45 protein-coding genes, 1 other RNA gene and 1 pseudogene are annotated in these 45,746 nt (G+C 49.0%); 30 read left to right on the top strand and 17 right to left on the bottom strand.

All coding sequences use genetic code 11. The annotated features are described in order from the left end of the window. Positions 1 to 486: 486 nt before the first annotated feature. On the top strand, positions 487 to 1,362 hold the full coding sequence (gene mscS / locus C7B16_RS17510) for a small-conductance mechanosensitive channel MscS (RefSeq protein WP_000389807.1): 876 nt from the start codon (positions 487 to 489) through the stop codon (positions 1,360 to 1,362). Positions 1,363 to 1,403: 41 nt separating this feature from the next. Here the strand turns inward: mscS and dctP are convergent, their stop codons facing one another. Both dctP and C7B16_RS17500 read right to left on the bottom strand, forming a co-directional pair. Further along, positions 1,404 to 2,447 carry a TRAP transporter substrate-binding protein DctP gene (gene dctP, locus C7B16_RS17505; protein ID WP_107179950.1) on the bottom strand — a complete coding sequence of 348 codons (1,044 nt, stop codon included), beginning with the start codon at positions 2,445 to 2,447 and terminating at the stop codon, positions 1,404 to 1,406. Between the two features lie 54 nt (positions 2,448 to 2,501). After that, positions 2,502 to 3,431: a hypothetical protein gene (locus tag C7B16_RS17500; RefSeq protein ID WP_016249173.1), complete on the bottom strand. Its 930-nt coding sequence runs from the start codon at positions 3,429 to 3,431 to the stop codon at positions 2,502 to 2,504. Positions 3,432 to 3,645: 214 nt separating this feature from the next. On the opposite strand from C7B16_RS17500, the gene argO reads away from it, so the two are divergent. The 3 genes from argO (at position 3,646) to srsR (ending at position 6,179) form a co-directional block, all read left to right on the top strand. Further along, a complete protein-coding gene (gene argO / locus C7B16_RS17495) occupies positions 3,646 to 4,281 on the top strand; it encodes an arginine exporter ArgO (protein ID WP_000493344.1) in 636 nt (211 codons plus the stop codon). A 92-nt stretch (positions 4,282 to 4,373) separates the two neighbouring features. After that, complete coding sequence (locus C7B16_RS17490; RefSeq protein WP_000669823.1) at positions 4,374 to 5,114, top strand: oxidative stress defense protein; 741 nt, start codon at positions 4,374 to 4,376, stop codon at positions 5,112 to 5,114. Between the two features lie 168 nt (positions 5,115 to 5,282). Continuing rightward, the gene (srsR, locus tag C7B16_RS17485; protein WP_000350787.1) at positions 5,283 to 6,179 is read left to right on the top strand and encodes a LysR family transcriptional regulator SrsR; all 897 of its coding nucleotides are present in this window, start codon (positions 5,283 to 5,285) and stop codon (positions 6,177 to 6,179) included. Here srsR and scpC read toward each other — a convergent pair. The 5 genes from scpC to argP all read right to left on the bottom strand — a co-directional run bounded on the left by scpC (position 6,176) and on the right by argP (position 12,704). Continuing rightward, the gene (scpC, locus tag C7B16_RS17480; protein ID WP_000063070.1) at positions 6,176 to 7,654 is read right to left on the bottom strand and encodes a propionyl-CoA:succinate CoA transferase; all 1,479 of its coding nucleotides are present in this window, start codon (positions 7,652 to 7,654) and stop codon (positions 6,176 to 6,178) included. The two genes, srsR and scpC, sit on opposite strands and share 4 nt — an antisense overlap. A 25-nt stretch (positions 7,655 to 7,679) precedes the next feature. Beyond that, a complete protein-coding gene (scpB, locus tag C7B16_RS17475; protein WP_085449223.1) occupies positions 7,680 to 8,465 on the bottom strand; it encodes a methylmalonyl-CoA decarboxylase in 786 nt (261 codons plus the stop codon). Between the two features lie 10 nt (positions 8,466 to 8,475). Continuing rightward, positions 8,476 to 9,471 carry a methylmalonyl Co-A mutase-associated GTPase MeaB gene (meaB, locus tag C7B16_RS17470; protein WP_000606737.1) on the bottom strand — a complete coding sequence of 332 codons (996 nt, stop codon included), beginning with the start codon at positions 9,469 to 9,471 and terminating at the stop codon, positions 8,476 to 8,478. Next, positions 9,464 to 11,608, bottom strand: coding sequence for a methylmalonyl-CoA mutase (scpA, locus tag C7B16_RS17465; RefSeq protein WP_016249171.1), 2,145 nt, complete (start codon positions 11,606 to 11,608; stop codon positions 9,464 to 9,466). Before scpA ends, meaB begins: the two co-directional genes overlap by 8 nt. 202 nt (positions 11,609 to 11,810) lie before the next feature. Next, positions 11,811 to 12,704, bottom strand: coding sequence for a DNA-binding transcriptional regulator ArgP (gene argP, locus C7B16_RS17460; RefSeq protein ID WP_000828349.1), 894 nt, complete (start codon positions 12,702 to 12,704; stop codon positions 11,811 to 11,813). Positions 12,705 to 13,079: 375 nt separating this feature from the next. Between argP and rpiA the strand changes: the two genes are divergently transcribed. From rpiA to fucO, 10 genes are all read left to right on the top strand, one after another. Next, positions 13,080 to 13,739 carry a ribose-5-phosphate isomerase RpiA gene (gene rpiA / locus C7B16_RS17455; RefSeq protein ID WP_016249170.1) on the top strand — a complete coding sequence of 220 codons (660 nt, stop codon included), beginning with the start codon at positions 13,080 to 13,082 and terminating at the stop codon, positions 13,737 to 13,739. Between the two features lie 258 nt (positions 13,740 to 13,997). Beyond that, positions 13,998 to 15,230: a phosphoglycerate dehydrogenase gene (serA, locus tag C7B16_RS17450; RefSeq protein ID WP_001151616.1), complete on the top strand. Its 1,233-nt coding sequence runs from the start codon at positions 13,998 to 14,000 to the stop codon at positions 15,228 to 15,230. A gap of 255 nt (positions 15,231 to 15,485) precedes the next feature. Beyond that, complete coding sequence (locus C7B16_RS25820; protein ID WP_370567170.1) at positions 15,486 to 15,530, top strand: hypothetical protein; 45 nt, start codon at positions 15,486 to 15,488, stop codon at positions 15,528 to 15,530. A gap of 324 nt (positions 15,531 to 15,854) precedes the next feature. Next, the gene (locus C7B16_RS17445) at positions 15,855 to 16,337 is read left to right on the top strand and encodes a PTS sugar transporter subunit IIA (RefSeq protein ID WP_000676303.1); all 483 of its coding nucleotides are present in this window, start codon (positions 15,855 to 15,857) and stop codon (positions 16,335 to 16,337) included. Between the two features lie 20 nt (positions 16,338 to 16,357). Next, complete coding sequence (locus C7B16_RS17440) at positions 16,358 to 16,636, top strand: PTS sugar transporter subunit IIB (RefSeq protein ID WP_000725251.1); 279 nt, start codon at positions 16,358 to 16,360, stop codon at positions 16,634 to 16,636. Positions 16,637 to 16,667: 31 nt separating this feature from the next. Then, positions 16,668 to 18,035: a PTS galactitol transporter subunit IIC gene (locus C7B16_RS17435; protein ID WP_107179949.1), complete on the top strand. Its 1,368-nt coding sequence runs from the start codon at positions 16,668 to 16,670 to the stop codon at positions 18,033 to 18,035. Positions 18,036 to 18,076: 41 nt separating this feature from the next. Beyond that, positions 18,077 to 20,134, top strand: coding sequence for a BglG family transcription antiterminator (locus C7B16_RS17430; RefSeq protein WP_000566770.1), 2,058 nt, complete (start codon positions 18,077 to 18,079; stop codon positions 20,132 to 20,134). A 20-nt stretch (positions 20,135 to 20,154) separates the two neighbouring features. Continuing rightward, positions 20,155 to 20,808 carry a class II aldolase/adducin family protein gene (locus tag C7B16_RS17425; protein WP_000889975.1) on the top strand — a complete coding sequence of 218 codons (654 nt, stop codon included), beginning with the start codon at positions 20,155 to 20,157 and terminating at the stop codon, positions 20,806 to 20,808. Between the two features lie 33 nt (positions 20,809 to 20,841). Then, complete coding sequence (locus tag C7B16_RS17420; protein WP_016249169.1) at positions 20,842 to 21,108, top strand: HPr family phosphocarrier protein; 267 nt, start codon at positions 20,842 to 20,844, stop codon at positions 21,106 to 21,108. A 56-nt stretch (positions 21,109 to 21,164) separates the two neighbouring features. After that, entirely contained in the window at positions 21,165 to 22,316 is a 1,152-nt protein-coding gene (fucO, locus tag C7B16_RS17415) for a lactaldehyde reductase (RefSeq protein ID WP_000184888.1), read from the top strand. Between the two features lie 24 nt (positions 22,317 to 22,340). On the opposite strand, the gene C7B16_RS17410 is transcribed toward fucO, so the two are convergent. The 3 genes from C7B16_RS17410 to zapA form a co-directional block, all read right to left on the bottom strand. Continuing rightward, on the bottom strand, positions 22,341 to 22,943 hold the full coding sequence (locus tag C7B16_RS17410; RefSeq protein WP_107179948.1) for a 5-formyltetrahydrofolate cyclo-ligase: 603 nt from the start codon (positions 22,941 to 22,943) through the stop codon (positions 22,341 to 22,343). Positions 22,944 to 22,963: 20 nt separating this feature from the next. Then, a non-coding RNA gene (ssrS, locus tag C7B16_RS17405) (6S RNA) lies at positions 22,964 to 23,147 on the bottom strand. A 41-nt stretch (positions 23,148 to 23,188) separates the two neighbouring features. Beyond that, the gene (gene zapA, locus C7B16_RS17400) at positions 23,189 to 23,518 is read right to left on the bottom strand and encodes a cell division protein ZapA (RefSeq protein WP_001276008.1); all 330 of its coding nucleotides are present in this window, start codon (positions 23,516 to 23,518) and stop codon (positions 23,189 to 23,191) included. A 167-nt stretch (positions 23,519 to 23,685) separates the two neighbouring features. On the opposite strand from zapA, the gene ygfB reads away from it, so the two are divergent. From ygfB to ubiI, 4 genes are read left to right on the top strand one after another with little or no spacing between them, the layout of a single operon-like run. Next, positions 23,686 to 24,264, top strand: a complete 579-nt coding sequence (gene ygfB / locus C7B16_RS17390; protein WP_001517036.1) for a UPF0149 family protein YgfB — start codon at positions 23,686 to 23,688, stop codon at positions 24,262 to 24,264. 25 nt (positions 24,265 to 24,289) lie between these two features. Then, complete coding sequence (gene pepP / locus C7B16_RS17385; protein WP_001290085.1) at positions 24,290 to 25,615, top strand: Xaa-Pro aminopeptidase; 1,326 nt, start codon at positions 24,290 to 24,292, stop codon at positions 25,613 to 25,615. Beyond that, positions 25,612 to 26,790, top strand: a complete 1,179-nt coding sequence (gene ubiH / locus C7B16_RS17380; RefSeq protein WP_016262508.1) for a 2-octaprenyl-6-methoxyphenyl hydroxylase — start codon at positions 25,612 to 25,614, stop codon at positions 26,788 to 26,790. Before pepP ends, ubiH begins: the two co-directional genes overlap by 4 nt. Positions 26,791 to 26,812: 22 nt before the next feature. Beyond that, positions 26,813 to 28,015 (top strand): FAD-dependent 2-octaprenylphenol hydroxylase, encoded by a 1,203-nt coding sequence (gene ubiI / locus C7B16_RS17375; protein ID WP_107179947.1) that lies wholly within the window; start codon positions 26,813 to 26,815, stop codon positions 28,013 to 28,015. A gap of 73 nt (positions 28,016 to 28,088) precedes the next feature. On the opposite strand, the gene C7B16_RS24610 is transcribed toward ubiI, so the two are convergent. Continuing rightward, positions 28,089 to 28,172 (bottom strand): hypothetical protein, encoded by an 84-nt coding sequence (locus tag C7B16_RS24610; RefSeq protein ID WP_122983120.1) that lies wholly within the window; start codon positions 28,170 to 28,172, stop codon positions 28,089 to 28,091. 290 nt (positions 28,173 to 28,462) lie between these two features. Between C7B16_RS24610 and gcvT the strand changes: the two genes are divergently transcribed. From gcvT to gcvP, 3 genes are all read left to right on the top strand, one after another. Continuing rightward, positions 28,463 to 29,557, top strand: a complete 1,095-nt coding sequence (gene gcvT, locus C7B16_RS17370) for a glycine cleavage system aminomethyltransferase GcvT (RefSeq protein ID WP_107179946.1) — start codon at positions 28,463 to 28,465, stop codon at positions 29,555 to 29,557. A gap of 23 nt (positions 29,558 to 29,580) precedes the next feature. After that, complete coding sequence (gene gcvH / locus C7B16_RS17365) at positions 29,581 to 29,970, top strand: glycine cleavage system protein GcvH (RefSeq protein ID WP_105266595.1); 390 nt, start codon at positions 29,581 to 29,583, stop codon at positions 29,968 to 29,970. Positions 29,971 to 30,088: 118 nt separating this feature from the next. Then, complete coding sequence (gene gcvP, locus C7B16_RS17360) at positions 30,089 to 32,962, top strand: aminomethyl-transferring glycine dehydrogenase (protein ID WP_107179945.1); 2,874 nt, start codon at positions 30,089 to 30,091, stop codon at positions 32,960 to 32,962. 163 nt (positions 32,963 to 33,125) lie between these two features. Here the strand turns inward: gcvP and bglA are convergent, their stop codons facing one another. After that, positions 33,126 to 34,559, bottom strand: a complete 1,434-nt coding sequence (bglA, locus tag C7B16_RS17355) for a 6-phospho-beta-glucosidase BglA (protein ID WP_143192607.1) — start codon at positions 34,557 to 34,559, stop codon at positions 33,126 to 33,128. A gap of 44 nt (positions 34,560 to 34,603) precedes the next feature. Here bglA and yqfB point away from each other — a divergent pair, with 44 nt between their 5' ends. Both yqfB and trhA read left to right on the top strand, forming a co-directional pair. Then, entirely contained in the window at positions 34,604 to 34,915 is a 312-nt protein-coding gene (gene yqfB / locus C7B16_RS17350; RefSeq protein WP_001182960.1) for a N(4)-acetylcytidine aminohydrolase, read from the top strand. Between the two features lie 162 nt (positions 34,916 to 35,077). Continuing rightward, complete coding sequence (gene trhA / locus C7B16_RS17345; RefSeq protein WP_107179943.1) at positions 35,078 to 35,737, top strand: PAQR family membrane homeostasis protein TrhA; 660 nt, start codon at positions 35,078 to 35,080, stop codon at positions 35,735 to 35,737. A gap of 146 nt (positions 35,738 to 35,883) precedes the next feature. Here the strand turns inward: trhA and ygfZ are convergent, their stop codons facing one another. Beyond that, the gene (gene ygfZ / locus C7B16_RS17340; RefSeq protein WP_107179942.1) at positions 35,884 to 36,864 is read right to left on the bottom strand and encodes a tRNA-modifying protein YgfZ; all 981 of its coding nucleotides are present in this window, start codon (positions 36,862 to 36,864) and stop codon (positions 35,884 to 35,886) included. Positions 36,865 to 37,116: 252 nt separating this feature from the next. On the opposite strand from ygfZ, the gene sdhE reads away from it, so the two are divergent. Further along, on the top strand, positions 37,117 to 37,383 hold the full coding sequence (sdhE, locus tag C7B16_RS17330; RefSeq protein ID WP_000354045.1) for an FAD assembly factor SdhE: 267 nt from the start codon (positions 37,117 to 37,119) through the stop codon (positions 37,381 to 37,383). Continuing rightward, positions 37,364 to 37,768, top strand: a complete 405-nt coding sequence (locus C7B16_RS17325; RefSeq protein WP_000244789.1) for a protein YgfX — start codon at positions 37,364 to 37,366, stop codon at positions 37,766 to 37,768. Before sdhE ends, C7B16_RS17325 begins: the two co-directional genes overlap by 20 nt. A 33-nt stretch (positions 37,769 to 37,801) precedes the next feature. Here C7B16_RS17325 and fldB read toward each other — a convergent pair whose 3' ends face one another. After that, complete coding sequence (fldB, locus tag C7B16_RS17320) at positions 37,802 to 38,323, bottom strand: flavodoxin FldB (RefSeq protein ID WP_001055874.1); 522 nt, start codon at positions 38,321 to 38,323, stop codon at positions 37,802 to 37,804. Between the two features lie 110 nt (positions 38,324 to 38,433). Here fldB and xerD point away from each other — a divergent pair, with 110 nt between their 5' ends. The 5 genes from xerD (at position 38,434) to lysS (ending at position 44,520) form a co-directional block, all read left to right on the top strand. Beyond that, a complete protein-coding gene (gene xerD, locus C7B16_RS17315; RefSeq protein ID WP_107179941.1) occupies positions 38,434 to 39,330 on the top strand; it encodes a site-specific tyrosine recombinase XerD in 897 nt (298 codons plus the stop codon). A gap of 24 nt (positions 39,331 to 39,354) precedes the next feature. After that, positions 39,355 to 40,065 carry a bifunctional protein-disulfide isomerase/oxidoreductase DsbC gene (gene dsbC, locus C7B16_RS17310; RefSeq protein ID WP_000715232.1) on the top strand — a complete coding sequence of 237 codons (711 nt, stop codon included), beginning with the start codon at positions 39,355 to 39,357 and terminating at the stop codon, positions 40,063 to 40,065. A 5-nt stretch (positions 40,066 to 40,070) separates the two neighbouring features. After that, on the top strand, positions 40,071 to 41,804 hold the full coding sequence (gene recJ / locus C7B16_RS17305; RefSeq protein WP_000813173.1) for a single-stranded-DNA-specific exonuclease RecJ: 1,734 nt from the start codon (positions 40,071 to 40,073) through the stop codon (positions 41,802 to 41,804). Positions 41,805 to 41,894: 90 nt separating this feature from the next. Further along, positions 41,895 to 42,993, top strand: a protein-coding gene (gene prfB / locus C7B16_RS17300; protein WP_098729101.1) for a peptide chain release factor 2 whose coding sequence is annotated in 2 segments (ribosomal slippage) — positions 41,895 to 41,969 and positions 41,971 to 42,993 — 1,098 coding nt in all. Because the reading frame shifts where the segments join, the coding sequence is not laid out codon by codon here. A 9-nt stretch (positions 42,994 to 43,002) separates the two neighbouring features. Further along, on the top strand, positions 43,003 to 44,520 hold the full coding sequence (gene lysS, locus C7B16_RS17295) for a lysine--tRNA ligase (RefSeq protein WP_000003094.1): 1,518 nt from the start codon (positions 43,003 to 43,005) through the stop codon (positions 44,518 to 44,520). A 43-nt stretch (positions 44,521 to 44,563) separates the two neighbouring features. Here lysS and idi read toward each other — a convergent pair whose 3' ends face one another. The 3 genes and pseudogenes from idi to C7B16_RS17280 all read right to left on the bottom strand — a co-directional run. Next, complete coding sequence (gene idi, locus C7B16_RS17290) at positions 44,564 to 45,112, bottom strand: isopentenyl-diphosphate Delta-isomerase (protein ID WP_105263554.1); 549 nt, start codon at positions 45,110 to 45,112, stop codon at positions 44,564 to 44,566. A 121-nt stretch (positions 45,113 to 45,233) separates the two neighbouring features. After that, positions 45,234 to 45,359 (bottom strand): protein YqfG, encoded by a 126-nt coding sequence (gene yqfG, locus C7B16_RS17285; RefSeq protein ID WP_010378596.1) that lies wholly within the window; start codon positions 45,357 to 45,359, stop codon positions 45,234 to 45,236. A gap of 1 nt (position 45,360) precedes the next feature. Beyond that, positions 45,361 to 45,618 (bottom strand): annotated as a pseudogene (locus C7B16_RS17280) (purine permease); the annotation flags it as partial. Between the last annotated feature and the right edge of the window lie 128 nt (positions 45,619 to 45,746).

Genomic DNA, 45,746 nt, shown 5'->3' with positions numbered 1-45,746 from the left:
CTTTTTTTCGCCAAAAGCAAAATTGCCTGATGCGCTACGCTTATCAGGCCTACACGTATCCTGCAATATATTGAATTTGCAGGTTTTTGTTGGCCGGGTAAGGCGTTCACGCCGCATCCGGCATGACAAAGCGCACATTGTCATATGTCTGAGCCCCACTCTGCGGGGCTTTTTTTCGCCAAAAGCAAAATTGCCTGATGCGCTACGCTTATCAGGCCTACACGTATCCTGCAATATATTGAATTTGCAGGTTTTTGTTGGCCGGGTAAGGCGTTCACGCCGCATCCGGCATGACAAAGCGCACATTGTCATATGTCTGAGCCCCACTCTGCGGGGCTTTTTTTCGCCAAAAGCAAGGTGATGTACTTAAGAAATTTGTGATCTATTTGGCAAAATTATACTTTATTGTTTACCCTTGTCAGACTGCCCGTCATAAGGCGGCGGAGTGTATTTCTCCATTTTGAGTCAGTTGAAAAGGAATATTGAATGGAAGATTTGAATGTTGTCGATAGCATACACGGTGCAGGTTCCTGGTTGGTGAATAATCAGGCGCTGTTGCTGAGTTATGCTGTAAACATCGTGGCGGCTCTCGCGATTATCATCATTGGTTTGATTGTCGCGCGGATGATTTCCAATGCGGTGAATCGCCTGATGATCTCCCGTAAAATTGATGCCACCGTTGCTGATTTTCTTTCTGCATTAGTCCGTTACGCAGTTATTGCCTTTACGCTAATTGCTGCACTGGGTCGCGTGGGCGTACAAACCGCATCGGTTATCGCCGTACTGGGTGCCGCAGGTTTAGCTGTAGGTTTGGCGTTGCAGGGTTCGCTGTCTAACCTGGCCGCTGGCGTGTTGCTGGTAATGTTCCGCCCGTTCCGTGCCGGTGAATATGTTGACCTCGGCGGTGTTGCCGGTACTGTGCAGAGCGTGCAGATTTTCTCTACGACTATGCGCACCGCAGACGGTAAAATTATCGTTATTCCGAACGGTAAAATTATTGCCGGTAATATTATTAACTTCTCTCGCGAGCCGGCGCGCCGTAACGAATTTATCATTGGCGTGGCGTATGATTCTGATATCGATCAGGTTAAGCAGATCCTGACTGATATTATTCAGTCCGAAGATCGTATTTTAAAAGATCGTGAAATTACCGTGCGCCTGCATGAACTTGGCGCATCCTCGGTTAATTTTATCGTTCGTGCCTGGAGCAACAGCGGTGATCTGCAAAACGTGTATTGGGACGTGCTGGAACGTATTAAACGCGAGTTTGATGCTGCTGGTATCAGCTTCCCATATCCGCAAATGGATGTGAACTTCAAGCGGGTGAAAGAGAATAAAGAGAGCGATGCGGTAACGCGTTAATCATGTAAAGCGCCCATAAGATTCATGGGCGCACTAACAATTCAATGGATTGTTCTATCAAGAAGATTGGCAACTTTTTGCATCACTTCCCTGGCATTGTCTATACCTTCAGCTTTCTGCTTTGCTACCCACTGAGCTTGTTCTTGCTGATAATCAATCGCTTTCCGCCAGGCCTCCAGTTCTGCTTTTGTCAGATAGCGAACATGTGTGCCTTCCTGTTCAAGCGTTTTTACCATGTTGATCAGATTGTTATCTAATGCCTGGCCCAGCGCCTTCTGGGTTGTAATAGCAGCTCGCTGAATCGCCTCGCGATCTTGAGTACTGAGGCTTTTCCAGGTGTGTTTATTCATCGTCAAAAGATAAACATGGCCGAGCCAGAGCGAAGGAGAGAGCAACACATTCGGCGCAGCACGTTCAGCATGGATGTCATACCCGCTATCGAGATTGACCATTAAGCCATCGAGTTTCCCGTCGCGGAGTGCTGTCGTAATTTGCTCATTCCACGGTAAGGTTACGGTTTTTGCTCCTGTATTAACTAAATAAGCCCGATGCCAGAAACTGGCTGTTCGCCAGGAAGTTCCCTGAAGAGCGGTTAATTTCATAATGGGTTTGGTAGAAAAAAAGCCTACCGGATAGCCAAGGAAAAATTGTAAGTTCACGACATTGTTACGCTCAATTTCAGCGTTAAGTTCGGGAATTTCTGCATATACGCGACGAAAGAATTCTACCTGACTGGCTCCATGCTCCGGGCCAATAGCAAAGCTCTTGAATATTTGATGAAGCGGTAATTGTTTCGCTGTGTATTCTGGCACCACTATACCCATATCAGCTTTGCTGCCATCACTTATCGTCGCCAGTGCGTCATAGCTGATGGCGATTTCACCGTTCCAGTGAGGTTCAATTTTCAAACGTCCTTGTGACTCTTTTCCAATTTCTGCAAATAATACCTCTTTAATGAGTTGTGTACGCATTCCACCATAAGGTTCATGATCGGTATAGTGAAGTATTTTTTCAGCAGCAATGTTGGGGAAAGATACCAGAAGTAACCCTGATATCAGAGAAAATAAAAAGTGTTTGAATGTCATATCAGTTCCTTCTGTAATTTTGTTGATCGTCGTTAATATTAAAAGCAGTGAACTTTAACAACTAAAATCAAACTTCATATTTTTAAAGTCCAGCCAGGCATTACCTGTGCCAAAATTATACCCGTCGAAATACTCTTCAAACTCAATATAATAAGGCGACATTCCGTCTGGTATAGGCTGCACGAGCGCCATCGAACCACCGAGATGATCGGGCAGATGTGCGCTATGCCACTGGAGAGGTTCACATTTACTCTTTCCCTCTGCATCTTTAGAAAAATAATGAATGGACTGATATTCCGTATCATTTCTTTCTGAGGGGCTAATTCCCGCATTAGGATCAAAAGCGCGCGGCTCGCATGAAATCGCCAGATTGAACGCCAGCGACTGCTCAGGAATGGTGCCCAATTTACGGTAAATAAAATTGCTTTCAGGCGTATCTTTTGGTCTGACGTTAGCCTGAAAATAACTAAATGCACTGCCAATAGTCATCCATTCTGGCGTATCTTGCTGGTCGCGATAGTGGTCAGGTATAAGTTCAGGTGGCTCGCAAAATGGGCCGTTGAACTCGTGCTGGGTTAGTAAAATTACCGCATAAGAACAACCTAATATATCTGCCATCCGAAATAGCCGTGGATGTCGTTGCTTTTCTGCCAGCCAAAAAACATAAAGATTTGGATCTTCTGGGGGCGTGCAGGATTCAAAATTTTCAAACACATCCAATATTTCTTCTGTACACGGAGTTCCGCCATCGTTGTGTTCTGGCGCAACTGCAAAGAAAGATAACGCGACAACCTCTGGTCCATAAATCCGATAGTCCTCTGGCAATAGTAGGGTAAATCCATGATTCAATGGGAAACCATTATTTGGATCCAGCGGCCACTGTTCGGGTGTTATGCCTGGTGGTAGTCCAAAGCACCAACCTTGTTGTCGCGGCATATTTTCGCGGATAGGGTAGGGGAGCAGAGTGAGATCATATGATTGCATTGTGTTAGTCCTTTACAACGCGAGCAGGGAAGCGAGCCATAACGTCGTTTACGCCATGGGGAATGTTGAGATTGTTATTCTAAAATCAGTCACCGAGTAGAATTATTTAAATTAATATTAAAATTATTTATATGCTATTAGAATTATCAATTTTATCTAATAACAATCTCGCGCTATAGTCTCTGCATCAGGTAATTAACTCGGAATTTTTAACGTGTTTTCTTATTATTTTCAAGGTCTTGCGCTTGGTGCGGCTATGATCCTGCCGCTCGGTCCGCAAAATGCTTTTGTGATGAATCAGGGCATTCGCCGTCAGTACCACATAATGATTGCCTTACTTTGTGCAATCAGCGATTTAGTCCTGATTTGCGCCGGGATTTTTGGCGGTAGCGCGTTACTGATGCAGTCTCCGTGGTTATTGGCATTAGTGACCTGGGGTGGTGTTGCCTTTTTGTTGTGGTATGGCTTTGGCGCTTTTAAAACTGCGATGGGCAGTAATATTGAACTGGCGAGTGCCGAAGTGATGAAACAGGGGCGATGGAAAATTATCGCCACCATGCTGGCGGTGACCTGGCTGAATCCGCATGTCTATCTGGATACCTTTGTGGTACTGGGCAGCCTGGGCGGTCAACTTGATCCTGACCCAAAACGTTGGTTTGCATTCGGGACGATTAGCGCCTCTTTCCTGTGGTTTTTTGGCCTGGCGTTATTAGCCGCCTGGCTGGCACCGCGTTTGCGTACCGCCAAAGCGCAGCGCATTATCAATTTCGTGGTGGGCTGCGTGATGTGGTTTATCGCTCTACAACTGGCGAAAGAGGGGATTGCCCATGCACAAGCCTTGTTCAGTTAGGTGCTATCTGATGGAAAATTAAAACAGAGACGCTAAGCTTGCCTCCAGAGGTCCTGAATTTTGGGCAAGTCAATTAACACGGAGAGACTAACGTGAAGTTCAAAGTTATCGCCCTGGCGGCATTGATGGGTTTCAGCGGAATGGCAGTACAGGCCAATGAACTACCGGATGGTCCGCATATTGTCACTTCAGGAACAGCAAGCGTGGATGCGGTGCCAGACATTGCCACCCTTGCGATTGAAGTCAACGTGGCAGCGAAGGATGCCGCGACCGCCAAGAAGCAGGCGGATGAGCGTGTGGCGCAATATATCTCTTTCCTTGAACTCAATCAGATCGCGAAAAAAGATATCAGCTCTGCAAATTTACGCACCCAGCCTGATTACGATTACCAGGATGGTAAAAGTATTCTGAAAGGCTACCGGGCGGTGAGAACGGTGGAAGTAACGCTTCGTCAGTTAGACAAACTGAATTCTTTGCTGGATGGCGCGCTGAAGGCCGGGCTTAACGAAATTCGTTCTGTTTCCTTGGGTGTGGCGCAACCTGATGCCTATAAAGATAAAGCGCGTAAGGCGGCGATTGATAATGCGATTCATCAGGCACAGGAGCTGGCGAACGGCTTTAATCGCAAGTTGGGTCCGGTATATAGCGTGCGCTACCATGTTTCCAACTATCAGCCCAGCCCGATGGTTCGAATGATGAAAGCTGATGCCGCGCCGGTTTCCACTCAGGAAACTTACGAGCAGGCTGCTATTCAGTTTGATGATCAGGTTGATGTGGTCTTCCAGTTAGAACCTGTTGATCAGCAACCTGCAAAAACACCTACCGCACAATAATACTTTTAGCCCGACGCCTTTGTCGGGCTAATGTCTTCACCTGATATCGCCTCCTTTTTCTGTAATTTTCTGTAAAACCATGATGCAATCACCTATCTTTGCACGCGATTTCATCAAAGATTGAATAACTGAAACGGTTAAGCGGACAGTGATGTTTGGGGAGAGGGTATGGATATTTTTATTTCAAAAAAGATGCGCAATTTTATTTTATTAGCGCAAACTAATAATATTGCCCGGGCAGCAGAGAAAATACATATGACGGCGTCGCCGTTCGGCAAAAGTATTGCCGCGCTGGAGGAGCAAATTGGTTATACATTGTTTACCCGTAAAGATAACAATATTAGTCTTAATAAAGCTGGACAGGAACTTTATCAAAAACTTTTTCCGGTTTACCAACGAATTTCTGCTATTGATAATGAAATTCATAATTCCGGGCGTCGTTCTCGTGAAATTGTAATTGGTATAGATAATACCTATCCGACGATTATTTTTGATCAGCTAATCAGCCTTGGTGATAAATATGAAGGGGTGACAGCCCAGCCGGTTGAGTTTAGTGAGAATGGGGTTATTGATAATCTCTTCCACCACCAGTTTGATTTTATTATCTCTCCGCAGCATGTCTCCGGGCGTGTAAAGGGGTTGGAGAGCCTGACTATCAGCGAACTTTCGCCGCTGCGACTGGGGTTTCTCGTTTCTCGCCGTTTTGAAGAACGCCAGGAGCAGGAGTTATTACAGGAGCTGCCGTGGTTACAGATGCGCTTTCAGAACCGCGCTAACTATGAAGCGATGATTGATGCGAACATGCGTCCTTGTGGGATTAATCCAACAATCATTTATCGTCCCTACAGTTTTATGGCCAAAATAAGCGCCGTTGAGCGCGGACATTTCCTGACAGTCATTCCACATTTTGCCTGGCGGCTGGTGAACCCGGCAACGCTGAAATATTTTGATGCGCCGCATACGCCAATGTATATGCAGGAATACCTCTATTCACTGAAAAACCATCGCTATACCGCCACGATGCTACAGCAAATTTCTGAAGATCGTGACGGTACGAGCAATTAACTCAGCATCGAGCCAGTTTCGATCAAGTTACGATGCAGATCGAAAACGTGGCTAAGATCGTGGTGAATATGCCCACCAGGTGCATTTTCCAGATAGTGATGCAGATAGTCACGGTACATGGGATGGGCACAGTTATCGATGATAGCGCGTGCGCGCTGAAGTGGGGAGAGGCCGCGCAGGTCGGCAATCCCTTGTTCAGTGATGATCACTTTCACGCTGTGTTCGCTGTGATCGACATGGCTACACATTGGCACGATAGTTGATATCTTGCCTTCTTTGGCGATCGACGGTGCCATAAAGATCGACAGGTAAGCATTGCGTTCAAAATCGCCGCTGCCGCCGATACCGTTCATCAAATTAACTCCGGCAACATGCGTTGAGTTGGCATGTCCGTAAATATCAAACTCCAGACCCACGTTCAGAGCGATAACACCAAGGCGGCGGATAATTTCCGGGTTATTGGAAATCTCCTGCGGACGTAACACAATGCGGCTGGAGAAGTAGTCCATATTGTCGTAAATCTTACGCAGTGAATCGGCAGAGATTGTCAGACTGGAGGCGCTGGCACCGGTGATTTTGCCGGTTTCCAGAAGATGAACCACCGATTCCTGTAGCACTTCCGAATACATCATAAACGGTGGAATATCCGGGTTATCTCCGAGACGTGCCATTACCGCATTATTGATGTTGCCAACCCCACTTTGCAATGGCAAAAACTCCGGTGGAATACGCCCCTGTGCCATTTCACGTAACAGAAAGGTGACTACATTGTCAGCGATTTGCTGGCACATGGGATTTTGCTTATCCAGGATATTACCTGCATCAGGTAAGTTGGTTTCCACGACCGCAACAATCTTTTTCGGATCAATGTGCACATAACGAGTACCGACGCGATCCATTGCATGGAAGATCGAAACGCTATTGCGCCGCGGTGGTGCTCCTGGAATCACAATATCTGCCAGTTCCGCAACGCGCGGATCGTGATAGTGATTGAGTTCAATGATCACTTTCTTTGCCTGCAGTAACCAGGTCGGCGCGTTACCGATCCCACTGGTCAACCAGACACGTCCATCCGGTGCGATCTCTGAAGCTTCAATTACCGCAACATCAATGTCACCGAAGAAGCCGTAGTTGACCATTTGCGCTACTTCGCTCAAATGTAGATCAACAAAACTGACCGCACCCTGATTGATCTTTTTGCGTAATCCAGATGATGTTTGATACGGAGCGCGCCACGAAACAGCGTCAGCTTCAGAGAGTACATCATCGGCGGCGGCGCTAATTGACGCTCCGGTTAGCAGGCGAATTTGGTACGGTTTTTTCGCCTCATGCTGTTCATTGGCACGACGGGCAATAGCAGCAGGCAGGGCTTTAGGTGAACCCGCAGGGGTAAAGCCGCTGAATGCCACCATATCGTTGTGCCGGATAATTTCCGCCGCTTCATCGGCGGTCATCCTTGCCCAGGTCATACTCATCCTTTACTCCTTTGTTCGCAGATCATTAATGACCGACGAAATTAGGTTTACGTTTTTCCAGGAAGGCGTTCATACCTTCCTGATAATCCTCGCTGTCATAAACCTCCCGGCGCATCCCCTGAATACGTTCAAACTCATCTGAATTCATGGTGTGTGCTTCGCCCAACACGCGCAGTTCTTCCTTGATTACCGCAATCGCCAGCGGTGCTTTTTCGGAAATGTGGTGAGCCATTTGTAAGGTGAAATCTTCCAGCTCGTTGATGTCAACAACGTGGTTGAGAATGCCAACAGCCAGCGCGCGTTGGGCTGTGATTGGCGAAGCGGTAAAAATCAGCTCTTTGACAATGTGGAAACCCGCGTCACGGGTCAGGTTGTGAATGCCGACCAGGTTATATGGGACGCCGAGGTTAACTGGCGTCATTGAGAAGGTGGAGGTGCTGGCGGCGATGATCAGATCGGAACTCATGATCATTTCAAATGCGCCTCCCCAGACGCTCCCTTCAACCATCGAAATTACCGGTTTGGGGCATTTTTGGATCATGCGGGTGATTTGGCGTAGCGGATCATCGTAGGAGAGTGGATCGCGGCCGCCTGATGGCAGTTCATGAATATCGTGACCTGCGGAGAACACTTTGGAACCACTCGGGGCACGCAGAATGATACAACGGATTTCCGGACGGTTGAGATCGCTTAATGCCTGGAGCAGGTCATCAATAAAGACTTTACTTAATGCATTGAGTTTGCGGCCATAGTTAAACTCAATTACCGCAACTTTGTTGATGGTGACAATATTAACATACTGATAAGACATAAAAATTCCTTTAATCAAAATATTGAGTCTGGATAAATTCACTGAGTTGCCGCAGGCCGGTGCGCGGCGAAAGCGTGTTGTTTTTGACTGCTAATAGCGTCTGGCGGTAATAGCGATCGAAATCTTCATTAGCGAACAGGTGGTGCAGCACTTCTTCCTCGGTTTGCTTACGCAGCCATTCCACCGATTGTTGCTGCCGCATCAGGGGCAAACGACCGCTGGCGGTAAGCGCGGTTTTGAAATCGATAATCGCGTGCCAAATCTCATCGATACCGCATTTTTCCAGTGCGCTACAGGTGAGGACTCGTGGTTGCCATTCTTCATATTTGCGACGCAGAATATGTAGGGCGCTTTCGTACATATGGCGGGCAATGGCGACATTCGTGTGGTTATCGCCATCGTCTTTGTTGATGACAACCAGATCTGCCACCTCCATTAGCCCCTTTTTAATGCCCTGGAGATCATCACCACCACCGGCAATTTGTAGTGAGATAAAACAGTCGACCATGCGGGCTACTTCCGTTTCCGACTGTCCGACGCCGACGGTTTCAACGATCACCACGTCATAACCCGCCGCTTCGCATAACAGCATTAACTCCCGTGCCCGTTGGCTGGCACCGCCCAGATGACCAGATGACGGAACCGGGCGAATAAACGCCGCATCGGCACGAGCCAGTTCGGTCATACGTGTCTTGTCACCAAGGATGCTGCCACCGGTTACCGGGCTGCTGGGATCAACGGCAATCACCGCGACCTTCAACCCCTGGCGAATTAGCTGCATGCCGAAGACTTCAAGAAAGGTACTTTTCCCCGCGCCGGGTGTACCGGTAACGCCCAGCCGCAGCGCATTTCCACAGAATGGCATGATGGCATCGAGCAACAGGTTACTTAGCGCCTGATGACGCGGATGGCGGCTTTCTACCAGCGTCATGGCTTGGGCAAGTGTGGCTCGTTCACCCTCACGTAAGCGGCGAATGTTGTCTGCTAGTGTGGTTTCGTTAATCATGATGCTGGCTAATTCGGTTCAGCACATCACGTACACTGTCGAGCATGGGAGTACCCGGGCCATAAATCGCCGCCACGCCACGCTCTTGCAGGAAGGCATAATCTTGCGGTGGAATAACGCCGCCAGCGACTACACAGATATCTTCGCGCCCCCATTTTTTAAGGGCTTCGACCAGTTCCGGGATCAGCGTTTTGTGTCCAGCCGCGAGAGAGGATGCGCCCACCACATGAACGTCGTTTTCTACCGCCAGTCTGGAGATCTCTTCTGGCGTCGAGAACATCGGGCTGAGATCAACGTCAAAACCCAGATCGGAATAGGCGCTGGCAATGACTTTCGCTCCGCGATCGTGCCCATCCTGACCCATTTTTGCGATCAGAATACGTGGGCGACGACCATTGTTGGCGAGGAACAGCTCCGTTTGCGCAACAATGGCATCAAATTCGCAGGCTGATTTTTCCGACTGGTGATAACTTTGCGCAATCACGCCGGTAACACACTGACTCGGCACCAGATAACGGTCAAAAGCGGCCTCCAGTGCATCGGAAATCTCACCCAATGTCGCGCGAACGCGTGCTGCATTAACAGCGGCAGCCAGCAGGTTTTCGTTTTGCAGCGCAGCGTTAGTCAGGGCGTTCAGCGCGGCGGTTACGGCTGCATCATCACGGGTGGCACGAATGCGTTCCAGCGAAGCAATTTGCTCGTTACGAACCATCACATTGTCGATCTCCAGTACATCGGTTTTGTCTTCGTGATCCCGTTTGTACTTGTTCACGCCAACTATCACCCGTTTGCCCTGGTCGATCAGCGATTGTTCACGCGCAGATGCTTCTTCGATCATTCGTTTTGGCAAGCCCGCTTCGATCGCTTTCGCCATGCCACCGGCTTCGTCGATCTGATCAATGATGGCTCTGGCCTGTTTCACGATCTGATCAGTTAGTGACTCAACGTAATAAGAACCGGCTAGCGGATCGACGGTGCGGCAGAGTTCTGACTCTTCCTGAATAATGATCTGAGTGTTGCGGGCAATACGTGCCGAGAAATCGGTCGGCAGACCAAGAGCTTCATCAAAAGCGTTGGTATGCAGCGACTGAGTACCGCCCAGAGTCGCGGCCAGTGCCTCAATGGTGGTGCGGATAACGTTGTTATAGGGATCTTGCTCGGTGAGACTCCAGCCGGAGGTTTGACAGTGGGTACGCAGCGCCAGTGATTTCGGATCTTTGGCTCCAAATCCGCTTACCGCTTCGCTCCAGAGATAACGCGCGGCACGCAGCATGGCGATGTTCATAAACAGATCCATGCCAATACCGAAGAAGAACGACAGACGTGGGGCAAAGTCGTCAATTTTCAGACCAGCAGAGAGTGCAGCTTTGATGTACTCAATCCCATCAGCCAGGGTGAATGCCACCTGCTGCACGCAATTTGCACCCGCTTCGCCCATGTGGTAGCCGCTAATACTGATGGTATTAAAGCGCGGCATATTGCCGGAACACCAGGCGATGATATCAGCGATAATGCGCATAGACGGTTTCGGCGGGTAAATATAGGTATTGCGGCAGAGGTACTCTTTCAGGATGTCGTTCTGGATGGTGCCAGTAAGTTTATCGGGGGGAACTCCTTGCTCTTCAGCGGCCACGATATAAAACGCCAGTACTGGCAGGACTGCGCCGTTCATGGTCATTGACACCGACATTTTATCCAGTGGAATTTGGTCGAACAGCACCTTCATATCTTCTACGGTGTCTATAGCAACGCCCGCTTTTCCGACATCGCCAGCAACACGCGGATTGTCGGAGTCGTAACCGCGGTGGGTGGCGAGGTCAAAGGCAACGGAAAGACCTTTTTGCCCGGCCGCGAGGTTACGGCGATAAAAGGCGTTAGACTCTTTGGCCGTTGAGAAACCGGCATATTGGCGGATGGTCCATGGCTGGGCTGTGTACATGGTGGCGCGGGGGCCACGAACGTAGGGCGGCAAGCCAGGAAGGGTGCCTGTCACTTCCAGATTGTTGAGATCGACTTCGGTATACAGCGGCTTGATGGCGATCCCTTCCGCCGTTTGCCGTACCAGTGAGTCGACGGTTTTTTCCCGACGGCTCAACTCCTTGTTGGCAAGCTGTTGCCACTCCTGCACGTTTGACATTATTTGCTCCATAAAGCGCAATAAAAATAGGGGATTTGCGCTTACGGTGAGCTTTTTAAACGGGTTTGTCGCCAGCAAAAAAAATGCATTGAGGCGTCGTTTTTTGCCGTGTGAGATTTGTCTCTTTTGTGACGTTGTTCAAAGAAGGTAAAAAGAAAGAAGGAAAATGCCTGATATGTGCTATCAGGCATTAAGTGATTGATTAATCCTGACGAAGTACTTTGTGACCATAGTCGAGCAAAGCATCAGTGACTTTACGCATCATGCGGCTTTCTGGGGCAAAGCGATGCCAGTAGAGCATTCGCCGTTGAAACAGCCCCGGTGTCAGGTCTATCAACTCGCCGCTAGCCAGTTCTTTCTCAATTTGTAGGTGTGGGATCATACAGCAGGTTGTTCCCTGGCGAGCGAGTTGAACGAAGGCTTCTGACGAGTTAACGATATGGCACGGTACGCTACCTGGCGGCAGATCGAAGTTTTGCTGCAAAAATGCCTGGTGCATATCGTCAAGATGGTCAAACGCCACCACCGGTGCCTTGAGCAGCGCGGAGCGGCTTACTCCGTTGGGGAAGTATTTCTCAGCAAACGGTTTGGAGCTGACGAACAGATAGTCAAGCGCGCCAAGTTTATCGACAAGACAGCTTGGTAGCGCCTGATGTTGAATACTCACCGCGCCGACCACTTCGCCACGACGCAGGCGCTCCTGGGTACGGGTTTCATCTTCCACCTGTAAATTCAGACGGATAGGCGAGTCAGCCAGCACAGGAGCGAGCGCCGGAAGCAGCCAGGTTGCCAGACTGTCGGCGTTGACTGCAAGCGAAAGCAGTAGCGGGGTTGAACCGGTTTGTTCATCGCCCAGCCACTCCTCTTCCAGCAACTCAACCTGGCGAAGCAGTGCCAGCAGTTTTTGCCCTTGCTCAGTAGGCCGCGGCGGGACAGTGCGCACCAGTAACGGCTGCCCGAACATATTTTCTAGCTGCTTAATGCGCTGTGAGACGGCTGATTGCGTAATGCACAATTTCTGTGCCGCACGCTCAAATCCTCGTTCACGTATCACCGCATCCAGTGCCTGTAATGTCCTGTAGTCCGGGCGTTTCATTGCTTTAACCTACTCCTCAAATTTTCTTATGCCGAACTATGACATAATTTTGCTTTGGGTACAGAGCATTTAGCGTATGAAAAAGTAGCTATAATAGAAATTTTGGGTGGCGTTACCGTGTCTTTTTGTCTTTGTGGAGACCCGGGAAAAGTTCTGTAGAGCTTCACTTTTATCGGTGCAGCTTCAGATATGCACGCTGGTTGATAAAAGGGGTCACCCGATGCCTGCTGATATCCAGGCTTGCAGGGACGAAAGAGAATTCCCCCTATTGCCTGTTATTCATGGATGAGTTAGTCGCACGACTTGCTGACGGGGTCTGAACCGCGTTTTTTGTATATAATGCGTGTGAAATTTCATACCACAGGCGAAACGATCATGACGCAGGATGAATTGAAAAAAGCAGTAGGATGGGCGGCACTTCAGTATGTTCAGCCCGGGACCATTGTTGGTGTAGGTACAGGTTCCACCGCCGCACACTTTATTGATGCACTCGGCACGATGAAAGGTCAGATTGAAGGGGCAGTTTCCAGCTCCGATGCATCCACTGAAAAACTGAAAAGCCTTGGCATTCACGTTTTTGACCTCAATGAAGTGGACAGCCTTGGAATTTACGTCGACGGAGCAGATGAAATCAACGGCCATATGCAGATGATCAAAGGTGGCGGCGCGGCGCTGACCCGTGAAAAAATCATCGCTTCAGTCGCGAAGAAGTTTATCTGTATTGCAGATGCTTCCAAGCAGGTCGATATTCTGGGTAAATTCCCACTGCCGGTAGAAGTTATCCCGATGGCGCGTAGTGCAGTAGCTCGTCAGTTGGTGAAATTAGGCGGCCGTCCGGAATACCGTCAGGGCGTGGTGACTGATAACGGCAACGTGATTCTCGACGTTCACGGCATGGAAATTCTTGACCCGGTGGCGATGGAAAACGCAATTAACGCTATCCCTGGCGTGGTTACTGTTGGTCTGTTTGCCAACCGTGGTGCGGATGTCGCGCTGATTGGCACACCTGACGGCGTCAAAACCATTGTGAAATGATCTGACGGGGGAGTTCTCTCCCCCGTTAAAAATTTTTTTCATTGTTAAATTTGGTGACATCTGTCACGTTTTTAACCCTCTGTTACCTAACGCTCTAAACAAAGTCTTATCTCCAGCATTTTCTTCTGTTAATCAACCTTGCGTGATATTTCCTCAACATCGCGACGCAAACGTTCATATTGCCGCAATATTATTTTTTGATATGTTGAAAGGCGGATGTAAATCCACACACAACATTTCAAAGACAGGATTGGGTAAATGGCAAAGGTATCGCTGGAGAAAGACAAGATTAAGTTTCTGCTGGTAGAAGGCGTGCACCAAAAGGCGCTGGAAAGCCTTCGCGCGGCGGGTTACACCAACATCGAATTTCACAAAGGCGCGCTGGATGATGAACAATTAAAAGAATCCATCCGCGATGCCCACTTCATCGGCCTGCGATCCCGTACCCATCTGACAGAAGACGTGATCAATGCCGCAGAAAAGCTGGTCGCTATTGGTTGTTTCTGCATAGGCACAAACCAGGTTGATTTAAATGCTGCGGCAAAACGTGGGATCCCGGTATTTAACGCACCGTTTTCGAATACGCGTTCCGTTGCTGAGCTGGTGATTGGCGAACTTTTGCTGCTATTGCGCGGAGTGCCGGAGGCCAACGCTAAAGCGCACCGTGGCGTGTGGAACAAACTGGCGGCGGGTTCTTTTGAAGCTCGCGGCAAAAAGCTGGGTATCATTGGCTATGGTCATATTGGTACGCAGCTTGGCATTCTCGCGGAGTCGCTGGGGATGTATGTTTACTTCTATGATATTGAAAACAAACTGCCACTGGGCAACGCGACTCAAGTGCAACATCTTTCCGACCTGCTGAATATGAGCGACGTGGTAAGTCTGCATGTGCCAGAAAATCCGTCCACCAAAAATATGATGGGCGCGAAAGAGATTGCGCTGATGAAGCCCGGTTCGCTACTGATTAACGCCTCGCGCGGTACTGTAGTCGATATTCCGGCACTGTGTGACGCGCTGGCGAGCAAACACCTTGCTGGTGCGGCAATTGACGTATTCCCGACGGAACCGGCGACCAACAGTGATCCGTTTACCTCTCCGCTGTGCGAATTCGACAACGTCCTGCTGACGCCACACATTGGCGGTTCGACTCAGGAAGCGCAGGAGAATATCGGCCTGGAAGTTGCAGGAAAATTGATCAAGTACTCTGACAATGGCTCCACGCTTTCTGCGGTGAACTTCCCGGAAGTATCGCTGCCGTTGCACGGTGGTCGTCGTCTGATGCACATCCATGAAAACCGTCCGGGCGTGCTGACTGCGCTGAACAAAATATTTGCCGAGCAGGGCGTTAACATCGCCGCGCAGTACCTGCAAACGTCTGCTCAGATGGGCTACGTAGTTATTGATATTGAAGCCGATGAAGACGTTGCCGAAAAAGCATTGCAGGCCATGAAAGCTATTCCTGGCACCATTCGCGCCCGTTTGCTGTACTGATTCCCCTTCTCTGACAAACAACGGGCAGGTCGCTGACTTGCCCGTTTTTTTGTCCCTTTTCCCCATGCTTCTCACCACATTTGCAGGGTTGTGCAATCGCCTTTGTGAGCCTGCTCGAAGAAAGAAATCAAAGCCAGATCAATACGTTGTGTTTACTCGAAGAAGATTTACGATGGCGGTGCAGCATGGCGCTGTAACGGTAAAGCCCTCACCGAAGCGAGGGCTTAAAGGAGAAGGGGTATGATGTGACTTGTCATCATACTGATTGTACTGTTACTGATAAATTTGCCAGCTTATTAACAGTCAGTCTCAGAACCCTTACTCACTAAATTAGGTTAAAAAATAAACGATGTCAATCAGGGCGATGCAGGTGTGTCGTTTTGAGCCAATATAAATCTATATAAACAGTATCAGTCGTATTCTGGGGCGCTGGGGAAAAGTACTATATATGATCTATTCACATAATGAATATATGTAAATTACATATATCAGAATATGTGATTTCAATCGCACATTTCATCACAATTGTGGACAACTTGCTGCCGAAAATTTGTGAGCAAATAATCTTGTGGTTTTTTAAATGAGATTTATTATTCCGTTATTACGATTTAATGGGGTGTTATTATGAAAGGAATTAATCAGAATTTTACTAATGTCATTAGATTCACGGATGACCTGGTTTTTCTTCGCCAGCGTTTTATCGACTCTGATGATTTCTTTCATACTGTAAATGAAAAACTTCTGGCTGCTAATTTGGTAACAATTGACTTTCTTCAGAATATTCGTTTGCGAGAGAGAGAATATCCTACCGGATTGGCGTTGGAATCGTTTTCAATTGCTATTCCTCATACAGATATTAAATTTATAAAAGAACCATTTGTCGCTTTTTATCAACTTGCCGAAGAGATGCCATGGAATGAAATGGGGGCAGACGAAAATAAACTTAAAATCAAATTTATTATATTGTTAGGACTGGTAGATACTTCCAGTCATATTGATTTTCTACAAAATCTGATCACCTTATTTTCAACTGAGAATCATGCAGATTGGTTAAGCAAAACCCAAAGTAGCCATGACGCTACTAATTACCTTAATAAATACATTTAATTAAATTATAAGGAATTATCATGAAAAAGATTGTTGTAGCCTGTGGTAGTGGCGTAGCAACTTCACAAACAGTAGCAAGTAAAGTGGGACGTTTGTTAAAAGAAAAAGGATTTGAAGATATCAGAATTGAGGTTGTCGATCTCAAATCTCTGGATAATCATCTCCGGGATTCTGTTGCTTATGTGGCGATTACAAAAATAGATAAGGAATATCCGATCCCTGTTATAAACGGCATCGCGTTTTTAACAGGGATCGGTATGGAACAAGAATTACAAAAAATTATTAATCTTTGCCAATAGACAATTATCACGTCTACAAGGAATAAATACTATGGATTTTCTTGCGCAAATAATTAATTACATCCTGAATTTAGGTGCTCCGGTTTTCGTGCCATTTATTATGCTGTTAGCTGGGCTTTGTGTCAAAATGCGTTTTAAAGAAGCCTGTTCGGCTGCAATAACACTTGGTGTGGCTTTTGTGGGCATGAGTATGCTTATCGGCTTTATGGTTGGAGCCATCGGTGTTGCTGCTGAAGCAATGATGAAACGAACAGGACTTGAACTTAGCATCATTGATGGTGGCTGGACCACAATGGCAAATATTTCATGGGCCTGGCCATATGCGTTTTTAATGTTCCCATTGCAGATTGGCATCAATATCCTGATGCTGATGTTAAAAAAGACCGATACTTTCAATGCAGATTTATGGAATGTCTGGGGGAAAATATTTACCGCATTTATCGTTATGGGGACGGTAACGCCACTGTTTGGCTCAACCTGGGCATTAGTGATAGCATTTATCATCGCCTCTTTGCAAATTATCCTCGAACTAAAGTCTGGTGACTTACACCAGTATCGTATCGAGAAAATGACCGGGATCCCGGGAATTACCTGCACGCACCGGATGATGTTTCTCGGTGCTATTTATTATCCCTTTGATGTGTTGTTACGCAAAATTCCTTTGTTGAATAAACCAATGGATGCGGCAACGTTACGTAAGAAAGTCGGGATCTTTGCGGAAAACCATGTTATTGGTTTCATCCTCGGGATACTTTTTGGCATCGTAGCGGGTTACGATGTGGCGAAAACCTTGATGTTGGGAATACAGGCGGCTACGGCGTTACATCTATTTCCTGTCATTTCGAAGTTTTTTATGCAGGCACTATCGCCACTCTCTGAAGCGATTAGTGATTACATGAATAAACGGTTTTCAGGACGTAAGCTCTTTGTTGGTATTGACTGGCCATTTCTTGGCGGGGCGAGTGAAATTTGGTTTGTTATTATTGTCGCAATTCCTCTTACCTTGCTCTGGGCTATAATCTTACCGGGGAATAAAATTCTTCCTTTTGCCGGCATTATTAACATAGTGTTAGTGGTTCCGGCCTATCTGTTAACGCAGGGTAATACTTTACGAATGGTCATTCTTAGTTTTATTGGTATTCCATTATTTTTATTTGTGGGGACTGAGTTTGCACCCATAATTACTGAGCTGGGGAATGTGACCAAAGCGATAGACATTCCTGTAGGTAAGCTCATATCAAATAGCTGTATTGATACACCAGTGTTTACCTATGCGTTTTCTCATTTATTTCAGTTTATGCAAGGGAATTTTGTTCCATTAGTAATGGCAATAATCTGGAGTATTGGCTTTTACTTTTATTGTCGAGAGTTATCACAGGACGCGAAACAAGTAGAGTAAAAATCCTAACCCGCAATACTTATAATAAAGAGGTTGTTACTATGATTGATAACCGTATTTATGCAGTGCTGAATGCCATAGTACGTGAACCTCTTATTACCAGTGGAGAGTTGTGTAAGAAATTTGTATTAACCAGGAAACAACTCAGTTATACATTGCTTAAAATAAATGACTATCTGGCGACGAAAGAACTTTTGCCAATTTCCCGTCAACGCAGCGGTGGTTTCAGTGTTGATGCTAATGTATTAGCACTTTTTTACAGCGATATTGAATATCAGCTTAACGAGCGTTATGTCTATAGCGAAAAAGAGCGACATTATATTATACTGTTTTTATTATTGTGTCGTAATGAGAGAATTAAACTTTTTCACTTTACTCAAACATTACGTGTAAGCCAGAATACTATTCTTAATGATATTAAGAAAATTAATTCAATAACTGATCGCTACGAAGTTCTGATCGTTTATGAAAGGAGGCAGGGCTATTTTATTGAGGGCAGTGAAATCCAAAAAAGATACTTATTACTGGAGGTTGTGACTTATTGTCTTTCCAGACCATTTTTTGAGGATTTCACTGTAGAAATTACTAAAAATGTTGAACTGCACCGGAGAGTGTTTGCTGATGCACTGACCTTAATTGAACATGAGTTTAAAATATTTCTGACCGATGAGAAAATCCAGCAACTGACTTTATACATGAGTCTGGTCATGCTACGAATTAGTGCCGGGAAAATTCTACATGCTTTGCCAGAACATCTCCATGAGGTCTACCGGACTCGTGAGTTTTTAATTATAGGTGAGATTTTAAATAAAGTAGGTATTAACCAGGTTTCTGAACAATCATTTTTAACGGCGATAATTCGTAGTGCAAATATTCAGACAATTTCAGATCGTTATTTTAATCTTGAGCCATTATTGTTAGAAGGGATAGTTGCTGTTGTTAATAATTTTGAGAAATTATGCTGTATTGCCTTTCGTGACAAGGATGAGTTGATTAACAAAATCTATCAACACTGGAAGCCAGCTTATTATCGCATTATTTATAATTTTACTTATGATTCTGGAGTTTATGAATTAATTGCTCAGGAGTTTAACTATCTTCATCAACTTGTCATTCGCTCAATTAGCCCGCTGGAGAGTTTGCTGCAGCAAGGACTACCGGAAGAGGAAGTTGCCTCATTGACGGTAATATTTGGGGGATGGTTAACGCGTGAGGGGTTGCTGCATAAGGTTAAAGTGAAAAAGTCTGGAGTTGTGGTGAGCTCAGGTAATGTCACGGTTTCTACATGGATTTTCTTGACGTTACAATCGCTGCTGCCTGAAATCTACTTTCAGGATATCTTGTCATTTCGCGAGTATGAAAAATATACTAAAGAGCATGACGTTATTTTTAGCACCAGCCTTTTTTCGACCCATCGCCCTTTGTTGCTAATTAATTTACCTTTTGATAATGGACAAAAAAATACGCTACGCGGTCAGGCTCTTTCGTTATTGGGATATCAGGATAATGAATCTGTACAGGTTGAGAATGTTTTAGCTATCGTTGAACGGTATGGCACTATCCAACAACGAAAGGATCTTCGGACTGCTCTTGAAGATTACCTCTATAGCCATTCAAGACCCGTTAACAATTTAGTGGCAGCCCATCCGTTACCCTCTTTGGGCAGCTTGCTGCAGAAAGATTTTATCACTCTTGAGATGGATATACCAAAGACATGGCAAGAAGTTATTCATCAGGCAGCATTACCATTACTGAAAAATGGTGTAATCGAGTCATGTTATATATCTGCGATTATTAATAAGATTATTAACGAGCGGCCATATATTATGTTAGGGGAAGGGGTGATAATTGCTCATGCCGGAGTTGATGAAGGCGTTAATAAAATTGGCTTTTCATTATATCGATTACCACATCCGGTTCTGATAAATGATTATATATATGCAGATATTATCATTACATGTGCAACCCATAATACGCAGGGGCATTTAAAAGCTTTATCGCAGTTAAATAATTATCTTGAAGAATGCAATGGCGCAAAATTTATTCGTGACGCAGTAGATAAAGAAGTGATCATACGAGCGTTACAATACTACTCGTAATCAACAGAAGGAACGTTATTATGTTAGAAATACTAAAGCAGCAAGTTGTAGAAATGGCAAAAACGACCCAACAGTGGGGGATGTGTAAGCACAAAGCCGGGAATACCAGTGTCCGGGATCCAGAAACGGGGCTTATCTGTGTTACACCAACCACCGTTGACAAAAATGAATTAACCGTTCGGGATATCGTTGTCCTTTCTCCAGAGGGAGAAATTGTCGAAAACCTTTCCGGGCTGCGACCCACCAGTGAATGTATGATGCACCTGCAGGCCTACCGGACACGGCAGGATATTCACGCTGTTTGTCATACGCATTCACGTTTTGCTTCCATTTTTGCAGTACTGGAAAAAAGTATCCCCGCGGTTATTTATGAATGTGCAATTTTAAATCTGCAACAGGGGATTGTACCCGTTGCACCATTTGCATTACCTGGTACTCAAGAGCTGGCATTAAGTATCATTGAGCCCCTACAACAAGCCGATGCTATTTTATTAGGTCGCCATGGAGCGATGACCGTTGATGTGTCGTCTTATGATGCTGTATTAAAATCCGCCTACCTGGAAGAACTGGCTGAAATTTATTATCACACACTACTGGTAAATGGTCTGCAGGAACCGAAAGTATTTAGTGGTGAGGAACTGGCATGCTGGTCGTATCCACAGGTTATTAGATGAGCCACTATTAGCTATAGAGAAATTAGGTGGCCTATGATTAAAGAAATAGTGTGGGTGACAAACAAAACGGGGCTTCATGCCCGACCTGCAAGTGTACTAGCGAAAACTGTAAGACAATTTCAATGTGTGACAACCTTAAACTATAAGGGAAAAAATATCAAACCACACAGTGCGATGGCGTTATTAACGGCAGGTATCAAAGCTAACTCTCAAGTTGAACTGATTTGTGAAGGTGTTGATGAACAGCAAGCAATTTCGGAGTTGAAAAGATTATTTGCTATTGGTTTTGGTCATGATTAAACGAAAAATTTATTAATCCATTTATAACACAACATCCGTTGAATAAGGAAATCATTGTGACAAACAGAATCGTACTTAATCCCATTGCCTATTTTGGTAATGGGGCGATAAAACGCATCCTTGATGAAGTAAAAAAACGAAAATTAACAAAAGCATTTATTGTAACGGACTCAGAGATTGTCCGGTGCGGTGTAAACGAAAAAATAACTAACTTATTAAAGCACAACGATCTCACTTACACAGTATTCGATGGCGTTGAAGCGAATCCAACAATAGAAAATGTACAAGCTGGCGTCAGGGCGTTTAAGTGCAGTAATGCAGATTATTTGATTGCGGTAGGGGGCGGTTCTTCAATCGATACGGCTAAAGCAATTGGAATAATTATTGCTAATCCTGGTTTTGCCGATGTTCGTTCTCTGGAAGGGGGCGCAGCCACAGAGAACCCTGCGATACCGACTATTGCTGTTCCAACTACAGCGGGGACTGCGGCAGAAGTGACCATTAACTATGTCATCACAGATGTGGAGAATAGGCGCAAATTTGTTTGTTACGATCCACATTCTGTACCAGTGGCTTCAATTATTGATGCAGACATGATGTCTTCTATGCCGCCATCATTAAAAGCGGCAACCGGGATTGATGCACTCACACATGCGATTGAAGGTTACACCACTCTCGGCGCATGGACGTTGACAGATATGTTCCATATACAAGCGATTGGACTCATTGCCGATGCGCTAAGAGCTTCCGTGGCAGGAGATACACAGGCGAGCGAAGATATGGCGCTGGGACAATACATTGCCGGGATGGGCTTTTCAAATGTTGGGTTGGGGTTGGTGCACGGCATGGCGCACCCGTTGAGTGCATTTTACGGTACGCCTCATGGCGTGGCGAATGCTGTTTTGCTACCGTCTATCATGGAGTGGAATGCGGAATTTACCGAGGAGAAATATCGCAATATAGCGGCAGCGTTTGATATACCGCAAGCGTATACCATGCCATTATCCGAAGCGCGTAGAGAGGCAGTGAACGCGGTTCGAAGACTTAATCAGGATATCGGTATTCCATCACGCTTACGCGAAATTGGGATGAAAGAAGAGGATGTGATGGCTTTAGCGACTGCCGCTATGGCTGACATTTGTACAGGGGGCAATCCTCGGCCTGTAACCTTGACGGATATCCAGCAGCTTTATCGTCAAATGTATTAATTACTCTATGGGAGTGTGTCGTCCTCACCACTCCCAGACTTTTGACGGTGTAACCACCGCAGGTAGCGGAATATCCCACTCTTCGACAGGAAGTTTTTCTACTAACTGACAATCATGTGCATAACCAACTGGCTGCATTTTATAGTGCTGCCAGTTTTGCAATGTCCGATCATAAAAACCGCCACCCATTCCCAGGCGTTGACCGTACTTATCAAAGGCTACCAGCGGTGTTATGAGGACATCTAATTGGGAAAGGGGAAGTACATCGCGCACGTCCAGTTTCGGCTCGTGGATTTTTAATCTGTTCACCACCAGTTCACTTTGCGGATGGTAATTCAGGAACAGTAAGTTACCGACACTAAAGGGATGCAAAACTGGAAGATATACGCGCTTACCGGCACGCCAGAGCTGTTCTATGAGCGGTTGGGTGTCGAGTTCGCCATCAAATGAGAGAAAAACGGCAACCGTATGCGCCATTACAACAGGGAGGTAGTTCATCATCCGGGTTGCGGCCTGCTGACCCATTTCGCGTTGTTGCTCCGGCGTTAAGGCACGACGGCGATGCCGAATCATTTTACGGATTTCTTGTCGGGATAATGTAAGTGGAAGTTCTGGTAGTTGTGTCATGGCTGGTGCCAGATAAGAAGGGAATCTCCGAGATGCCGCCGCAGGCTGTAACCCTTGAACCCTTGGTTCAAGGTGAATGTGTCGTCGCAGTTTTAAGGCTTCTCGGACGAACCGAGCATGCTCACCAACCACGGAGCGCCACATTCTTGTGGTATGAAATATCGGCTCAGGGGACTGACCCGCTTGCGAACATCTCAGAGAAATTTTGTCTTCACGTTTACTCTACCACAGTAAACCGAAAAGTGTCATTCAAAGTTTTGGTTCGTTTTTTCGGTGATGCGACCTTGTTCAAGTAACGCTTGTTCTATGGTCTGTTGCAGCATCCGAATACGCTGTTCCATACTTGCCGCGTAGTCACGAGTCTTCGCTTTTTCTTGCGCTAACTCATAGCTGATGTTCAATGCAGCAATGAAAACCAACTGTTCTGTATTTGTGACTCTAGTGCGTTCTTTCAGATCTTGCAACCGTTGGTTCAGATCGTCCGCAGCCTGATTCAACGCATCCCTTTGGTCAGGCGGGCAGTTCACACGCAGTGAACGGCCAAAAATTTGGATATCGACGGGTTGTGCAGACATGCCACCTTCCTGCTGATTGACTGCGCTGCCTTCGCCTTCAGACCTTTGGTCTGCGAAGGGGCGAAACTATAGCTACCCTGGTGCAATGAGACAAGCCCTTTTCTGGTTCACCAGGGTCCAAAGTGATAGCATATCATGAATCTTCCTCCCTTTGATGTCGAATGCTTATGTCTATACAGAACGAAATGCCTGGTTACAACGAGATGAACCAGTATCTGAACCAACAAGGGACAGGTCTGACCCCTGCTGAAATGCATGGTTTAATCAGCGGGATGCTTTGCGGTGGCAATGATGACAGCTCATGGCTGCCGCTGCTTCATGACCTGACGAACGAAGGCATGGCTTTCGGTCATGAGCTGGCACAGGCATTGCGTAAAATGCACTCTGCTACCAGCGATGCCCTGCAAGATGACGGCTTCCTTTTTCAGCTTTATCTGCCTGATGGCGATGATGTCAGCGTTTTCGATCGCGCTGATGCACTGGCAGGCTGGGTAAATCACTTCCTGCTTGGTCTTGGTGTCACACAACCGAAGCTCGACAAAGTGACCGGTGAAACCGGTGAAGCTATTGACGATTTGCGTAACATTGCACAACTGGGCTACGACGAAGACGAAGATCAGGAAGAGCTGGAAATGTCCCTCGAAGAGATCATTGAATACGTTCGTGTTGCTGCGCTGTTATGTCACGACACCTTTACCCATCCGCAACCGACCGCGCCAGAAGTACAAAAGCCGACTCTACACTAAAAACAAAAAACGTAAGGAGAGTGTTATGAGTGAGATATCTCAGCAAGAATTTCAGCGCCGCCGCCAGGCTTTACTGGCGCAAATGCAACCTGCCAGCGCCGCGCTGATTTTCGCAGCGCCAGAAGTGACCCGTAGCGCCGACAGCGAATATCCCTATCGTCAAAACAGCGACTTCTGGTACTTCACTGGCTTTAATGAGCCAGAAGCAGTGCTGGTGCTGATTAAAAGCGATGACACTCATAACCACAGCGTTCTGTTTAACCGCGTTCGCGACCTGACGGCAGAGATCTGGTTTGGCCGTCGCCTGGGGCAAGATGCCGCACCGGAAAAACTAGGCGTTGACCGCGCACTGGCGTTCAGCGAAATCAATCAGCAACTTTATCAACTACTTAACGGTCTGGATGTGGTTTACCATGCCCAGGGCGAATATGCGTATGCTGATGAAATAGTGAACAGTGCACTGGAAAAACTGCGTAAAGGCTCGCGGCAAAATCTCACCGCTCCGGCAACGATGATCGACTGGCGCCCTGTTGTTCATGAAATGCGCCTGTTCAAATCGCCAGAAGAGATTGCCGTACTTCGCCGCGCTGGTGAAATCACCGCACTGGCGCACACTCGGGCGATGGAAAAATGCCGTCCAGGAATGTTTGAGTACCATCTGGAAGGCGAAATTCACCACGAATTTAACCGCCACGGCGCACGTTATCCTTCCTACAACACCATTGTCGGCAGCGGTGAAAATGGCTGCATTTTGCATTACACCGAAAACGAGTGTGAACTGCGCGACGGCGACCTGGTGTTGATTGACGCGGGGTGTGAATATAAAGGTTACGCTGGCGATATTACCCGCACCTTCCCGGTCAATGGCAAATTCACTCAGGCACAGCGTGAAATCTACGACATTGTGCTGGAGTCTCTTGAAACCAGTTTGCGCCTGTATCGTCCGGGAACCTCCATTCAGGAAGTCACGGGTGAAGTGGTGCGTATCATGATTAGTGGCCTGGTAAAACTGGGGATCCTGAAAGGTGACGTCGATGAACTGATCGCCCAAAATGCCCATCGTCCTTTCTTTATGCATGGCCTTAGCCACTGGTTAGGTCTGGATGTTCATGATGTGGGTGTTTATGGTCAGGATCGCTCGCGCATTCTTGAACCGGGTATGGCTTTGACCGTAGAGCCGGGGCTGTATATCGCGCCGGATGCAGATGTGCCGGAACAATATCGCGGTATCGGCATTCGTATTGAAGACGATATTGTGATTACTGAAACCGGTAACGAAAACCTCACCGCCAGCGTGGTGAAAAAGCCGGAAGAAATCGAAGCATTGATGGCGGCCGCGAGAAAGCAATGAGCGTAATCATCGTCGGTGGCGGCATGGCTGGCGCGACGCTGGCGCTGGCTATTTCCCGGTTAAGTCACGGGGCGCTGCCGGTACATCTGATTGAAGCGACTGCACCGGAATCACATGTTCATCCTGGCTTTGATGGCCGAGCTATTGCGCTGGCGGCGGGCACCTGCCAGCAACTGGCGCGCATCGGCGTCTGGCAATCTCTGGCTGATTGCGCAACCGCCATCACCACTGTTCATGTCAGCGATTGCGGTCATGCTGGATTCGTCACCCTCGCCGCAGAAGATTATCAACTGGCGGCACTGGGGCAGGTTGTTGAGTTGCACAATGTCGGGCAACGGCTGTTTACATTGTTGCGCAAAGCGCCTGGCGTGACGCTGCACTGTCCGGATCGCGTTGCTAACGTTTCTCGTACTCAGGATAACGTTGCCGTAACGCTGGAGAGTGGCGAGACGCTGACGGGGCGTGTGCTGGTTGCGGCTGATGGTACGCATTCAGCATTAGCGACCACCTGCGGCGTTGACTGGCAGCAAGAGCCTTACGAACAACTGGCAGTGATTGCTAATGTTGCTACCTCTGTTGCGCATGAAGGCCGTGCTTTTGAGCGCTTTACGCAATATGGCCCGCTGGCGATGTTGCCGATGTCTGGCGGACGTTGTTCGCTGGTCTGGTGTCACCCGCTGGAACGGGGCGATGAGGTCATGGCGTGGAGCGACGAGACGTTTTGCCGTGAACTCCAGTCCGCTTTTGGCTGGCGTCTGGGGCAAATTACCCACGCCGGTAAACGCAGTGCTTATCCGCTGGCGTTAACCCGCGCCGCTAAACCCATTACCCATCGCACCGTGCTGGTGGGTAATGCAGCGCAAACCCTGCATCCGATTGCCGGACAAGGATTTAACCTCGGTATGCGTGATGTTATGAGCCTTGCAGAAACCCTGACTCAGGCGCAAGAACGTGGTGAAGACATTGGTGATTACGGCGTATTGTGCCGCTACCAGCAGCGTCGGCAGAGCGATCGCGAAGCGACTATCGGCGTTACGGACAGTCTGGTGCATCTTTTTGCCAACCGTTGGGTGCCGCTGGTTGTCGGGCGCAACCTCGGGCTGATGGCGATGGAATTATTCACTCCGGCACGCGATGTGCTGACGCAGCGCACCCTCGGTTGGGTGGCGCGTTGAAGGCTGTTTTAAGGAATAAACAATGCAAAGTGTTGATGTAGCCATTGTTGGCGGCGGCATGGTGGGGCTGGCGGTTGCCTGCGGCTTACAGGGGAGCGGCTTACGCGTCGCCGTACTGGAACAGCGTGTACCGGAACCTCTGGCGGCGGATGCACCACCACAACTGCGCGTTTCGGCTATCAATGCCGCCAGCGAAAAATTACTCACCCGTCTTGGCATCTGGCAGGACATTCTCTTCCGTAGAGCCAGTTGCTATCACGGTATGGAAGTGTGGGATAAAGACAGTTTTGGTCACATCTCTTTTGACGATCAAAGCATGGGCTATAGCCATCTTGGGCATATTGTTGAAAACGCAGTGATTCACTACGCGCTGTGGAACAAAGCGCAACAGTCGTCAGATATCACCCTGTTTGCCCCTGCAGAATTACAGCAAGTCGCCTGGGGGGAAAACGAAACCTTCCTGACGCTGAAAGACGGCAGCATGTTAACGGCGCGTCTGGTGATTGGCGCGGACGGGGCAAATTCCTGGTTGCGCAACAAAGCCGATATCCCGCTGACTTTCTGGGATTATCAGCATCACGCGCTGGTAGCGACCATTCGTACTGAAGAACCACATGAAGCGGTGGCGCGCCAGGTTTTCCACGGTGAAGGCATTCTGGCTTTTTTGCCGCTGAGCGATCCGCATCTTTGCTCGATTGTCTGGTCATTACCTCCTCAGGAGGCGCAGCGGATGCAGCAGGCGAGCGAAGATGAATTTAATCGCGCATTAAATATCGCTTTTGATAATCGCCTGGGCTTATGCAAGGTTGAGAGCGAGCGTCAGGTGTTCCCGTTGACGGGGCGTTATGCCCGCCAGTTTGCCGCTCACCGCCTGGCGTTGGTGGGCGACGCCGCGCATACCATTCACCCGCTGGCGGGGCAGGGGGTGAATCTCGGCTTTATGGATGCCGCAGAGCTGATTGCCGAACTGAAACGTCTGCACCGTCAGGGCAAAGACATCGGGCAGTACATTTACTTGCGTCGCTATGAACGCAGCCGCAAGCACAGTGCGGCGCTGATGCTGGCAAGTATGCAAGGATTCCGCGATCTCTTTTCCGGAGCTAATCCGGCGAAAAAACTGCTGCGCGATATTGGTTTGAAACTGGCCGACACGCTGCCTGGCGTTAAGCCGCAGCTTATTCGTCAGGCAATGGGGTTAAATGATTTGCCTGAATGGTTGCGTTAAAAATTTCTCCTCTGTTGTTTATTTGATACCCATCACACTTTAATCTCCCGGTTTTTCTGTCGGGAGATTTTCCTCATTTGAAATAAACTAATTTCACCTTCAATTTCGCATTATATTTTCTAATGTTACGATTTTTTGATTTAGTGATTTTTGACATATTTTCAGTTCTTAATATTGCTTTACCCAAATTCAATTTCTTAATGCATTGTGTTTATATAAAAATAAAATCAATTTTTGGTTTTTTATTCTGTTGAGATTTTTGCGTTTTTTAACCATAAGCTAATGTGATGATCAATTTTACCTTATGGTTAACCGTCTATTTCGGTGGTAAGTTCAGAGAAAAGAGAACGATTGCGTTGGGGACCGGGAGTGGCTCCGATGCTGGGTTTCGTGGTGATAATTTCACTGTGAAAAAGTTGTCAGCCCCGCTTATTCAATGAGGACAAGATGGCACAACAGACTCCTTTGTACGAACAACACACGCTTTGCGGCGCACGCATGGTGGATTTCCATGGCTGGATGATGCCGCTGCATTACGGTTCGCAAATCGACGAACATCATGCGGTACGAACCGATGCCGGAATGTTTGATGTGTCGCATATGACCATCGTCGATCTCCGCGGCAGCCGCACCCGGGAGTTTCTGCGTTATCTGCTGGCGAACGATGTGGCGAAGCTCACCAAAAGTGGCAAAGCGCTCTACTCCGGGATGTTGAATGCCTCTGGCGGAGTGATAGATGACCTGATCGTTTACTACTTCACTGAAGATTTCTTCCGCCTCGTTGTTAACTCCGCCACCCGCGAAAAAGACCTCTCCTGGATAACCCAACACGCTGAACCCTTCGGCATTGAAATTACCGTTCGTGATGACCTTTCCATGATTGCCGTACAAGGGCCGAATGCTCAGGTAAAAGCTGCCACACTGTTTAATGACGCCCAGCGTCAGGCGGTGGAAGGCATGAAGCCGTTCTTTGGCGTGCAGGCGGGCGATCTGTTTATTGCCACCACCGGTTATACCGGCGAAACGGGCTATGAAATTGCGCTGCCAAATGAAAAAGCAGCAGATTTCTGGCGTGCGCTGGTGGAAGCGGGCGTTAAGCCATGCGGTCTGGGGGCGCGTGATACGCTGCGTCTGGAAGCGGGCATGAATCTTTATGGTCAGGAGATGAACGAAACCATCTCGCCGCTGGCAGCCAACATGGGCTGGACCATCGCCTGGGAACCGACTGACCGTGACTTCATCGGTCGTGAAGCCCTGGAAGTGCAGCGTGAACATGGCACAGAGAAACTGGTTGGTCTGGTGATGACCGAAAAAGGTGTGCTGCGTAATGAACTGCCGGTGCGTTTTACCGACGCGCAGGGTAATCAGCATGAAGGCATTATTACCAGCGGGACTTTCTCCCCAACGCTGGGTTACAGCATTGCGCTGGCGCGTGTGCCGGAAGGCATTGGCGAAACGGCGATTGTGCAAATTCGCAACCGTGAAATGCCGGTAAAAGTGACTAAACCTGTTTTTGTGCGTAACGGCAAAGCCGTCGCGTGATTTACTTTTTTGGAGATTGATTGATGAGCAACGTACCAGCAGAACTGAAATACAGCAAAGAACACGAATGGCTGCGTAAAGAAGCTGACGGCACTTACACCGTTGGCATCACCGAGCATGCTCAGGAACTGTTAGGCGATATGGTGTTTGTTGACCTGCCGGAAGTGGGCGCAACGGTAAGCGCGGGCGATGACTGCGCGGTTGCCGAATCAGTAAAAGCGGCGTCAGACATTTATGCGCCAGTAAGTGGTGAAATCGTAGCGGTGAACGACGCACTGAGCGACTCCCCGGAACTGGTAAACAGCGAGCCATACACTGGCGGCTGGATCTTTAAAATCAAAGCCAGCGATGAAAGCGAACAGGAATCACTGCTGGACGCCACCGCATACGAAGCATTGTTAGAAGACGAGTAACGGCTTTATCCCTCTTCTTTGGGAGAGGGGCAGGGTGAGGAAAATTTACGCCTCACCCTTACTCTCTTCGCAAGAAGGGAGGTTCACAATTCACTGCACGTTTCAGGAACCATCGCTCATGACACAGACGTTAAGCCAGCTTGAAAACAGCGGCGCTTTTATTGAACGCCATATCGGACCGGACGCCGCGCAACAGCAAGAAATGCTGAATGCCGTTGGCGCACAATCGTTAAACGCGCTGATCGGCCAGATTGTGCCGAAAGATATTCAGCTTGCGACCCCGCCGCAGGTTGGCGCACCGGCGACCGAATACGCCGCGCTGTCGGAACTCAAGGCTATTGCCAGTCGCAATAAACGCTTCACGTCTTACATCGGCATGGGTTACACCGCCGTGCAGTTGCCGCCGGTTATTCTGCGCAACATGCTGGAAAATCCGGGCTGGTATACCGCGTATACCCCGTATCAGCCTGAAGTCTCCCAGGGCCGCCTCGAAGCCCTGCTCAACTTCCAGCAGGTAACGCTGGATCTGACCGGGCTGGATATGGCTTCGGCGTCTCTGCTGGACGAAGCTACCGCAGCCGCTGAAGCAATGGCGATGGCTAAACGCGTCAGCAAACTGAAAAATGCCAATCGCTTCTTCGTTGCTTCTGACGTTCATCCGCAAACGCTGGATGTGGTTCGCACCCGTGCAGAAACCTTTGGTTTTGAAGTGATTGTCGATGACGCGCAAAAAGTGCTCGATCATCAGGAAGTGTTCGGCGTGCTGTTACAGCAGGTTGGCACTACCGGTGAAATCCACGATTACACAACGCTTATCAGCGAACTGAAATCACGCAAAATTGTGGTCAGTGTTGCCGCTGACATTATGGCACTGGTGCTGCTTACTGCACCGGGCAAACAGGGCGCGGATATTGTCTTTGGTTCGGCGCAACGCTTCGGTGTGCCGATGGGCTACGGTGGCCCGCACGCGGCCTTCTTTGCGGCGAAAGATGAATATAAACGTTCTATGCCGGGCCGTATTATTGGTGTATCGAAAGATGCCGCGGGCAATACCGCGCTGCGCATGGCGATGCAGACTCGCGAACAACATATTCGCCGCGAGAAAGCGAACTCCAACATTTGTACTTCCCAGGTACTGCTGGCAAACATCGCCAGCCTGTATGCCGTTTATCACGGTCCGGTTGGCCTGAAACGCATCGCTAACCGCATTCATCGTCTGACCGATATTCTGGCTGCTGGCCTGCAACAAAAAGGTCTGAAGCTACGCCATGCGTACTATTTCGACACGTTGTGTGTAGACGTAGCCGACAAAGCAGGCGTGCTGGCGCGTGCCGAAGCGGCTGAAATCAACCTGCGTAGCGACATTCTGAACGCCGTGGGGATCACCCTTGATGAAACCACGACGCGTGAAAACGTGATGCAGCTTTTCAGCGTGCTGCTGGGCGATAATCACGGGCTGGATATCGACACGCTGGACAAAGACGTGGCTCACGACAGCCGCTCTATCCAGCCTGTAATGTTGCGCGACGATGAAATCCTGACGCACCCGGTATTTAATCGCTACCACAGCGAAACCGAAATGATGCGCTATATGCATTCGCTGGAGCGTAAAGATCTGGCGCTGAATCAGGCGATGATCCCGCTGGGTTCCTGCACCATGAAACTGAACGCCGCCGCCGAGATGATCCCGATCACCTGGCCGGAGTTTGCTGAACTGCACCCGTTCTGCCCACCGGAGCAGGCCGAAGGTTATCAGCAGATGATTGCGCAACTGGCTGACTGGCTGGTCAAACTGACTGGTTATGACACCGTCTGTATGCAGCCGAACTCCGGTGCTCAGGGTGAATACGCGGGCCTGCTGGCGATTCGTCATTACCATGAAAGCCGCAACGAAGGGCATCGTGATATCTGCCTGATCCCGGCATCTGCCCACGGGACTAACCCAGCTTCTGCGCATATGGCGGGAATGCAGGTGGTGGTCGTGGCATGTGATAAAAACGGCAATATCGATTTGACTGACCTGCGCGCGAAAGCGGAACAGGCTGGCGATAATCTCTCCTGCATCATGGTGACTTATCCATCCACCCACGGTGTGTACGAAGAAACAATCCGTGAAGTGTGTGAAATCGTGCATCAGTTTGGCGGTCAGGTTTACCTTGATGGCGCAAACATGAACGCCCAGGTCGGCATCACTTCACCGGGCTTTATTGGTGCGGACGTTTCGCACCTCAACCTGCATAAAACTTTCTGTATTCCGCACGGCGGTGGCGGCCCGGGTATGGGGCCGATCGGCGTGAAATCGCATCTGGCACCGTTTGTGCCGGGTCATAGAGTGGTACAAATCGAAGGCATGTTAACCCGTCAGGGCGCGGTTTCTGCGGCACCGTTCGGTAGTGCATCCATTCTGCCAATCAGTTGGATGTACATTCGCATGATGGGCGCAGAAGGGCTTAAAAAAGCAAGCCAGGTAGCAATTCTTAACGCCAACTATATTGCCAGCCGCCTGCAGGATGCCTTCCCGGTGCTGTATACCGGTCGCGATGGTCGCGTGGCGCACGAATGTATTCTCGATATTCGTCCGCTGAAAGAAGAAACCGGCATCAGCGAGCTGGATATAGCCAAACGTCTGATCGACTACGGTTTCCACGCGCCGACAATGTCATTCCCGGTTGCGGGGACGCTGATGGTGGAACCGACTGAATCCGAAAGCAAAGTGGAACTGGATCGCTTTATTGACGCGATGCTGGCTATCCGTGCGGAAATTGACCAGGTGAAAGCCGGAGTCTGGCCGCTGGAAGATAACCCGTTGGTAAACGCGCCGCACATTCAGAACGAACTGGTTGCTGAGTGGGGGCATCCGTACAGCCGTGAAATTGCGGTGTTCCCGGCAGGCGTGGCAGACAAATACTGGCCGACGGTGAAACGTCTGGACGATGTTTACGGTGACCGTAACCTGTTCTGTTCCTGCGTACCGATTAGCGAATACCAGTAATTAACTGATTTGACTATCTTCTAAAGGCGCTTCGGCGCCTTTTTAGTTTGTTAATAAGGTGCGCTTTGTGTGTCGGATGAAGCGTAAATACAAAATCCTGGAGTTCAATATATGACAGAAGCTCCAGGCCTGATGAGCGGGGCGCATCAGGCACATCGGCTAATTAAAGTTTCTCGCCGTTGCTGGCGATCACCTCTTTGTACCAGTTAAAGCTCTTCTTAAGTGAACGCGACATATCACCAGTACCGTCGTCATGCTTATTCACATAGATAAAACCGTAGCGTTTGCTGTACTGCCCGGTGGTGAATGATACGCAGTCGATGCAGCCCCACGGCGTGTAGCCCATCAGATCGACGCCATCGTAAGTCACCGCTTTTTTCATCTCTTCAATGTGGGCGCGCAGGTAATCAATGCGGTAGTCATCGTTGATGCTGCCGTCCTCTTCTACTTTATCGTAAGCGCCAAAACCGTTTTCGACGATAAATAGAGGCTTCTGATAACGCTCATACAGTTCGCAGAGCGCGTAACGCAGACCCACCGGATCAATCTGCCAGCCCCAGTCAGAGGCTTTCACATATGGGTTCGGCACGCTGCCTTCGAAACCAGAAATCGCATCACCGGTGCCGCCTTCGGCTTTTACCGCGTTGGTCATGTAATAGCTGAAGCCGAGATAATCGCAGGTGCCTTCGCGCAGTACATTCAGATCGCCATCTTCCATTTTGATGTTAAATCCGCGACGCTCCCACTCGTTCAACACATAGGACGGGTAATAGCCGCGCAGTTGCACATCGGTAAAGACATAACGTTCGCGCATCGATTCCTGGGCGAACATCACATCGTCCGGGTTACAGGAGTAAGGATAAAGTGGCACCATTGCCAGCATACAACCGACTTTCATCTCCGGGTTGATGCGACGTGCCGCTTTCACCGCCAGGGCGCTGGCAACAAACTGATGATGCAGCACCTGGTACATCGTCTCTTCTGGATTTTCATGTTCGGTATAAACCACGCCAGAGCAGCAATAGCCAAACAGCGGTGCGCGCCAGTTACGCTGGTTGTTAATCTCGTTGAAGGTCATCCAGTATTTGACTTTGTGCTTATAGCGTTCAAACACCACTTCAGCAAAACGTACAAAGAAATCAACCACCTTACGGTTGGTCCAACTGCCGTATTGCTGCACCAGATGTAGCGGCATTTCAAAGTGAGAAAGGGTGATCACCGGTTCAATGTTGTATTTCAGCAGTTCATCGAACAGGGCGTCGTAAAACTTCAGCCCTTCTTCATTAGGCTGGGCTTCATCGCCTTTCGGGAAAATGCGCGTCCAGGCGATGGAAGTACGAAAACATTTGAAGCCCATTTCGGCAAACAGCTTGATGTCTTCCTTATAGTGACCATAAAAATCTACCGCTTCATGGTTCGGATAGTATTTGCCTGGCAAGACTTCTTTGGTGATTTCGCGCGGTACGCCGTGTGCGCCGCCGGTCAGAACGTCACAAATGCTTGGCCCTTTGCCGCCTTTGTTCCAGCCGCCTTCGACCTGATGGGCGGCAACTGCGCCGCCCCATAAGAAATCTTTCGGTAAGGTGAGTTTTTTCACTATCATAGGCTCCAAATGAGTCAATTCTTACAGGAAATATTACCATGCAGCCAAACGACATCACTTTTTTTCAACGTTTCCAGGATGACATTCTGGCTGGGCGTAAAACCATCACCATCCGTGACGAATCTGAATCGCACTTTAAAACGGGCGATGTACTTCGCGTCGGGCGCTTTGAAGATGATGGCTATTTTTGCACTATTGAAGTCACTGCAACTTCAACAGTGACGCTGGATACTCTCACAGAAAAACATGCGCAACAGGAAAATATGACTCTGGCTGAACTGAAAAAGGTCATTGCTGACATCTATCCCGGTCAGACGCAGTTTTATGTAATTGAATTTAAATGCCTTTAAGTTGAACTAACGCCTGTTAGCTGAAACTTTATATTTAATTTCATGATTTTTCGGAGATTACTCTCAAATCAGAATTTATTTTAGCTAACAGATGTTCACTGGAACTATTCTCAGTTACGCTGGAGTTGCAATCACGCGCGTGGACGTTCTCCGGAGTAAGTTATGGTTCAGAAGCCCCTCTCTAAACAGGGATATTCGCTGGCAGAGGAAATTGCCAATAGTGTCAGTCATGGTATCGGACTGGTGTTTGGCATTGTCGGGCTGGTGTTACTACTGGTTCAGGCTGTTGATCTCAACGCCAGCGCCACGGCGATAACCAGTTATAGCCTCTATGGCGGTAGTATGATCCTGCTGTTTCTGGCCTCGACGCTGTATCACGCTATTCCCCATCAACGGGCAAAAATGTGGCTGAAGAAATTTGACCACTGCGCCATTTATCTGTTGATTGCCGGAACTTACACACCTTTTTTGCTGGTGGGGCTGAATTCACCGCTGGCGCGCGGGCTGATGATTGTTATCTGGAGCATGGCGCTGCTGGGGATTCTGTTCAAGCTGACCATCGCGCACCGATTTAAAATATTATCGCTGGTGACCTATCTGGCTATGGGCTGGTTGTCGCTGGTGGTTATTTATGAAATGGCAGTGAAGCTCGCGGCGGGCAGCGTTACCTTACTGGCGGTAGGCGGCGTGGTTTACTCGCTTGGCGTAATTTTCTACGTCTGCAAACGCATCCCATACAACCATGCCATCTGGCACGGATTTGTGCTCGGCGGCAGCGTGTGCCATTTCCTGGCGATCTATTTGTATATTGGGCAGGCGTAATTGGCGCACAACCGCCGGATACGGCGAAAACGCCTTATCCGGCTTACGGGTAGCGTGCCCATTGTGAAAACAGATACCCACTCCCATGCCTGATAAGACGTGTCAGCGCCGCATCAGGCAATAGATGCCAGGAGCGATACAGAGATTTACTCTTCCAGCGAATAAGGTAGCGGCTCGATATGCAGCGTATTCGCATCGTCACGAACGCGGAAGATGCTGTCCGGCTCCATATCGTTATTCATGACTACCTGAACCACGACATGACCATCGTCCAGTTTTACCGCCGCCAGTACGGTTCCGGTACGACGCCAGTGCTCGCCCATTTTCAGTTCTAAGTCTTCACCCACTTCCGGCACACGACTGGCACTACCCGCCAGCAACCAGAGTGCACGTTTGTTGGCACCGCGGAATTTAGCTCGTGCCACCATCTCTTGTCCGGTGTAGCAACCCTTCTTAAAGCTGATCCCACCCAGCGCCTGAATATTCGTCGCTTGTGGGATAAACTGCCCACTGTTGGCCGCGTCAATCACCGGGAAACCCGCTTCAATATTCAACGCCAGCCACTGTTGGCTATTGTTCAACTCCGCTTCACCGCGAAGTTTATCGGTCAGCATATTGGCGGTGGCTTCATCGGTGACGATCAGAAAACGCTCTGCCGGATGTTCAAACCAAAGTAGGGTTGTCGCGCCTTCTCTGACTACCTGTTTTTCCTGAGTCGGCAGCTCACTGAAAAGATTCGCTAACGCGGCGCGCGCCTGGAACCCGGCAACACCGAGCAGTACACGTTCATCGTCCGGGACGATAGTCACTTTAGAGAAGACCGCATATTTTTTCAGTTCGGTAAGCTGGTTGTCGCGCACGCTGCGACGTTCAATCCAGGCAAAACCGTCGCCGTCGCGGAACAGACGTAAATTGCTCCACATCTTACCTTTGGCATCGCAGTGCGCGGCAAGCAGATGCTGGTCTTCGGTCATCTGGCTGACATCTGCCGTTACCTGGCCCTGCATATATTTTTCGCTATCTGCGCCGGTAATGGTGGCAAGCGCCCAATCATCAAGCGTCATCAACGTCAGCGGTAAACGGGCAGAAGCCGTGGGCTGACGGGGAGGAAAAGGTGTAAAAGCCATAATGGAGTCCTGTTTTACAAACGGCGTAATTAATGACTAATGGTAAAAGAGCTATGGGGCATTGCAAGTGCTTTCACTACGCGATCCGTGCCTTCTGATTCGCTTTGCGAGATGACTTCCAAAAAAATGAAGCCATTGAATTGTTGTGGATTAATTTCGCGATCGCGATTGTGTTTACCGATATTCCCGCAAAAGAAGTCGAAAAACACGTTACAATATCCTGGTACTGGATTTTCGTGAGACAGGAAGAAAATGGATATTAACAACAAAGCCCGCATTCATTGGGCATGCCGCCGCGGTATGCGTGAACTCGATATTTCAATCATGCCGTTTTTCGAACATGAGTACGACAGCTTAAGCGATGACGAAAAACGCATCTTTATTCGTCTGCTGGAATGCGACGATCCGGACCTGTTCAACTGGCTGATGAATCATGGTAAACCTGCCGATGCAGAACTGGAAATGATGGTCAGACTCATTCAGACACGGAACCGGGATCGTGGTCCTGTGGCAATCTGAATTACGCGTCTCCTGGCGCGCGCAGTGGCTTTCCCTGCTGATTCATGGGCTGGTTGCCGCAGTTATTTTACTCATGCCATGGCCACTTAGTTACACCCCGCTATGGCTGGTGTTGCTTTCGCTGGTGGTGTTTGATTGCGTTCGCAGCCAGCGACGCATTAATTCCCGTCAGGGAGAGATTCGCCTGCTGATGGATGGGCGTTTACGTTGGCAAGGACAGGAATGGAGCATCGTCAAAACGCCGTGGATGATTAAAAGCGGCATGATGTTACGTTTACGTTCTGATAGCGGCAAACGTCAGCATTTGTGGCTGGCAGCAGACAGCATGGACGAAGCCGAATGGCGTGATTTACGGCGAATTTTGTTACAGCAAGAGATACGATGACGGCGAAGCAAATACGCTAAGCCGTCAGGGAAATCAGGCGTAGTGTTCTGCCATTTCATTAAGAATTTGCTCGCACCAGCTCTGAATACGCTCATCGCTGAGGTCATACTGGTTGGTTTCATCCAGCGCCAGGCCGACAAACAGTTGTCCGTCAGCAATAACGGGTTTCGGGCTGGTGAATTCATATCCTTCCGTTGGCCAGTAACCGACGAACTTCACGCCTTTGGTTGAGAGTTTGTCATGCAGCATTCCGAGCGCATCGAGGAACCACTCGCCATACCCGAGTTGATCGCCCAGCCCATACAGCGCAACAATTTTACCTTCGAGGTTCAGGTCGTCGAGCTGATCCCAGACGGCCTCCCAATCCTCCTGGATTTCACCAAAATCCCAGGTCGGAATTCCCAGAATGAGCACATCGTATTGCTCCATTAATTTAGGGGAGTCGTCCTTGAGGTTATGTAAGGTCACCAGTTCTGGACCGATAATATCGCGGATTTTTTCCGCCGCCATTTCGGTGTAACAGGTGCTGGAACCGTAAAAAAGACCCATATTCATAACGTAAGCTTCTCGATTCTGCTGTGGCTTTTGCGGCTAGTGTATCAGAATCGTTTTAGTCACGGCACAATAAGGCATAATGCATCAAACGAGAAATGTAAGGGGCGCAAGTGAAACAAGATTTGGCACGCATCGAGCAATTTCTTGATGCCCTGTGGCTGGAAAAAAATCTGGCAGAAAATACGTTGAACGCATATCGCCGCGATCTGTCAATGATGGTGGAGTGGTTGCATCATCGTGGGCTAACGCTGGCAACGGCGCAAAGTGGTGACTTACAGGCATTATTGGCAGAACGGCTGGAGGGCGGGTATAAAGCCACCAGTTCAGCCCGTTTATTGAGTGCGGTGCGCCGATTGTTCCAGTATCTTTACCGCGAAAAGTTTCGTGAAGACGATCCCAGTGCGCATCTTGCTTCACCGAAAATACCCCAGCGCTTACCGAAAGATTTAAGTGAAGCGCAGGTCGAAAGGTTATTGCAGGCACCGCTGGTGGATCAGCCACTGGAACTGCGTGACAAAGCGATGCTCGAAGTGTTGTATGCTACCGGGTTGCGCGTTTCTGAACTTGTCGGTCTGACGATGAGTGATATCAGCTTGCGTCAGGGGGTGGTGCGGGTAATAGGTAAAGGCAACAAAGAGCGACTGGTGCCGTTAGGTGAAGAGGCGGTCTACTGGCTGGAAACCTATCTGGAACATGGGCGACCGTGGTTGTTAAACGGTGTGTCGATTGACGTACTGTTTCCCAGCCAGCGCGCGCAGCAAATGACGCGGCAGACTTTCTGGCATCGCATTAAACACTATGCTGTGCTGGCGGGGATCGACAGCGAAAAGTTATCGCCGCACGTGCTGCGTCACGCCTTTGCCACCCATTTGTTAAATCATGGTGCGGATTTACGTGTGGTGCAGATGTTGCTGGGCCACAGTGATCTCTCCACGACTCAAATTTATACGCATGTCGCCACTGAGCGTCTGCGGCAACTTCATCAACAGCATCACCCGCGGGCGTGATAGCTGAAAAGAACAGGATGATTTATGAAGAAAGGTTTTATGTTGTTTACTTTGTTGGCGACGTTTTCTGGCTTTGTTCAGGCGGATGACGCGGCAATACAACAAACGTTAGCTAAAATGGGCATCAAAAGCAGCGATATTCAGCCCGCGCCCGTTGCTGGTATGAAAACAGTGCTAACTAACAGCGGCGTGCTGTATATCACCGATGACGGTAAACACATCATTCAGGGGCCAATGTATGATGTTAGCGGCGTGGCACCGGTCAACGTCACCAACCAGATGCTGTTAAAGCAACTGAATGCGCTGGAAAAAGAGATGATTATCTACAAAGCGCCGCAAGAAAAGCACGTCATCACCGTGTTTACCGACATTACCTGCGGTTACTGCCACAAACTGCATGAGCAGATGGCTGACTACAACGCGCTGGGGATCACCGTGCGTTATCTCGCGTTCCCGCGTCAGGGGCTGGAAAGCCAGGCGGAGCAACAAATGAAAGCCATTTGGTGTGCAAAAGATAAAAACAAAGCCTTTGATGACGTAATGGCAGGCAAAGCTGTTACTCCGGCAAGTTGCGATATCGATATTGCCGACCATTACGCACTTGGCGTACAGCTTGGTGTTAGTGGTACTCCGGCGGTTGTGCTGAATAACGGTACTCTGGTGCCGGGCTACCAGCCGCCGAAAGAGATGAAAGCATTCCTCGACGAACATCAAAAAATGACCAGCGGTAAATAATTCGCGTGAAACAACAGATACAACTTCGTCGTCGTGAAGTCGACGAAACGGCAGACTTGCCCGCTGACCTGCCCCCCTTGCTGCGCCGTTTATACGCCAGTCGGGGCGTGCGCAGCGCGCAGGAACTGGAGCGCAGTGTTAAAGGTATGTTGCCCTGGCAGCAACTGAGCGGTGTCGAAAAGGCTGTTGAGATCCTTTACAACGCTTTTCGTGAAGGAACGCGAATTATTGTGGTCGGGGATTTCGACGCCGACGGAGCCACCAGCACAGCCCTTAGCGTGCTGGCGATGCGTTCTCTCGGCTGTGACAACATCGACTATCTGGTGCCAAACCGTTTTGAAGACGGTTATGGTTTAAGTCCGGAAGTGGTCGATCAAGCTTATGCGCGTGGTGCGCAGTTGATTGTAACGGTTGATAACGGTATTTCTTCCCACGCAGGTGTTGAACACGCTCGCTCGCTGGGCATTCCGGTTATTGTTACCGATCACCATTTACCCGGCGAAACGTTACCCGCGGCGGAAGCCATTATTAATCCCAATTTGCGTGACTGCGAGTTCCCGTCAAAATCACTGGCAGGCGTTGGTGTGGCCTTTTATCTGATGCTGGCGTTACGCACCTTTTTGCGTGATCAGGGATGGTTTGATGAGCGTGGCATCGCAATCCCCAATTTGGCGGAATTGCTGGATCTGGTCGCTCTGGGGACTGTGGCGGATGTTGTGCCACTGGACGCCAATAACCGCATCCTGACCTGGCAAGGGATGAGCCGTATTCGTGCCGGGAAGTGCCGACCGGGGATTAAAGCTCTGCTGGAAGTGGCAAATCGCGATCCGCAAAAACTCGCTGCCAGCGATTTAGGTTTTGCGCTGGGGCCGCGTCTCAATGCTGCCGGGCGACTGGATGATATGTCCGTTGGCGTGGCGTTGCTGCTTTGCGACAACATCGGTGAAGCGCGCGTTCTGGCCAATGAGCTTGATGCGTTAAACCAGACACGTAAAGAGATCGAACAGGGAATGCAGGTCGAAGCATTGACCCTGTGTGAGCAACTGGAGCGTAGTCGCGATACACTGCCCGGCGGGCTGGCAATGTATCACCCTGAATGGCATCAGGGCGTCGTTGGTATTCTGGCTTCGCGCATCAAAGAGCGTTTTCATCGTCCGGTTATCGCCTTTGCGCCTGCAGGTGATGGTACGCTGAAAGGTTCCGGTCGCTCCATTCAGGGACTGCATATGCGCGATGCGCTGGAGCGGTTAGACACGCTCTACCCTGGCATGATGCTCAAGTTTGGCGGTCATGCGATGGCGGCAGGATTGTCGCTGGAAGAGGATAAATTTGAACTCTTTCAGCAACGCTTTGGCGAGCTGGTTACCGAGTGGCTTGATCCTTCTTTATTGCAAGGCGAAGTTGTGTCAGACGGCCCGTTAAGTGCAGCGGAGATGACAATGGAAGTCGCGCAACTGCTGCGTGATGCCGGTCCGTGGGGGCAGATGTTCCCGGAACCGCTGTTTGACGGCCATTTCCGCCTGCTGCAACAGCGCCTGGTGGGGGAGCGCCATCTGAAGGTTATGGTTGAACCGGTCGGCGGCGGCCCGCTACTGGATGGTATTGCGTTTAACGTTGATACGGCTCTTTGGCCAGATAACGGCGTGCGCGAAGTGCAACTGGCTTACAAACTGGATATCAACGAGTTTCGCGGCAACCGCAATCTACAGATTATCATCGACAATATCTGGCCAATTTAGCGTCATCTTCTCTATAAAAAAGAGTGTGGATTGGGTACAATCCCGCTCTTATCACCGCATTTTGACTAGCTCAATAAAAGAAATCAGACCATGTTTGAAATTAATCCGGTAAAGAATCGCATTCAGGACCTCACGGAACGCTCCGACGTTCTTAGGGGGTATCTTTGACTACGACGCCAAGAAAGAGCGTCTGGAAGAAGTAAACGCCGAGCTGGAACAGCCGGATGTCTGGAACGAGCCTGAGCGTGCGCAGGCGCTGGGTAAAGAGCGTTCCTCCCTCGAGGCTGTTGTCGATACTCTCGACCAAATGAAACAAGGGCTGGAAGATGTTTCCGGTCTGCTGGAACTGGCAGTAGAAGCCGACGACGAAGAAACCTTTAACGAAGCCGTTGCTGAACTCGACGCCCTGGAAGAAAAACTGGCGCAGCTTGAGTTCCGCCGCATGTTCTCCGGCGAATATGACAGCGCCGATTGCTACCTCGATATCCAGGCGGGCTCCGGCGGTACAGAAGCGCAGGATTGGGCGAGCATGCTTGAGCGTATGTATCTGCGCTGGGCAGAATCACGTGGTTTTAAAACTGAAATTATCGAAGAGTCGGAAGGTGAAGTGGCGGGTATTAAATCCGTGACTATCAAGATCTCCGGTGATTACGCTTACGGTTGGCTGCGCACAGAAACCGGCGTTCACCGTCTGGTGCGTAAGAGCCCGTTTGACTCCGGTGGCCGTCGCCACACGTCCTTTAGTTCCGCATTTGTTTATCCAGAAGTAGATGACGATATTGATATCGAAATCAACCCAGCGGATCTGCGCATTGATGTTTATCGCGCATCCGGTGCGGGCGGTCAGCACGTTAACCGTACCGAATCTGCGGTGCGTATTACCCACATCCCGACAGGGATTGTGACTCAGTGCCAGAACGACCGTTCCCAGCACAAGAACAAAGACCAGGCCATGAAGCAGATGAAAGCGAAGCTTTATGAGCTGGAGATGCAGAAGAAGAACGCTGAGAAACAGGCGATGGAAGACAATAAATCTGACATCGGCTGGGGCAGCCAGATTCGTTCTTATGTCCTTGATGACTCCCGCATTAAAGATCTGCGCACCGGGGTGGAAACCCGCAATACGCAGGCAGTGCTGGATGGCAGCCTGGATCAATTTATCGAAGCAAGTTTGAAAGCTGGGTTATAAGGAACCAACATGTCTGAACAACACGTACAAGGCACTGACGCGGTAACCGATCTTAACAATGAACTGAAAACCCGTCGCGAAAAGCTGGCGAACCTGCGTGAGCAGGGGGTTGCTTTTCCGAACGATTTTCGTCGCGACCATACTTCTGACCAACTGCATACAGACTTCGACGGCAAAGAGAACGAAGAGCTGGAGGAGTTGAACATCGAAGTGGCTGTTGCTGGTCGCATGATGACTCGTCGAATCATGGGTAAAGCCTCCTTCGTTACCCTGCAGGACGTCGGTGGCCGCATTCAGTTATATGTCGCTCGTGATGATCTGCCGGAAGGCGTTTATAACGATCAATTTAAGAAATGGGATCTTGGCGATATTATCGGCGCAAAAGGTAAGCTGTTTAAAACCAAGACCGGCGAACTGTCGATCCACTGCACCGAGCTGCGTCTGCTGACCAAAGCACTGCGTCCACTGCCGGACAAATTCCACGGTTTGCAGGATCAGGAAGCGCGTTATCGTCAGCGTTATCTGGACCTCATCTCTAACGATGAATCCCGCAACACCTTTAAAGTTCGCTCGCAGATCCTCGCTGGCATCCGTCAGTTCATGGTGAACCGCGGCTTTATGGAAGTTGAAACCCCGATGATGCAGGTGATCCCTGGCGGTGCGGCAGCGCGTCCGTTTATTACCCATCACAATGCGCTGGATCTCGACATGTACCTGCGTATTGCGCCGGAACTGTACCTCAAGCGTCTGGTGGTTGGTGGCTTTGAACGTGTGTTCGAAATCAACCGTAACTTCCGTAACGAAGGTATTTCCGTGCGTCATAACCCAGAGTTCACCATGATGGAACTCTATATGGCTTATGCGGATTACAAAGATCTGATTGAACTGACCGAATCGCTGTTCCGCACTCTGGCGCAGGATATTCTCGGTAAGACTGAAGTGACTTACGGTGATGTGAAGCTGGACTTCGGTAAGCCGTTCGAAAAACTGACCATGCGTGAAGCGATTAAGAAATATCGTCCGGAAACTGATATGGCGGATCTGGATAACTTCGACTCTGCGAAGGCGATTGCTGAATCTCTCGGCATTCACGTGGAGAAGAGCTGGGGTCTGGGTCGTATCGTCACTGAGATCTTCGACGAAGTGGCAGAAGCGAATCTGATTCAACCGACCTTCATTACTGAATATCCGGCAGAAGTTTCTCCGTTGGCGCGCCGTAACGACGTCAACCCGGAAATCACCGATCGCTTTGAGTTCTTCATTGGTGGTCGTGAAATCGGTAACGGCTTTAGCGAACTGAATGATGCTGAAGATCAGGCACAGCGTTTCCTCGATCAGGTTGCAGCAAAAGATGCAGGCGACGATGAAGCAATGTTCTACGATGAAGATTACGTTACTGCACTGGAACATGGTCTGCCGCCGACAGCAGGCCTGGGTATTGGTATCGACCGTATGGTTATGCTGTTCACCAACAGCCACACTATCCGTGACGTGATTCTGTTCCCGGCGATGCGTCCGGTAAAATAAGCCTTACGCGTAAGCACACAGCCCCGGCATTTGTCGGGGTTTTTTATTTTTGTTGCGCGAAGGCTGACAACATTTTTCTGGCTTCGCTGTTTGTCGCCTGCATGACCATCCACGGACTGAACGCCCACGGTGTGGCATCAATACTGCGTAATACTTCCGCTAAATCACACCATTGATAATCGATCACTTCATCATCGTTGAGCTGTAACGTACTGGTAGTTCGTGCGGCAAATACCGGGCATACTTCATTTTCGACAATGCCATTCGGGTCAGTGGCGCGATAGTGGAAGTCTGGATAAACCGGTTCGGGTGGTGTTATTTCTACGCCCAGTTCATAGCGGCAACGGCGGATCACCGCCTCTTCATTGCTTTCACCCAGTTGCGGATGACCGCATACCGAGTTGGTCCACACACCTGGCCACGCTTTTTTGTTTAGTGCACGGCGAGTAACCAGCAATTGTCCTTTGGCGTTAAATAGCCAACAGGAGAACGCGAGATGTAAGGGGGTATCAGCCGTGTGTGCAGCATATTTTTCCAGTGTTCCCGAAGGGACTCCCTGTGTATTCAGTAAAATGACGTGTTCCGTTGGCATAATTTCTCACATGTAATTCTAATCATTCGTCATTATAGATAACTAAAATGTTAAATGATTAACCAAGTGAGTGTTATCGGCAACCGCCCGTTTTGAGCGGATGCCGACAGAGGAATGTCAGCTAAAAAAGCAGCATCATATATTTGAAGCGACTTTCAATAGCCATTGCAACACAGTCAGAAATGACAGGAATGGAGATCATAAAGAGCAATAACAGGCTGAATATAGCGCGCATTACAAGATTCATATTATTCACCATGCTCATTTTTCTTCAGCTTGCGCATCAGAAGCCACATACGTACTGTCCTGACTTTTAAATCTTTATCAGAGACAGATTCTTTCACCAAATCGGCATGATGCTGATAGCCATTAAAGAAAACGTTCAGCACAACAGCGCTAAGGGTTGCCAACATAATGCCGCTATGCAGCAATGGTTGTAGTACGGCTGGTAACTTAGAAAAGAAATCGTGAGAAAGCGTTGGGGTCATGCCCACGCCAAGGCTGATTTGAAGTGGTCAACAAAAACTGGCCACCGAGTTAGAGTTTTTCCAGTATCGATTTTCCGATTCGTTTGGGGGTAATCCACCGTTATATTCGTGCGGTCTTAGTGCGCTGTAATATCCAACGATATAGT

Origin of the sequence: Escherichia sp. 20412-1, assembly GCF_003027595.1 — a bacterium.
GTDB classification, from domain to species: Bacteria; Pseudomonadota; Gammaproteobacteria; order Enterobacterales; family Enterobacteriaceae; genus Escherichia; species Escherichia marmotae.
The sequence above is the reverse complement of the archived record's forward strand: the minus strand, read 5'-3'. Positions and strand labels throughout refer to the sequence as shown.

Coding starts and splice junctions, on each gene's coding strand:
- mscS (WP_000389807.1), top strand. CDS start 487: ATGGAAGATTTGAATGTTGTCGATAGCATACACGGTGCAGGTTCCTGG.
- dctP (WP_107179950.1), bottom strand. CDS start 2,447: ATGACATTCAAACACTTTTTATTTTCTCTGATATCAGGGTTACTTCTG.
- C7B16_RS17500 (WP_016249173.1), bottom strand. CDS start 3,431: ATGCAATCATATGATCTCACTCTGCTCCCCTACCCTATCCGCGAAAAT.
- srsR (WP_000350787.1), top strand. CDS start 5,283: ATGGATATTTTTATTTCAAAAAAGATGCGCAATTTTATTTTATTAGCG.
- scpC (WP_000063070.1), bottom strand. CDS start 7,654: ATGAGTATGACCTGGGCAAGGATGACCGCCGATGAAGCGGCGGAAATT.
- scpB (WP_085449223.1), bottom strand. CDS start 8,465: ATGTCTTATCAGTATGTTAATATTGTCACCATCAACAAAGTTGCGGTA.
- meaB (WP_000606737.1), bottom strand. CDS start 9,471: ATGATTAACGAAACCACACTAGCAGACAACATTCGCCGCTTACGTGAG.
- scpA (WP_016249171.1), bottom strand. CDS start 11,608: ATGTCAAACGTGCAGGAGTGGCAACAGCTTGCCAACAAGGAGTTGAGC.
- argP (WP_000828349.1), bottom strand. CDS start 12,704: ATGAAACGCCCGGACTACAGGACATTACAGGCACTGGATGCGGTGATA.
- rpiA (WP_016249170.1), top strand. CDS start 13,080: ATGACGCAGGATGAATTGAAAAAAGCAGTAGGATGGGCGGCACTTCAG.
- serA (WP_001151616.1), top strand. CDS start 13,998: ATGGCAAAGGTATCGCTGGAGAAAGACAAGATTAAGTTTCTGCTGGTA.
- C7B16_RS17445 (WP_000676303.1), top strand. CDS start 15,855: ATGAAAGGAATTAATCAGAATTTTACTAATGTCATTAGATTCACGGAT.
- C7B16_RS17440 (WP_000725251.1), top strand. CDS start 16,358: ATGAAAAAGATTGTTGTAGCCTGTGGTAGTGGCGTAGCAACTTCACAA.
- C7B16_RS17435 (WP_107179949.1), top strand. CDS start 16,668: ATGGATTTTCTTGCGCAAATAATTAATTACATCCTGAATTTAGGTGCT.
- C7B16_RS17430 (WP_000566770.1), top strand. CDS start 18,077: ATGATTGATAACCGTATTTATGCAGTGCTGAATGCCATAGTACGTGAA.
- C7B16_RS17425 (WP_000889975.1), top strand. CDS start 20,155: ATGTTAGAAATACTAAAGCAGCAAGTTGTAGAAATGGCAAAAACGACC.
- C7B16_RS17420 (WP_016249169.1), top strand. CDS start 20,842: ATGATTAAAGAAATAGTGTGGGTGACAAACAAAACGGGGCTTCATGCC.
- C7B16_RS17410 (WP_107179948.1), bottom strand. CDS start 22,943: ATGACACAACTACCAGAACTTCCACTTACATTATCCCGACAAGAAATC.
- zapA (WP_001276008.1), bottom strand. CDS start 23,518: ATGTCTGCACAACCCGTCGATATCCAAATTTTTGGCCGTTCACTGCGT.
- ygfB (WP_001517036.1), top strand. CDS start 23,686: ATGTCTATACAGAACGAAATGCCTGGTTACAACGAGATGAACCAGTAT.
- pepP (WP_001290085.1), top strand. CDS start 24,290: ATGAGTGAGATATCTCAGCAAGAATTTCAGCGCCGCCGCCAGGCTTTA.
- ubiH (WP_016262508.1), top strand. CDS start 25,612: ATGAGCGTAATCATCGTCGGTGGCGGCATGGCTGGCGCGACGCTGGCG.
- ubiI (WP_107179947.1), top strand. CDS start 26,813: ATGCAAAGTGTTGATGTAGCCATTGTTGGCGGCGGCATGGTGGGGCTG.
- C7B16_RS24610 (WP_122983120.1), bottom strand. CDS start 28,172: ATGTCAAAAATCACTAAATCAAAAAATCGTAACATTAGAAAATATAAT.
- gcvT (WP_107179946.1), top strand. CDS start 28,463: ATGGCACAACAGACTCCTTTGTACGAACAACACACGCTTTGCGGCGCA.
- gcvH (WP_105266595.1), top strand. CDS start 29,581: ATGAGCAACGTACCAGCAGAACTGAAATACAGCAAAGAACACGAATGG.
- gcvP (WP_107179945.1), top strand. CDS start 30,089: ATGACACAGACGTTAAGCCAGCTTGAAAACAGCGGCGCTTTTATTGAA.
- yqfB (WP_001182960.1), top strand. CDS start 34,604: ATGCAGCCAAACGACATCACTTTTTTTCAACGTTTCCAGGATGACATT.
- trhA (WP_107179943.1), top strand. CDS start 35,078: ATGGTTCAGAAGCCCCTCTCTAAACAGGGATATTCGCTGGCAGAGGAA.
- ygfZ (WP_107179942.1), bottom strand. CDS start 36,864: ATGGCTTTTACACCTTTTCCTCCCCGTCAGCCCACGGCTTCTGCCCGT.
- sdhE (WP_000354045.1), top strand. CDS start 37,117: ATGGATATTAACAACAAAGCCCGCATTCATTGGGCATGCCGCCGCGGT.
- fldB (WP_001055874.1), bottom strand. CDS start 38,323: ATGAATATGGGTCTTTTTTACGGTTCCAGCACCTGTTACACCGAAATG.
- dsbC (WP_000715232.1), top strand. CDS start 39,355: ATGAAGAAAGGTTTTATGTTGTTTACTTTGTTGGCGACGTTTTCTGGC.
- lysS (WP_000003094.1), top strand. CDS start 43,003: ATGTCTGAACAACACGTACAAGGCACTGACGCGGTAACCGATCTTAAC.
- idi (WP_105263554.1), bottom strand. CDS start 45,112: ATGCCAACGGAACACGTCATTTTACTGAATACACAGGGAGTCCCTTCG.
- yqfG (WP_010378596.1), bottom strand. CDS start 45,359: ATGAATCTTGTAATGCGCGCTATATTCAGCCTGTTATTGCTCTTTATG.